General features: G+C 63.5%; 49 protein-coding genes, 1 tRNA gene and 1 other RNA gene (1 of these 51 running past the window's edge). 23 read left to right on the top strand and 28 right to left on the bottom strand.

The window, feature by feature from the left end; genetic code table 11:
* Together H9627_RS01585 and H9627_RS01580 are read right to left on the bottom strand one after the other, a co-directional pair.
* Positions 1-720, bottom strand: partial view of an HAD-IIA family hydrolase gene (locus H9627_RS01585; RefSeq protein WP_191732270.1) — the 5' portion only. Its footprint begins 117 nt before the window's first position; 720 of the gene's 837 nt are visible here — the first part of the coding sequence; it begins with the start codon at positions 718-720; its stop codon lies off the left edge, out of view.
* Positions 721-771: 51 nt separating this feature from the next.
* Positions 772-1,065, bottom strand: coding sequence for an acyl carrier protein (locus H9627_RS01580; protein ID WP_191732269.1), 294 nt, complete (start codon positions 1,063-1,065; stop codon positions 772-774).
* A gap of 63 nt (positions 1,066-1,128) precedes the next feature.
* Between H9627_RS01580 and H9627_RS01575 the strand changes: the two genes are divergently transcribed.
* On the top strand, positions 1,129-2,160 hold the full coding sequence (locus H9627_RS01575) for an alpha/beta fold hydrolase (protein WP_191732268.1): 1,032 nt from the start codon (positions 1,129-1,131) through the stop codon (positions 2,158-2,160).
* A 2-nt stretch (positions 2,161-2,162) separates the two neighbouring features.
* On the opposite strand, the gene H9627_RS01570 is transcribed toward H9627_RS01575, so the two are convergent.
* Complete coding sequence (locus H9627_RS01570) at positions 2,163-2,885, bottom strand: DUF1707 domain-containing protein (RefSeq protein ID WP_191732267.1); 723 nt, start codon at positions 2,883-2,885, stop codon at positions 2,163-2,165.
* 206 nt (positions 2,886-3,091) lie between these two features.
* Between H9627_RS01570 and H9627_RS01565 the strand changes: the two genes are divergently transcribed.
* The 3 genes from H9627_RS01565 to H9627_RS01555 are packed head-to-tail and all read left to right on the top strand — an operon-like array spanning position 3,092 to position 5,825.
* Positions 3,092-4,087, top strand: a complete 996-nt coding sequence (locus tag H9627_RS01565; RefSeq protein WP_191732266.1) for an ABC transporter substrate-binding protein — start codon at positions 3,092-3,094, stop codon at positions 4,085-4,087.
* Positions 4,084-5,025: an ABC transporter permease gene (locus H9627_RS01560; RefSeq protein WP_191732265.1), complete on the top strand. Its 942-nt coding sequence runs from the start codon at positions 4,084-4,086 to the stop codon at positions 5,023-5,025. The genes H9627_RS01565 and H9627_RS01560 overlap by 4 nt, the downstream gene beginning before the upstream one ends.
* Positions 5,026-5,033: 8 nt before the next feature.
* Positions 5,034-5,825 (top strand): ABC transporter ATP-binding protein, encoded by a 792-nt coding sequence (locus H9627_RS01555; RefSeq protein WP_191732458.1) that lies wholly within the window; start codon positions 5,034-5,036, stop codon positions 5,823-5,825.
* Between the two features lie 89 nt (positions 5,826-5,914).
* Here the strand turns inward: H9627_RS01555 and aceE are convergent, their stop codons facing one another.
* Complete coding sequence (gene aceE, locus H9627_RS01550; protein WP_191732264.1) at positions 5,915-8,686, bottom strand: pyruvate dehydrogenase (acetyl-transferring), homodimeric type; 2,772 nt, start codon at positions 8,684-8,686, stop codon at positions 5,915-5,917.
* A gap of 767 nt (positions 8,687-9,453) precedes the next feature.
* Here aceE and H9627_RS01545 point away from each other — a divergent pair.
* From H9627_RS01545 to cbiB, 3 genes are all read left to right on the top strand, one after another.
* A complete protein-coding gene (locus H9627_RS01545; protein WP_191732263.1) occupies positions 9,454-9,885 on the top strand; it encodes a DUF3052 domain-containing protein in 432 nt (143 codons plus the stop codon).
* Between the two features lie 118 nt (positions 9,886-10,003).
* Positions 10,004-10,076, top strand: a tRNA-Val gene (locus tag H9627_RS01540).
* Positions 10,077-10,162: 86 nt separating this feature from the next.
* A complete protein-coding gene (cbiB, locus tag H9627_RS01535; protein ID WP_191732262.1) occupies positions 10,163-11,080 on the top strand; it encodes an adenosylcobinamide-phosphate synthase CbiB in 918 nt (305 codons plus the stop codon).
* Here cbiB and H9627_RS01530 read toward each other — a convergent pair.
* The 3 genes from H9627_RS01530 to H9627_RS01520 form a co-directional block, all read right to left on the bottom strand.
* Positions 11,077-12,153, bottom strand: coding sequence for an SURF1 family cytochrome oxidase biogenesis protein (locus tag H9627_RS01530; RefSeq protein ID WP_191732261.1), 1,077 nt, complete (start codon positions 12,151-12,153; stop codon positions 11,077-11,079). The two genes, cbiB and H9627_RS01530, sit on opposite strands and share 4 nt — an antisense overlap.
* Positions 12,154-12,232: 79 nt before the next feature.
* Entirely contained in the window at positions 12,233-12,733 is a 501-nt protein-coding gene (locus H9627_RS01525; RefSeq protein ID WP_191732260.1) for a low molecular weight protein-tyrosine-phosphatase, read from the bottom strand.
* Positions 12,720-13,388, bottom strand: a complete 669-nt coding sequence (locus H9627_RS01520; protein WP_191732259.1) for an HAD-IA family hydrolase — start codon at positions 13,386-13,388, stop codon at positions 12,720-12,722. The genes H9627_RS01525 and H9627_RS01520 overlap by 14 nt, the downstream gene beginning before the upstream one ends.
* Before the next feature lie 25 nt (positions 13,389-13,413).
* On the opposite strand from H9627_RS01520, the gene cobC reads away from it, so the two are divergent.
* The 6 genes from cobC to H9627_RS01490 all read left to right on the top strand — a co-directional run bounded on the left by cobC (position 13,414) and on the right by H9627_RS01490 (position 19,919).
* Positions 13,414-14,511 (top strand): Rv2231c family pyridoxal phosphate-dependent protein CobC, encoded by a 1,098-nt coding sequence (cobC, locus tag H9627_RS01515; protein WP_191732258.1) that lies wholly within the window; start codon positions 13,414-13,416, stop codon positions 14,509-14,511.
* A 53-nt stretch (positions 14,512-14,564) separates the two neighbouring features.
* Positions 14,565-15,707, top strand: coding sequence for a Nif3-like dinuclear metal center hexameric protein (locus H9627_RS01510; protein WP_318247738.1), 1,143 nt, complete (start codon positions 14,565-14,567; stop codon positions 15,705-15,707).
* A gap of 204 nt (positions 15,708-15,911) precedes the next feature.
* A complete protein-coding gene (locus H9627_RS01505; RefSeq protein ID WP_191732256.1) occupies positions 15,912-16,631 on the top strand; it encodes a zinc ribbon domain-containing protein in 720 nt (239 codons plus the stop codon).
* A gap of 128 nt (positions 16,632-16,759) precedes the next feature.
* Entirely contained in the window at positions 16,760-17,953 is a 1,194-nt protein-coding gene (locus H9627_RS01500) for a bifunctional RNase H/acid phosphatase (protein WP_191732255.1), read from the top strand.
* A gap of 88 nt (positions 17,954-18,041) precedes the next feature.
* Positions 18,042-18,470, top strand: an RNA gene (gene rnpB / locus H9627_RS01495) — RNase P RNA component class A.
* A gap of 39 nt (positions 18,471-18,509) precedes the next feature.
* On the top strand, positions 18,510-19,919 hold the full coding sequence (locus tag H9627_RS01490) for an RNB domain-containing ribonuclease (RefSeq protein WP_191732254.1): 1,410 nt from the start codon (positions 18,510-18,512) through the stop codon (positions 19,917-19,919).
* Positions 19,920-19,927: 8 nt separating this feature from the next.
* Here the strand turns inward: H9627_RS01490 and H9627_RS01485 are convergent, their stop codons facing one another.
* Positions 19,928-21,277, bottom strand: coding sequence for a galactokinase family protein (locus tag H9627_RS01485; protein ID WP_191732253.1), 1,350 nt, complete (start codon positions 21,275-21,277; stop codon positions 19,928-19,930).
* A 161-nt stretch (positions 21,278-21,438) separates the two neighbouring features.
* Between H9627_RS01485 and H9627_RS01480 the strand changes: the two genes are divergently transcribed.
* On the top strand, positions 21,439-21,624 hold the full coding sequence (locus H9627_RS01480) for an SPOR domain-containing protein (protein ID WP_191732252.1): 186 nt from the start codon (positions 21,439-21,441) through the stop codon (positions 21,622-21,624).
* Positions 21,625-21,734: 110 nt separating this feature from the next.
* On the opposite strand, the gene H9627_RS01475 is transcribed toward H9627_RS01480, so the two are convergent.
* Together H9627_RS01475 and H9627_RS01470 are read right to left on the bottom strand one after the other, a co-directional pair.
* Entirely contained in the window at positions 21,735-23,588 is a 1,854-nt protein-coding gene (locus tag H9627_RS01475) for a CYTH and CHAD domain-containing protein (protein ID WP_191732251.1), read from the bottom strand.
* 91 nt (positions 23,589-23,679) lie between these two features.
* A complete protein-coding gene (locus tag H9627_RS01470; RefSeq protein WP_191732250.1) occupies positions 23,680-24,828 on the bottom strand; it encodes a DUF2786 domain-containing protein in 1,149 nt (382 codons plus the stop codon).
* Between the two features lie 197 nt (positions 24,829-25,025).
* Between H9627_RS01470 and H9627_RS01465 the strand changes: the two genes are divergently transcribed.
* The 3 genes from H9627_RS01465 to H9627_RS01455 all read left to right on the top strand — a co-directional run bounded on the left by H9627_RS01465 (position 25,026) and on the right by H9627_RS01455 (position 30,321).
* Entirely contained in the window at positions 25,026-26,366 is a 1,341-nt protein-coding gene (locus H9627_RS01465) for a glutamine synthetase family protein (protein WP_191732249.1), read from the top strand.
* 36 nt (positions 26,367-26,402) lie between these two features.
* Positions 26,403-29,573, top strand: a complete 3,171-nt coding sequence (locus H9627_RS01460; protein WP_191732248.1) for a bifunctional [glutamine synthetase] adenylyltransferase/[glutamine synthetase]-adenylyl-L-tyrosine phosphorylase — start codon at positions 26,403-26,405, stop codon at positions 29,571-29,573.
* Positions 29,574-29,799: 226 nt separating this feature from the next.
* Positions 29,800-30,321 carry a hypothetical protein gene (locus H9627_RS01455; protein WP_191732247.1) on the top strand — a complete coding sequence of 174 codons (522 nt, stop codon included), beginning with the start codon at positions 29,800-29,802 and terminating at the stop codon, positions 30,319-30,321.
* A gap of 61 nt (positions 30,322-30,382) precedes the next feature.
* Here H9627_RS01455 and H9627_RS01450 read toward each other — a convergent pair whose 3' ends face one another.
* Together H9627_RS01450 and H9627_RS01445 are read right to left on the bottom strand one after the other, a co-directional pair.
* Positions 30,383-31,708 (bottom strand): MFS transporter, encoded by a 1,326-nt coding sequence (locus tag H9627_RS01450; RefSeq protein ID WP_318247737.1) that lies wholly within the window; start codon positions 31,706-31,708, stop codon positions 30,383-30,385.
* Between the two features lie 98 nt (positions 31,709-31,806).
* The gene (locus H9627_RS01445) at positions 31,807-32,031 is read right to left on the bottom strand and encodes a hypothetical protein (protein WP_225213346.1); all 225 of its coding nucleotides are present in this window, start codon (positions 32,029-32,031) and stop codon (positions 31,807-31,809) included.
* Positions 32,032-32,164: 133 nt separating this feature from the next.
* Here H9627_RS01445 and thrC point away from each other — a divergent pair, with 133 nt between their 5' ends.
* Positions 32,165-33,610, top strand: coding sequence for a threonine synthase (thrC, locus tag H9627_RS01440; protein WP_191732245.1), 1,446 nt, complete (start codon positions 32,165-32,167; stop codon positions 33,608-33,610).
* A 63-nt stretch (positions 33,611-33,673) separates the two neighbouring features.
* Here thrC and H9627_RS01435 read toward each other — a convergent pair whose 3' ends face one another.
* Positions 33,674-34,018 carry a RidA family protein gene (locus H9627_RS01435; RefSeq protein ID WP_191732244.1) on the bottom strand — a complete coding sequence of 115 codons (345 nt, stop codon included), beginning with the start codon at positions 34,016-34,018 and terminating at the stop codon, positions 33,674-33,676.
* Positions 34,019-34,130: 112 nt separating this feature from the next.
* Between H9627_RS01435 and H9627_RS01430 the strand changes: the two genes are divergently transcribed.
* A complete protein-coding gene (locus tag H9627_RS01430) occupies positions 34,131-35,021 on the top strand; it encodes an EamA family transporter (protein WP_225213345.1) in 891 nt (296 codons plus the stop codon).
* A 1-nt stretch (position 35,022) separates the two neighbouring features.
* On the opposite strand, the gene H9627_RS01425 is transcribed toward H9627_RS01430, so the two are convergent.
* On the bottom strand, positions 35,023-35,985 hold the full coding sequence (locus tag H9627_RS01425; protein WP_225213344.1) for a TIGR03571 family LLM class oxidoreductase: 963 nt from the start codon (positions 35,983-35,985) through the stop codon (positions 35,023-35,025).
* A 141-nt stretch (positions 35,986-36,126) separates the two neighbouring features.
* On the opposite strand from H9627_RS01425, the gene H9627_RS01420 reads away from it, so the two are divergent.
* Both H9627_RS01420 and H9627_RS01415 read left to right on the top strand, forming a co-directional pair.
* A complete protein-coding gene (locus tag H9627_RS01420) occupies positions 36,127-36,657 on the top strand; it encodes an NUDIX hydrolase (RefSeq protein ID WP_191732242.1) in 531 nt (176 codons plus the stop codon).
* Positions 36,658-36,981: 324 nt separating this feature from the next.
* A complete protein-coding gene (locus H9627_RS01415; protein ID WP_191732241.1) occupies positions 36,982-37,149 on the top strand; it encodes a hypothetical protein in 168 nt (55 codons plus the stop codon).
* Between the two features lie 76 nt (positions 37,150-37,225).
* Here H9627_RS01415 and glnA (H9627_RS01410) read toward each other — a convergent pair whose 3' ends face one another.
* From glnA (H9627_RS01410) to H9627_RS01385, 6 genes are all read right to left on the bottom strand, one after another.
* Positions 37,226-38,671, bottom strand: coding sequence for a type I glutamate--ammonia ligase (gene glnA / locus H9627_RS01410; protein ID WP_191732240.1), 1,446 nt, complete (start codon positions 38,669-38,671; stop codon positions 37,226-37,228).
* A gap of 50 nt (positions 38,672-38,721) precedes the next feature.
* On the bottom strand, positions 38,722-39,882 hold the full coding sequence (locus tag H9627_RS01405) for a tyramine oxidase subunit B (RefSeq protein ID WP_191732239.1): 1,161 nt from the start codon (positions 39,880-39,882) through the stop codon (positions 38,722-38,724).
* 490 nt (positions 39,883-40,372) lie between these two features.
* Entirely contained in the window at positions 40,373-40,606 is a 234-nt protein-coding gene (locus tag H9627_RS01400; protein WP_191732238.1) for a hypothetical protein, read from the bottom strand.
* A gap of 78 nt (positions 40,607-40,684) precedes the next feature.
* On the bottom strand, positions 40,685-43,030 hold the full coding sequence (locus H9627_RS01395) for a cytochrome P450/oxidoreductase (protein WP_191732237.1): 2,346 nt from the start codon (positions 43,028-43,030) through the stop codon (positions 40,685-40,687).
* Between the two features lie 869 nt (positions 43,031-43,899).
* Entirely contained in the window at positions 43,900-45,066 is a 1,167-nt protein-coding gene (locus tag H9627_RS01390; RefSeq protein ID WP_191732236.1) for a PRC-barrel domain-containing protein, read from the bottom strand.
* Positions 45,067-45,337: 271 nt separating this feature from the next.
* A complete protein-coding gene (locus H9627_RS01385) occupies positions 45,338-45,883 on the bottom strand; it encodes a PRC-barrel domain-containing protein (protein ID WP_191732235.1) in 546 nt (181 codons plus the stop codon).
* A 355-nt stretch (positions 45,884-46,238) separates the two neighbouring features.
* On the opposite strand from H9627_RS01385, the gene H9627_RS01380 reads away from it, so the two are divergent.
* A complete protein-coding gene (locus tag H9627_RS01380) occupies positions 46,239-47,120 on the top strand; it encodes an SGNH/GDSL hydrolase family protein (RefSeq protein ID WP_191732234.1) in 882 nt (293 codons plus the stop codon).
* 45 nt (positions 47,121-47,165) lie between these two features.
* Here H9627_RS01380 and H9627_RS01375 read toward each other — a convergent pair whose 3' ends face one another.
* The 3 genes from H9627_RS01375 to glnA (H9627_RS01365) all read right to left on the bottom strand — a co-directional run bounded on the left by H9627_RS01375 (position 47,166) and on the right by glnA (H9627_RS01365) (position 50,474).
* Entirely contained in the window at positions 47,166-47,990 is an 825-nt protein-coding gene (locus H9627_RS01375) for a DUF1206 domain-containing protein (RefSeq protein ID WP_225213343.1), read from the bottom strand.
* Between the two features lie 331 nt (positions 47,991-48,321).
* Positions 48,322-48,585: a hypothetical protein gene (locus tag H9627_RS01370; protein ID WP_191732232.1), complete on the bottom strand. Its 264-nt coding sequence runs from the start codon at positions 48,583-48,585 to the stop codon at positions 48,322-48,324.
* A 455-nt stretch (positions 48,586-49,040) separates the two neighbouring features.
* Complete coding sequence (glnA, locus tag H9627_RS01365; protein ID WP_191732231.1) at positions 49,041-50,474, bottom strand: type I glutamate--ammonia ligase; 1,434 nt, start codon at positions 50,472-50,474, stop codon at positions 49,041-49,043.
* 301 nt (positions 50,475-50,775) lie between these two features.
* On the opposite strand from glnA (H9627_RS01365), the gene H9627_RS01360 reads away from it, so the two are divergent.
* Complete coding sequence (locus tag H9627_RS01360) at positions 50,776-51,249, top strand: RDD family protein (RefSeq protein ID WP_191732230.1); 474 nt, start codon at positions 50,776-50,778, stop codon at positions 51,247-51,249.
* A 53-nt stretch (positions 51,250-51,302) separates the two neighbouring features.
* On the opposite strand, the gene H9627_RS01355 is transcribed toward H9627_RS01360, so the two are convergent.
* From H9627_RS01355 to sucB, 5 genes are all read right to left on the bottom strand, one after another.
* On the bottom strand, positions 51,303-52,931 hold the full coding sequence (locus H9627_RS01355) for an aspartate:alanine exchanger family transporter (RefSeq protein WP_191732229.1): 1,629 nt from the start codon (positions 52,929-52,931) through the stop codon (positions 51,303-51,305).
* A gap of 136 nt (positions 52,932-53,067) precedes the next feature.
* The gene (locus tag H9627_RS01350; protein WP_191732228.1) at positions 53,068-53,850 is read right to left on the bottom strand and encodes a DUF4191 domain-containing protein; all 783 of its coding nucleotides are present in this window, start codon (positions 53,848-53,850) and stop codon (positions 53,068-53,070) included.
* Positions 53,851-54,031: 181 nt separating this feature from the next.
* A complete protein-coding gene (lipA, locus tag H9627_RS01345) occupies positions 54,032-55,078 on the bottom strand; it encodes a lipoyl synthase (RefSeq protein ID WP_191732227.1) in 1,047 nt (348 codons plus the stop codon).
* 139 nt (positions 55,079-55,217) lie between these two features.
* Positions 55,218-55,973 carry a lipoyl(octanoyl) transferase LipB gene (lipB, locus tag H9627_RS01340; protein ID WP_191732226.1) on the bottom strand — a complete coding sequence of 252 codons (756 nt, stop codon included), beginning with the start codon at positions 55,971-55,973 and terminating at the stop codon, positions 55,218-55,220.
* 114 nt (positions 55,974-56,087) lie between these two features.
* Positions 56,088-57,671: 2-oxoglutarate dehydrogenase, E2 component, dihydrolipoamide succinyltransferase (sucB, locus tag H9627_RS01335; protein WP_225213341.1), on the bottom strand; the 1,584-nt coding region annotated here is incomplete at its 5' end.

The following is a 57,671-nucleotide window of genomic DNA, read 5'->3' as shown; positions in this document are numbered from 1 at the left end:
GAACGGGTACCGCTTGATCTCCGCTTCATCCGAGATGCCGCTCTTGACCAGGACGGTGCGCATACCGGCCTCCAGGCCGGAGATCACGTCGGTGTCCATGCGGTCACCGATCATGACGGTGTGCTCGGAGTGCGCACCGATGGTGTTGAGCGCGCTGCGCATCATCACCGGGTTGGGTTTGCCGATGAAGTACGGTTCCGCTCCTGTCGCCGCGGTGATCAGTGCGGCCACCGAGCCGGTGGCGGGCAGGATGCCCGTGGGGGAGGGGCCGGTGACATCGGGGTTGGTGCAGATGAACCGGGCACCGCCCATGATGAGGTTGATGGCGGTGGTGATGGCCTCGAAGGAGTAGGTGCGGGTCTCGCCCAGCACCACGAACTCCGGATCGGAGTCGGTGAGGATCCACCCGGCGGTGTGCAGCGCGGTGGTGAGGCCGGATTCACCGACCACATAGGCGGTGCCCTCGTTGACCTGGGATTTCAGGAAATGGGCGGTGGCGGTGGCGGAGGTCCAGATGCGCTCGGGAGGGATATCCAACCCCGAGCTGCGCAGACGTGCGGAGAGATCGCGGGGAGTGAAGATCGAGTTATTGGTCAACACCATGAACTCGATGTCATTGTGGACAAGTGCGTGCAGGAACCGGTCCGCACCGGGGATCATGTCGCCCTCCTTGATGAGGACGCCATCCATGTCGGTGAGATAGGAGATGTTCACAGTCATATGACCATTGTGCGCGCGGAGGCCTGGAAAGTCCCGTTAATCGGGGATGTGTTAGGACACTGTTTCCGAACGGTTGGTCTCCAGGAAATCAATGATGTCACCCAGGGTGGTGAAACCCTGCACATCAGCATCCTCGATACGCACCCCGAAGGCATCCTCCACCCGCACGACCGCCTCGATGAGGTTGAGGGAACTGATGGCCAGATCCTCGCGCAGGCGGGCGGTGGTGGTGATGTCATCGGCGCTCACCCCGCCCACATCCGACAGGATCCCGACCAGGGTGGTCAGCATGTCCGACCGGGCGTCATCGGGGGTTTCAGGGGTATTGGTGGAGTTCGGGATCATGACATCAAAGTTACCGATATGCGCCCACCGGAGCCAGTTGCCCTGCCTTGTAGTCTGGGTGGCATGGCTCTGGACCCCACGAGGTTACGATCATCACTCCGCGCGGCACGATTGCGCCTCACGAAACAGGGGCGGCGTCGTCTGGCACGGGAACACGCCGCACTACACAGCCGCACCCGCCGACCCGGCCTGGTGCACGTGGACGAGGAAACCACCGTGGACTCCGACGGGATCGCCGTCCGGACGTATGTGGTCGGCCCCGCGGACGCTGAGGCCACGGTCGTGTTCATCCACGGTTTCACCCTCGCCGCCGAGGTGTACTACATGCAGGTGGAGTATCTGCAGGAACATTTCCCACAGGTCAAAAGCGTGCTTTTCGACGTCCGCGGCCACGGACGCACCGGCCGGGTGGAACCGGAGCTCTGCACCATCGCGGGCACCGCCGATGACGCCCTGGCCGCCATCCGGGCGCACGCCCCCACCGGGCCCCTGATCATCGTGGGGCATTCCCTCGGTGGTCTGACAGCTCTCAACCTGGTTAAACGTGCCGATGCTGAACTCCGGGAGAGGATCCGGGGTGTCATCCTCGCCTCTGCCTCCATCGAGTCCCTCTCCGCGCAGGGACTCCCACAGATCCTCGCCTCACCGGTCGCCGAGAAGGTCAGGGACACCACCGAGGCATCCCCGGACGAGGTGGACGCATTCCGGGATTACATCTCCTCGTTCATCGCCCCGGCACTGTCCACCGCGGTGTTCAAACGACCCATCAACGACCGCGTGGTGGAGTTCCACGCCGCGATGATCCATGAGACCCCCCTGGACACCTTCGTGGGTTTCTTCGACGACCTCCAGGATCACGACGAACTGGACGCCGCCCCGGCCCTGGCGGGTATGGAGGGGTGTGTTCTGGCGGGGGAGAACGATGACGTCACTCCGCTCAGTCAGTCCGAGCGCATCTGCGAACTCTGGCCCGACGCGAAACGCCAGATCGCGGAGGGCGCCGGGCACATGCTGCCCCTGGAGGCACCGGGCATCATCAACAATGCCATCCACACCCAACTGGACCGAGTCCTCGGCGTACCCTCAACCCCCTGAGGTCAGGAACCGAAGACCTGTTGCCACAGACCCAGCGGCTCATTCGGGTTCTTGGTGATCACCTTCAACGTCGACGCACGCGCGACACCGGTGAGCACCACCCGCGGCGCGCCGGGGATCGGGGTGGAGGTGTCCACATTGAACTCCGACCAGTTCCTGCTGGCCATCTGCACATCCACGTGCACACCCGGGGGCACGACCAGGGTCGCCGCCGACATGTTCATGGTGATGTCAATGGTGACCACCGGTGCCGCGGCCGTGGCCCTGCGCAGATCCAGGTGGAGATCCGATCCGTTGAGCTTGTAGGCGGAGTACGCCGGTACGGCCCACTGGCCGGTTTTCTTGATCGACCCCATCGTCGACTGCTCAGGTTCAGAACCTGCAACCGCCGGGGGAGTGAACTGGTGGGGCTGGGCCAGGTGGCCGCCCATGGGAATGCCGTGGGGTGAATGGGGATGGGGCGGCTGCTGCACCGGGGGCTGGCCATACCGGTACTGCTGCGGCGGTGCGGGGGGCTGTTGCACCGGAGGTTGCTGCACCGGGGGCCCACCGAAGTACCGCGCACGGATCTGCATGAGGTCGGTGTTGTTGTCCGTGGACCACACGATATCCACCAAGTCCTGGTAGGTGGTCAGATCCAGGCGACCCTGCCCGACGAGGCGGGTGAGTTCAGCCTGGAGATATTCGCGGTCGGCATCGCTGGGCTTATTAGATGGAACGTTCATGGTGGTCTCCACTCTAGCGTCGCGTCGTAACCCACGCTCCCGTTTGGTGGGCAGTGCCAAACCCCACCCGGGGCACCCATGGGACGCCCGAGTTTACACATATGACCTGTTTGACAAGTAAGTTTTAGCATGAATCATCTCACAGGTGATTTCCCGTGACACAAGTGAACACCCTGGGCCAAGAAATCTATTGAAGGAGATGTGCCATGTTCTCTTCCCGTTCGACGACCCTCGCCGGCATCCTGACCGTCGGCGCGCTTGCGCTGGCGTCCTGCAGCAGCGACTCCGATGACACCGACACCACCACCGGCGCATCCGGGGGCGGTGATTCCTACACCATCGGTATCAACCAGCTGGTGCAGCATCCCGCCCTGGATTCCGCCACCGCAGGGTTCAAGCAGGCATTCGAGGACGCCGGTGTGGAGGTCACCTTCGAGGAGCAGAACGCCAACGGTGAACAGGGCACCGCGCTGACCATCGCCCAGCAGTTCGCCTCCGACAACCTGGACCTGGTCCTGGCTGTGGCCACCCCGGCCGCCCAGGCCACCGCCCAGAACATCACCGACATCCCGGTTCTGTTCACCGCTGTCACCGATGCGGAGTCCGCCGAGCTCGTGGACTCCAACGACGCACCGGGTGGCAACGTCACCGGCACCTCCGACGCGGCCCCGATCGAGGATCAGCTCGAACTCCTCCGTCAGCTCGTCCCGGATGTGGACAGCATCGGCATCGTCTATGCCTCCGGTGAGGTCAACTCCCAGGTCCAGGTGGACGCCGTGGAGGAGGCCGCAGGCCCCCTCGGCATCGACGTCAAGACCCAGACCGTGACCACCGTCAATGAGATCCAGCAGGCCGTGGACGCACTCGGTGATGTGGATGCCATCTACGTTCCCACCGACAACATGGTGGTCTCCGGTATCGCCTCCCTGGTCCAGGTTGCCGAGCAGAACCAGATCCCCGTAATCGGCGCGGAAGCCGGCACCGTCGAGGGTGGCGCGATCGCGACCCTGGGCATCGACTACACCGAGCTTGGACGCCAGACCGGTGAGATGGCCCTGCGCATCCTGCAGGACGGCGCCGACCCGGCCACCATGCCTGTTGAGACCGCCACCGAGTTCACCTACGTGATCAATGAGGACGCCGCCGAGCGTCAGGGCGTGGAGATCCCACAGGAGATCCTGGACAAGGCTGAGCGCGTATGATCGGCGCTTTTGAAGTCGGGCTCATCTATGGCGTGATGGCACTGGGTGTCTACCTCACCTTCCGTGTCCTCAACTTCGCCGACCTCACCGTCGACGGCAGCTTCACCACCGGTGCGGCCACCGCGGCGATGGCGATCATGGCCGGATGGAACCCCGTCCTGGCCACGCTCGCCGGGTTTGTCACCGGCTTCATCGCAGGCCTGATCACCGGCCTGCTGCACACCAAGGGCAGGATCGACGGTCTGCTGGCCGGCATCCTCACCATGATCGCCCTGTGGTCGATCAACCTGCGCATCATGGATGGGGCGAATGTGCCCCTGCTGCGACAGGACACCCTGTTCACCCCGCTGCGTGAGGCCGGCCTGCTCGGTACCTGGGCGGGCCCCGGCATCCTGCTGGTGGCCGTGGCGGCTCTCGGCGCGGTGGTGGTGTGGTTCCTCAACACCGACCTCGGCCTGTCCCTGCGCGCCACCGGCGACAACGGCCCCATGGTCCAGTCCTTCGGTGTGTCCACGGACTTCACCAAGACGCTCACCATCGCCCTGTCCAACGGGTTCGTGGGTATGTGTGGCGCCCTGGTGGGCCAGTACCAGGGCTTCGCGGATATCTCCATGGGCATCGGCCTGATCCTGGTCGGCCTGGCCTCGGTCATCCTCGGCCAGGCGCTGCTGGGTCAGCGCCGGGTGTGGCTGTCGGTCATCGCCGTCATCATCGGCGCGATCCTCTACCGCCTCATCATCTTCGCGGCGCTGCGCGTCGGGCTGGATCCCAATGACATGAAGGCGATCACCGCACTGTTGGTGATCATCGCCCTGCTCCTGCCACGGTGGAAGGGGATGACCTCGCGATTCCGGAAGACCCCCGCGCCTGCGGTCCCCGCGGCAGCGGTGGCCACCGAGAAACCGACCGAACCACTGCCCGTCGGAAAGGACGCGTGAGCCACCCCATGTTGACGCTCTCCAACATCAACAAGACCTTCTTCCCCGGCACGGTCAATGAGCGCAGGGCGCTCTCCGACCTCAGCCTGGAGATGAGGGAAGGTGACTTCGTCACGGTCATCGGATCCAACGGTGCGGGCAAATCCACCATGCTCAACGCGGTCTCCGGACGGCTGCTCATGGATTCGGGCACCATCACCATTGACGGCACCCAGGTCAACCGGATGTCCGAGCACAGGCGGGCCCGGTTCATCGGCCGGGTGTTCCAGGATCCCCTGGCCGGTACCGCCCCCAACCTCACCATCGAGGAGAACCTCTCGCTGGCGCTGCTGCGGGGTAAGAAACGTGGCCTGGGCCTCGCACTGTCGACCAAACGCAGGGACCTGTACCGGCAGGAACTGGCCAGGCTGGAACTCGGCCTGGAAAACCGTCTCACCGCCAAGGTGGGTCTGCTCTCCGGTGGCCAGCGCCAGGCGCTGTCGCTGCTCATGGCCGGGTACACCCAGCCCAAGATCATGCTTCTCGACGAACACACCGCCGCCCTGGACCCCCAGCGCGCGGAACTGGTCACCACCCTGACCGAGAAGATCGTCGCAGACGGCAAACTGACCACCCTCATGGTCACCCACAACATGGAACAGGCCATCCGCCTGGGCAACCGCCTCATCATGATGCACGAGGGCCGGATCGTCTACGAGGCGGGCGAAGAGGTGAAGCAGAAACTCACCGTGCGGGATCTGCTCCAGGAATTCGCCAAGATCAAGGGCGCGACGCTCTCCGACAAGGCGATGCTGGGCTGATACCGCTCCTCTCCACCCCGGGAACGACCACACCCCCGCTCCCCTCATCATGTGAGGGGAGCGGGGGTGTTTTTCGTCGACAAGCAGGTCTACTCGATCGGTGCGTCCGGATCGACCTGTGGGGCCGTCGGGTCGGACAGCTTGTACTTCTCAGCTGCCTGCGCCGCCACGGAGGCATCGATGGTGCCCTCGCGGACCAGGCCACGCAGGACTGCCACGACGATGGACTCGGCGTCGATGTTGAAGTAACGACGGGCTGCTGGACGGGTATCGGAGAAACCGAAGCCGTCGGCACCGAGGACGGTGTAGTCGCCGGGCACCCACTCGCGGATCTGGTTCGGCAGGTCGGTCGCGAAGTCGGATACCGCGACGTAGGGGCCGGAACCCTTCTTCAGCTGGGTGGTCACGAACGCCTCGCCGACATCCGCACCAGGGTTGCGCAGTGCCTCCAGGTTGCGACGGGCACCGTCACGTGCCAGCTGCACCCACGAGGTGGCGGAGAAGATGTTGGCCCTGATGCCGTAATCCTCAGCCAGGATGTCACGGGCACGCAGTGCCCACTGCATGCCGATGCCGGAGGCCAGGATGGAGGCCTCATGGCCCTCACCCTCGGCGGCCTTGTCGTAGAGGTAGATGCCCTTGTGCAGGCCCTCCACGTCCAGATCCTCAGGCTCAGCGGGCTGCGGGGTCGGCTCGTTGTAGATGGTGATGTAGTAGATGACATTCTCACCCTTGCCCGGCCCGTACATGCGGTCGATGCCGCGGTGGACCAGGTGTGCGATCTCGTAGGAGAACGCGGGATCGTAGGTCTCCACACCGGGGTTGGTGGAGGCCAGGATCGGGGAGTGGCCGTCCATGTGCTGGAGACCCTCACCGGTCAGGGTGGTGCGACCGGCCGTGGCGCCCAGGAGGAAACCACGCGTCATCTGATCGGCGGCGGCCCAGATGCCGTCACCGGTGCGCTGGAAACCGAACATCGAGTAGAAGATGTACAGCGGGATCATGGCCTCGCCGTGGGTGGCGTAGGAGGTGCCGGCGGCGATGAACGATGCCACGGAGCCGGCCTCGTTGATGCCCTCGTGCAGGATCTGGCCATCCTTGGCTTCACGGTAGGACAGCATGAGGTCGTGGTCGACCGGCACATAGTTCTGACCGTGTGGGTTGTAGATCTTCAGGGTCGGGAACCAGGAGTCCAGACCGAAGGTGCGGGCCTCATCCGGGATGATCGGAACCAGGCGGTCAGCCAGGTTCTTGTCACGCATGAGCTCCTTGAAGGTACGCACGGTGGCCATGGTGGTGGCCACCTGCTGCTTGCCGGAACCCTTGCGCACGGAGCGCAGCTTGTCCAGCGGGGGAACCTGGAGTGGCTCGTAGTTCTCGCGGCGCTCCGGCAGGTACCCACCGAGTTCCCTGCGGCGCTCCTTCATGTACTTGATCTCCGGTGAGTCCTCACCCGGGTGGTAGTACGGAGGCAGGTAGGGATCCTTCTCCAGCTCCTCATCGGAGATGGGCAGGCCCTGCTTGTCGCGGAACTGTTTCAGGTCGTCCAGGGTCAGCTTCTTCATCTGGTGGGTCGCGTTACGGCCCTCGAAGTTGTGACCCAGGCCGTAACCCTTGATGGTGTGGGCGAGGATAACGGTTGGGCGGTCCTTGGTTTCCAGCGCACGCTTGTAGGCGGCGTAGACCTTGCGGTAGTCATGTCCACCGCGGGGCAGCTTCCAGATCTCCTCGTCGGTCATGTCCTCCACGAGCTTCGCGGTGCGGGGGTCGCGACCGAAGAAGTGCTCGCGGACATAGGCGCCGTCATTGGCCTTGAAGGTCTGGTAGTCGCCGTCGGAGGTGTTGTTCATGACCTCGACGAGTGCACCGTCCTGATCCTTCTCCAGAAGTTCATCCCACTCACGGCCCCAGATGACCTTGATGACGGACCAGCCGGCACCACGGAAGAAGGACTCGAGTTCCTGGATGATCTTGGTGTTACCGCGGACCGGGCCGTCAAGGCGCTGCAGGTTGCAGTTGACCACGAAGGTGAGGTTGTCCAGGTTGTTCAGTGCGGCCTGGTGGATGAGACCACGGGACTCCGGCTCGTCCATCTCGCCGTCGCCGAGGAAGGCCCAGACGTGCTGATCGGAGGTGTCCTTGATGCCACGGTTGTGCAGGTAGCGGTTGAAGCGGGCCTGGTAGATGGCGTCCATCGGGCCGAGACCCATGGACACGGTCGGGAATTCCCAGAACTCAGGCATGCCGTGTGGGTGCGGGTAGGACGGGATTCCGCCACCCTCGTAGGAGACCTCCTGGCGGAAGCTGTCCAGGTCATCCTCGGTGAGGCGACCCTCGAGGAAGGCGCGGGCGTACATGCCCGGGGATGCGTGACCCTGGAAGAAGATCTGGTCACCGCCACCCGGGTGGTCCTTGCCGCGGAAGAAGTGGTTGAAACCGACCTCGTACAGCGGGGCGGCGCCGGCGTAGGTGGAAATGTGTCCACCCACACCGATTCCGGGGCGCTGGGCGCGGTGCACCATGATTGCGGCGTTCCACCGCATCCAGCGGCGGTACCGCTTCTCCATCTCCTCATCACCGGGGAAATCGGGCTCCATGGTGGTGGGGATGGTGTTGACGTAGTCGGTGGACGTCATCGGGGGCAGGGGGACACGCTTGGCGGACGCCCGCTCCAGCAGGCGCAGCATCAGGTAACGGGCGCGCTCCGGAGAGGAATCCTGCAGCAGACCGTCGAGTGAGTCCATCCACTCCCTGGTCTCCTCCGGGTCGGAGTCGTTCAAATAAGATGCAACACCATCACGGATCATCGCGAAGTTGGTGTCATCTGTGGGCTTGCCACCAAGTTTTGCTTGATCGGCCATTTCCACACCTCCTGTTGGAATGTTTTTCGTTTCGTTTATGCGACCGGCTGACCGGCGACCGCTTCCATCACCCGCAGCTGAAGACGTACCCGGTCACACCCCACCGATATCGGAGTGGGTGGTGATCCTTGCGGGGAATCCGGGGAGGATGTCCCGACCGTGTTCGTTCCTGAGGAAAGCTGGTGGCGGTGCGCGCACAATTGACACAAGGATACGCATAAACGCCGGGTCTTTTTAACAAAGCATTGCAGGAGGGCCTGTTTCACCTGCTGATGAGGGCTTGGGTGGGGTGCGGAACACTCCACTGCAAGGGTGTCCCAGGCCACATTATGGAAAACGGGGGTCCTGCGATGTGGGGGGGAGCTGCCCTTATGAAGGCAACCCCACCGGGCCTTTTCCACATGGAAGAAAGTGCAAATCCGGAATGTGAAGTTTCTCTCATGTTTGGCCTTCTGGCGAATGAAATTGAGGTCTGATGTCGGTATATGGGCCCTCAAGCTCACCGACCGGGAAGGGGAGGGGTGGCGGTTTGGGTGGCGTGTGGGAGTCACCGGGCATCCGACTTGGGATAGGTATGAACTCCGTCAAAAGGATGTTCTTGCTTAACGTGGGGGAGAATTGGGGAATAATTCCCAGGAAATATGGGAACTTCTGGGCTATGCGCGGTATTGTGCGAGGGGTAAACGTCAATAGCCCTCGGGAGGTGGTTCCAAAGGTGGACTGCCCCTTCTTTATATCGGGGGTTCAATTCACAGGAGGAACATACAGTGGCCGACGCTCCGGGCACAGTCAAGCAGGGTGCCCAGGATTATGCTCAACTACTCGGGATCGAATCGGGTCAGAGCGTCCAGGAAATCGGATGGGACGAGGATTGCGATTCGCAGATCAGTGAGTCTGTCGAGGATGTCATCGGCGGGGAACTCCTGGATGAGGATACCGATGAGCTGTGCGATGTCGTGCTGCTCTGGTGGCGCGAGGAGGACGGCGACCTGGTCGACGGCCTCGTTGATTCCATCCGTTCCCTCGCTGAGAATGGCCGCGTATGGCTGCTCACCCCTGGTATCGGCAAGGACGGCGCTCTCTCGCCGGGCGTGATTTCCGAATCCGCCCAGCTTGCGGGCATGGTCCAGACCAAGGCCGAGCGCCTGGGTGCCTGGCAGGGTTCCTGCCTGGTCCAGCGCAGCGCCAAGAAGGTCTAAGCCCCGATCTCAGGGTGACCGCTGGCCACCGGGGTCTGATTTCCGGACCCCTGTGACGGTGTGATAGGGTTTCCCTCGTTGCTTTCACAGGTTGGCTGACAATCTGTGGGGAACGTGCGCGCCTTTAGCTCAGCTGGAAGAGCAGCTGGTTTACACCCAGCAGGTCGGCGGTTCGAGCCCGTCAGGGCGCACAGAAGCAGTACCGGGACAACAGGCCACATGAGGGATAACCTCATGTGGCCTGTTGTCGTTGTCACCGATTGCCGAGGGGGAGTGCATGAACGCCAGAGTCCGGGGGATCATCGCGGGAGTGATGGCTGATCGTCTCCTTCCCGATCCGCAGCATGCCTGGCACCCGGTGGCGGTGTATGGAACGTACGCGTCCTGGGTGGAGGCCAGGCTCTACCGTGGGGACCGCCGCAGCGGTGTCCTCTTCCTCGCGACGGCAGTGATCCCGCCCGTGGTGGTTTCCGCCGCCGCCTACCGCCGGTGGCCGGCCACCACGACAGCGGTCACGTTGTGGGCCTGCCTGGGTGGTTCCCTCCTGGAACGCACGGGAACCCGCATGGCGGACCACCTGGAGGCGGACAGGGTGGAGCAGGCTCGTGGGCTGGTGCCGTGGTTGTGCTCCCGGGACCCGGAGCTTCTCGACGCCCCCGGGATCGCCCGGGCCACGGTGGAATCACTGGCGGAGAACACCTCGGACGCGGCGATCGCCTCGTTGTTCTGGGCAGGGGTGGCTGGTGCTCCCGGGGCGGTGGCACACCGGTGTATCAACACCCTCGACGCCATGGTCGGGTACCGCAATGACCGGTACCGGGATTTCGGATGGGCAGCGGCGAGGATGGATGACCTCGCCGCCTGGCTACCTGCCCGGTTGACCGCGCTCATCCACACCGGCCTGGCGGGTCTGGGTGGTCGGGGCGGGGAGGCGGTCCGGGCCTGGCGGGAAGATGCACCGCAGCATCCGAGTCCCAATGCGGGGCCGGTGGAGGCCACTGCCGCGGCAGCACTCGGCGTGACCCTGGGCGGGGCAACCGTCTATGCGCACGGGGTGGAGAACCGCCCACGCATGGGGCGCGGCCCCGCCCCCGGACCCGCGGATGTGCGACGTGCGGTGTCCCTGTCCCGCACAACGCAGATCGCCAGCGCCGCGGGGGCCGCGGGGCTGGCGATGGTCTTACGACGGGGTTAGAAACGCTCCTCCGAGCGCTTGCCGATCTTCCGGTAGTGATCGGGGTGCTGGTCGCCATACCGCGACCGGCGTCGACGTTCCATGGCTGTTGAGGTGGGGGGCGGCGTCGGAGCGACATCTACCGCAGGGCTGACGGCAGCCGCGCTGGCAGAGGTGGATTCTGCCGGTCCGGCGGCCGGGACGGCCTCCGGCTGAACGGCCATCTCCGCGCGCTCGGCTTTGTCACGGCGGCGCTCACGCATCTCAGCCCAGATGAAATATCCCAGGCCGAGCGGGGCCATCACACCGAAGGCGATCCACTGCATGCCGTAGGACAGGTGGCTGCCACGGTCGAGCTGGGGGATCGGCATGGCGTTGAGGACGCCGGGTTGGTCGTCGACAAGCTGGACGTAGTCCTCACCCAGGTCGAGGCCGACCAGCTCACCCACCTGCTGGGTGTTGATGCCGTAGACCTGCTGGTATCCGCTGTCCTCCAGGGGTGCCTTGTCCGGCATACCCTCGTTGAGCCGGGCGATGCCCACGATGGTGACCGGGGTGACGGGTGCCGGTTCCATGTCCGGCACGATCGTGCCCTGGGAGGTCTCAAACCCCCGGTTGACCAGGACGGTCCGGCCGTCCTTGAGCTGGAACGGGGTCAGCGACTGGAAGGCCGGGGTGGTCTCGACGGGACGCAGACGCAGCAGCGCCTCATTCTGCGGGAGGTACTGTCCGGTCAGCGACACCCGGTACCACTCGTTTTCCGGCGGCACGCTGCCCTCGGCGTCGAACACCTCCGAGTAGGGAACCACCTCGCGGTCGTACCCCTCCTGGATCTGGGTGTTGCGCTGGGAGATCTCCTCATCCTTGTTCAACTGCCAGGGCGCCAGCATGGTGAATGCGGCATAGGAGAAGATGATGATCAGCAGCAGGGACAGGATCCATCCGGGCGAGAGGAACGCCCTGACTCCCTTGGGCTTTGGCTTGGAAGTCCTGGTGGTACCTGTTGACACCTCACCCGAATAACGGCTGCGCGCATTCCGGTCCCGGGTACTTTCGCTGTGCCCGGTCTCCGGGCCCGTTACCTTGCTTTCCACACCTCACACCTTAGAACTAAATGCGGCAAAGACCTAAGCCATCCCTATCACATCCCGCGAAGATCACAGGATTGAGCTGTCAGGATTCCCCGGCGGTCTGTGCGCGTACCCAGTCCAACAACCCGTGTAGGGCGTCCCTGATGTTCTCCCTGACGAGGGTGAAGTCCCGGTCGGTGCCGTAGTAGGGATCCGCCACATCATCGTTGGGATCCGACCCGGGGTCGAAGGAACGCAGCAGGCGGATTTTGTCATTCGCGACACCGGTGGCAGCCAGTTCGTGGGCATGTCCGGCATCCATGGCCACGAAGAGATCGGCGCGCATGTGCTCCGGGCCGAGCTGGGCGGCGCGGTGGGTGGAACCGTCATAACCACTGGCGCGTAGTTCGGCCACCGCCCGGCGATCCGCGGGCTGCCCGATGTGCCAGTGCCCCATGCCGCAGGAGGAGAAGATGACCAATTCACCGAGGCCGGCCTCCTCCGCCTCCTGCCTGGCCATGACCTCCGCCATGGGGGAGCGGCAGATATTACCCGTGCACACGAAGACGATCTCCAGCGGTCGTCCCGGTTCAGGTCCACTCATTGATAATCCTCTCAAGCTCATCGGCATTGGTCACGGTGTGGCGGGCGTGCGCCCATTCCTCCGGTGTGCCATAACCCCAGGTTACCGCGATGCAATTGATACCGAACTGGGCTGCGCCCTCGATGTCGTGGGAACGGTCACCGATCATGAGGACGCGCTCCAACCCCGGATCACCGGCGGTGAGATCAACGTGGTCGATGACGTGTCGGATCACCGCGGCCTTGTCACGACGGGGACCGTTCTCCTGCGCCGCACCCATGAACTCGAAGAGGTCGAACATCTGGAATTTCCGCAGGGCGCGTTCCGCGAACCGCTCACCCTTGGAGGTGGCGGTGCACAGGCGGTAACCCTGCTCCTTCAGCCGGATCAACAGCTCACGCATACCGGGGAACTCCGTGGACATGTCCCATCCAACCTCACCGTAGTGGGCGAGATAGATCTGCAGGCCCTCCTGCGCCATCTCCGGGGACATCCCCAGATCCTGCAGGGTCTGTTCCATCGGTGGGCCCGGCACCCGGTTGATCCGTTCCTCCGGTGGGATCTCCCAACCCATGACATTCAGGGTGTGCAGGAAGGATTCCCGGATGCCGGGGAAGGAATCCACCAGGGTGCCATCCAGGTCGAACAACAGCGTTTTTTCAACTTGCTCAGTCACAGGACCCACAGTGCCAGAAAGTACTATGAACCGCGTGACTACATCCCACGAAGATCCCCTCGGTGATCCCCTCCGCTATCACGGTGACCAGGCTGCGGCCGGTGCGGTGATTGATTTCGCCGTCAATGTGCAGGCGGATACCCCGCCGGACTGGTTGCGGGAGGTGGTGAGGTCGGGCGTCGACACGCTCGGTGCCTACCCCGGGCACGAGTTGCACCGTGACGTCACCGCCGCAGTCGCCGCCCACCACGGTGTGGCCCCTGACCAGGTGTTGCTGCTCAACGGTGCGGCCGAGGGGTTCTCGCTGCTGGCCAGGCTGCGTCCGGCATGGCCGGTGATCATCCATCCCGGTTTCACCGAACCGGAGGCCTGCCTGGTGGATGCCGGCATCGATGTCGACCGGGTGGTGCTGCGGGCACCGTTTGATCTGGACCGCGCGATCGACGCGCTCGGGTTCGGCGGGGTCCATGAGGAGGCGGACCTGGTGGTCATCGGCAACCCGACCAACCCCACCGGGCGTCTCTACGGCGTGGACGAGTTGTCCCGGCTCGCGGAACCGTGGCGCTATCTGCTTGTCGACGAAGCCTTCCTCGATGTTGCTGATGTCGCTGATGCCACCGATGCCGCATCGATGATCTCACAGATCGGTCAGGTACCCGGCCTCATCGTGCTGCGCAGCCTGACCAAGACGTGGTCACTGGCGGGGCTACGCTGTGGGTACCTCATCTCCGATGCGGAGACGGTGACGCGTCTGTCCCGTGGCCGGGCGCACTGGCCCCTGGGCACCCTCCAACTCCTGGCCATCAAGGCGGTCATGGAGCAGGGCGCGCCCCACCTTGAGGCCATCACCGCCGACATCGCACGCAACCGGGAAGCCATGGTCGTGGCGTTGGAGACGGCGGGATTCACCGTCCATCCCTCCGCGGCGCCGTACCTCCTGGTGCAACCACCCGGTGGGGCGGAATACGCGGAGCGGACACGGCGTGCCCTGGCCGGGCGGGGGATTGCGGTGCGGCGGTGCGATACCTTCCCTGGGTTAGACTCAGGGTTCTGGCGCCTGGCCGTCCGCGAACCCGCACAGGTGGCGGCACTGCTGCAGGCCATCGCCGATATCGGGGCATGAGCGCAGGAGAATGCTGCACCCCACAACCGAACACAACCATGAGGGGACCACACGTGAGTGATCTGACCGTTGGCCATATCCGCACCATCATGAACCAGGCGTACCCACCTGCCCTGGCAGAGAGCTGGGACAAGGTCGGGTTGATCTGCGGGGATCCCGAGGAACCGGTGCGCCGGGTCGCCCTGGCACTGGACTGCACCCAGGAGGTCGCCGACCGTGCCGTGGAACTCGGTGTGGACATGCTCATCATCCACCACCCCCTGCTGCTGCGCGGGGTGACCTCCGTGGCCGCAGATGAACCCAAGGGCCGGGTCATCCACACCCTCATCCGTGGTGGGGTGGCGTTGTTCTCCGCCCACACCAATGCGGATTCGGCGCGCCCGGGTGTCAATGACAAACTCGCCGAACTGGTCGGGATCACCCCGGGCCGCCCGATCGCCCCACGCTACCTCGATGCCCTGGACAAGTGGGGTGTACACGTCCTGGAGAAGGATGCCCACCAGGTGAAACGCGCCCTGTTCGATGCCGGCGCGGGTGAGATCGGTGAGTACACCGAATGCGCCTTCGAGATCAACGGCACCGGCCAGTTCCGCCCCGTGGGGGAGGCCGACCCGACCGAGGGAGAGGTCGGTGAGCTCTTCCGGGATTCCGAACTCCGGGTGGAGTTCGTGGCCCCACGTCGCCTGCGCAGCCACCTCCTGACGGTGTTGCGTGCGGTGCACCCCTATGAGGAACCCGCTTTCGATGTGGTGGAGCTGCCCGCCACCGACGACCTGGACACCGCCTATGGCCTGGGCAGGGTGGGCCAGCTTCCGGAGCCGATGCGTCTGGCGGATTTCGTCCAGCAGGTCGCCGATCAGCTGCCCGCCACGGTGTGGGGTGTGCGCGCCACGGGCGATCCGGACCAGATGGTTTCCACCGTGGCGGTGTCCTCCGGTTCCGGTGACAGCTTCCTCGATGATGTCCGCCGCCTCGGGGTCGATGTGTACGTCACCTCCGATCTGCGCCACCACCCCGTCGATGAGTACCTGCGCGCCGGGGGCCCCGCCGTGGTGGACACCGCCCACTGGGCCAGTGAATTCCCCTGGACCTCCCAGGTGCGTGACCTGCTGGCCGCGCAGGCCCCGGAGGTGTCCGTGGAGGTGCTCACCATCCGGACCGATCCCTGGACCATGTCCGCCACCCCGGGGCGGTAGGTGACAGGTGGTGCTTGTCGACGATCCGCCCAGCGCCACACCGACCCCTGGTTGTCTCACCCGAGCGCCTAGACTTAACTGACACGACGACAACACCAGGCCGGACCCGCACCGGCCCACTTATGTCCCCGATGCGATAGAACGAAGCAACAGCAGACAGACCACGGGCAACCCCCGGGAGATGTCACGGTAGGAGAACCACAGATGAAACTTGATCAGCAGCAGCAGAAGACCCTTCTTGAGCTGGCCAACGCCGAGCGTGCCCTCGCCGCAGGTGCCCAGAGCAAACTGTCCCCCGAGCAGGAAACCGTGGACAAGGCCCAGGCTGATCTCATCCGCCTGCGTGACGCGGCGGCGGCCGCGCAGATGGTTGTCGATGACATGGAGAATGAGATCCTGCGCATCCAGTCCGATGAACGCAAGCTGCGCCGCCGCAAGAAGGACAGTCAGGATTCGTTGGGCGCGGAAACCGATGAGGACCGCCGCCGGGACCTCCAGCACGACCTGTACACCGCGAAGTCCCGCATCGCCGATCTCATGAGTGAGCTGCAGGAGGCACACAATGAGATCCACGCGCTGCGCAACAACCGCGATCTCGCCCAGTCCCGGGTCCAGGACGCCGAACGCGCCGTGGCACAGGCCCGGGAAGCCCTGGAGAAGGCCAAGGATCTCACCGCCGCTGAGGAGGACCCCCGTGACCGCATCGCCCGCCTGACCGCGCAGCTGCCCGCGGAGGTCATCACCGACTACCAGGCCCAGCGCATGGAGAACGGTGTGGGTGCAGCGCAGTTCAACGGCCGTTCCTGTGGTGGCTGCGCCATGGTTCTGCCCGCCGGCATGATCTCCGAGGTGCGTAACGCACCGGCCAATGAGCTCCCACAGTGCCCGGAGTGTGGGTCCTACCTGATCCGCGACGTCTCCTAGAACCCTGCCGCGTTCGGGGCACCACACGCCCCGCGGAGGGATCCGGGCGGATCACCACGACCGGCGGTGGGCTGCGGAAAAGACGCAGCCGACAGCCGGTTCCTGACTTTTATGGAAATGATGTGTCAATGAAACTGATTATCGAAGCCGATGGTGGCTCCCGCGGAAACCCCGGCGTCGCCGGATCCGGCACCGTGGTCTACTCCGAGAACAAGGAGAAGATCCTCCGGGAGATCGCCTATGTGGTGGGCACCCGCTCCACCAACAACGTGGCGGAATATCGCGGCCTCATCGAGGGCCTGCGCGTGGCACGTGAACTCGGGGCCAGCGAGGTGGAGGTATTCATGGACTCCAAGCTCGTGGTCGAGCAGATGTCCGGCCGGTGGAAGATCAAACACCCGGATATGAAGACCCTCGCGATCGAAGCCAACAACCTCGCCGGTGACATCGGCCGGGTCACCTACACGTGGATCCCCCGCGAGAAGAACAAGGTGGCCGATCACCTGTCCAATGTGGCGATGGATGCCGCCGCCGCGGGTAAACCGGAAGGCCCCATCGATGACGGCATGCCGGTGGTGTCGGATCTGAGCGATCCGACTGATATGACCGATCCGACTGATGCGACTGCCACGGGCGTCGACAAGCCCGCCGGTGAGGACCTCAACTGTCCCACCACCAAGCCGGCGACCTGGAACGGTGCCACCACCGACCCCACGCGTCTTCTCCTGCTCCGGCACGGGCAGACTGCCATGTCCGCCGCACGGCAGTACTCTGGTCGCTCCAACCCGGAGCTGTCCGAGCTGGGTCAGCGTCAGGTGCAGGCGGCGGCCAGGAAACTCGCCGAACGCGGGGGCATCGATGTCATCGTCAGTTCCCCGCTGCGCCGGTGCGTACAGACCGCCGAGGCGGTGGCGGAGCAGATGGGGCTTGAGGTCCGCATCATCGATGATCTCATCGAAGCCGATTTCGGCCTGTGGGACGGCAAGACCTTCACCGAGGCCTCCGAATCCGACCCGGAGCTGCACGGTCGTTGGCTGACGGACACCTCCATCGCACCACCCGGCGGTGAATCCCTCCAGCAGGTCCACCGCCGGGTGAAGAAGGCGCGCGAGCTGATCGAGAAGGACTACGGCGCAGCCAATGTCCTCGTGGTCAGCCATGTCACCCCGATCAAGTCGATCCTGCGGCAGGCCCTGGATGCCAGCCCATCCTTCTTCAAGAAGACGCACCTGGACCTGGCCTCATTGTCGATCGCTGAGTTCTACGCCGACGGCCCGACCTGCGTGCGCCTGTTCAACGACACCTCGCATCTGGACAGCTGAACCGGCCGGGGATTGTGCGCGTACCGGTGCGCGTACCGGCGCGGTTACCGTCATCCGGTTCGGCACGGGTAGACTCACGGGTTGCGAATGAGTCGGTCAAGGTGATCGCGTCTGATGAACCAAGGTGACTGGATCACCCAGGCATCAGCCGAGGAAAGTCTGGACTCCACAGAGCACGGTGGTTGTTAACGGCAACCCGGAGTGATCCGCGGGAAAGTGCAACAGAAAGTAGACCGCCACCGGTTTTTAGCCGGTGGTAAGGGTGAAAGGGTGCGGTAAGAGCGCACCGGCAGGCCAGGTGACTGGTCTGGCCAGGTAAACCCCACCGGGAGCAAGGCATGAGGACGCACTCCAATGGGTGTGTCTGTGCAGGCGTTTCAAAGGCTGCTCGCCGAGTCTGCAGGTAGCTGCTGGAGGCAGTCAGCAATGACTGTCCGAGATGGATGTTCACCGCCCGCGGTTGTGGCTTCGGCCAGACCTGCGGGAACAGAATCCGGCTTATGTACCGGCTCATTCGCCCTGCACGTATTTTCGGGCTGTGGAACAATTGGAGCGCATGAAGCTTTATGCTGCAGCCCTCGACTTCGATCCCATCGCCGAGGAATTCGGGGTGGATCGGAATTTCCCACCTGCGCTGCACCGTGAGGCGGCGGCTGCCCGTGACCGGTTCGCGGATCAACGCGTGGATCTGCGGGACATGCCCTTTGTCACGGTGGATCCCGTGGGGTCCCGTGATCTGGACCAGGCCGTCTATATCGAGCGGCAGGACTCCGGTTTCCTCGTCCACTACGCCATCGCCGATGTCGCCGCCTTCATCGCGCCCGGCAGCGAACTGGAACGGGTGTCCCTGGAGCGGGGACAGACCATCTACCTGCCTGATTCCCCGGCGCGTCTGCATCCGCAGGAACTGTCCGAGGGATCAGCCAGTCTCCTGGAGGGGCAGGACCGCCCGGCGGTGGTGTGGTCCATCGCCCTCGATGAGGCCGGGGAGGTCACGGGTGCTGATGTGCGGCGCGCCCTGGTCCGCTCCCGGGCCCGTCTGGACTACGACCAGGCCCAGGCGGACCTGGACCGGGGGAGTCTGCATCCCAGCATCCAGCACCTGCCCGCGGTGGGTAGGTTGCGGCAGGAAAGCGCTTTACGACGCGAGGCCATCAACCTCTCCATCCCGAGCCAGCGGGTGGTCCGCGTCCCCGGTGAGGACAACAACGGGCATTTCGAGGTCATCATCGAACCACGCCACCCGATCATGGACTACAACTCGGAGATCTCCCTGCTCACCGGGATGGTCGCCGGCACCATGATGGTGCAGGCCGGTCACGGACTGCTGCGCACCCTGGCACCCGCCACGGAGGACTCCGAGGCGATGTTCCGTTTCGAGGCCGGCGCGCTGGGCTACGACCTGCCCGCGGACACACCGATCGGTGAGTTCCTGCAGTCGGTGGATCCGAATGTCCCCACCGGCATGGCGATACAGCGCGAGGCCCAGAAACTGCTGCGTGGTTCCGGTTATGTCAGCATCGCGGCGGGTGGCACGGAGGTACACAACGGTGTGGGTGGATTCTACGCCCACGTCACCGCACCACTGCGCAGGCTGGTGGACCGTTTCGCCGCCGAGCACTGTCTGGCCATCGCCGGTGGATATGAGGTGCCCGCGTGGGTGCTGGACACCGAGGAGGCGGTGCTGGAATCGATGAAACGGACCTCGCAGCTGGCCAGCCAGGTGGATAACGCCTGCCTGGACCTCACCGAGGCCACGGTGCTGCAGCCGTGGGTGGGGCAGAATTTCTCCGGGGTGGTGCTCTCCAGCGAGGAGGACCGTTCCACCGCCCGGTTGTTCATCGTGGACCCACCCGTGTTCGCCCGGTGCCAGGGTGCGCCCCAGGCCGGTACCCGGAGGAAATTCACACTGGTCACCGCGGATCCGGTCGCGCGCACCGTGCAGTTCGCCTGGCCCGCGGACTGAGCGGGGTACTAGAAGGCCTTGTTGGCCACCTCGCCGTGGCCGAGGGGCACCACGAGCAGACCGTCGTCCGCCAGGTCGGCGGCGAAGTTGGTGGCGCGGCGGGCGTCGACAAGCGCCACCACCCCGCGGGTGATACCCGCACTGGCGCTACGCGCGCACACCGCCCCACGTGTCTGACACAGTTCCACGAGGGCGCGTTCGGTGTCCGGCACCCCGTACACACAGCTCAGATCGTTCTGCGACGTGCCGACGAGGTGCGCGATATCCTGACGTCGGCGCGCCCGCAGCGCGCGGGTCAGCCGCTGCGCCCGCATGGTCTCCGCCTCCCAGAAGCTCAACCAGTTGCGGGCCTGTTCCACCGTGGGCAGGTGCTTGCGACCGGCGACCTCGATGACCGCCTCCAGCCATTCGGTGACCCGGACGGTGGCATCGGGAAGCAGACGCAGTGATTCCACACTGAACGCGCGGGTGGCCTCATCGACGAAGTACTGCCGGCGCCGTGTCTCCTGGGGATCGAGGTCGCCGGTGGGGAACGCGCCGGTCGTCGGTGGTGCCACCAGGTAGGCCGACAGACCCGCGGACCGGTTGACCGGGTGGGGAACCTGGGTGACGGACCCGTCGGCGTAATCGATGACGGACATCTTTCCCCGCTCACCCCGCAGCGCGGTAGTATGCCGTGCCCGCAGCGGGGCGATCTCAGCGAACATGGCAGCGGACTGGGAGCAGATCTCCGCCAGACGAGCCCGGATCGGGGCATCCCGGGTGTCCTCCGTGGACAGCGCGAGGGCGGTCGCCACGTCAGTTGCGGCCATCTCACCCAGTCCGATACCCACCGGGATGGTGGAGACCACGGTGATATCCAGTCCCCGGGTGTCCCTCGACAGCATCTGACGGTGGATCATCGTCCAGGCGAGACCACCCAGCCGGGCGGCGATCCCACCCTCCGGCACCGGGGTGGGGGAGGGCCGGCCGTGGGCATTGACCGTGGTCTGTTGCGCGGCTGCCCGTGCTGCGACCTCGTCCACCGCGAGGGAGTGCTTCTCGACGTCCATCTCCCCACCGGTCACCGGGGTCACCGTGGTCAGCGGCGTTACTGTGGCCACGTTGATGACATCGTCCGGGTTGGGACTGACGGTCACCGCCACCGACCACTGCGACAGGGAGGCCAGTACGATGCCCCCACTGTGGTCGGTATGCTCACCGAGCAGCGACCAGGTGGAGGGGGCCGTGGCCCCACCGGTGGGTTCCGTGCCGAAGATATCTCTGTGTCGGGAACATGCGGCGTCAAGCAGCCTGTGGGGTGTCATCTCAGCAGTGGCGTCTGCTGGATCGGAAAATACTGGCTGCCAGATGGGCATGGGGTGGCCGGCCTCCCTGAACTGGATGGAATTAAAAAACGGTAGTGAACAGATCTACTTTAGCCCGTTGCCGATTCCACCTGATCCTCCCCTGCATACAGGGCACATCACTATAGTGGGGCGCACGCAGCCGATTCGCGATTACGTAGGAGGTACAGGGCATGCACGAAAACGATCTGAAGTGGTACTACGATCTGTCCACCGGCGAGGTGACCCAGGGCAAGGGCACCGGCTTCAAGAACCGCATGGGCCCCTACGAGACGCAGGCGGAAGCCCGCAATGCTCTCGACATCGCCCAGGGACGCAATGAGGTCGCCGATACCTGGGATGAGCCGGAGGACGATTAGTTCATTGTTTCCGATCTGTCGGAATACCTGAGATGAACGGGATGTCACCCGGACCGTGGTCCGGAGGACATCCCGTGAGTTGTTATCCGGCGTATGTGCGCCGGATGGTGTTATTTCTTGCGGCTCTTCCGGGTTTTCTTCTCCTCAGTCTTGTCCGCCTCCCGGCTGAGTTTCTTCGTGGTCTTCTCCAGCTTGTCGTAGGCGGCGGCCACACCCTGGTACGCGTCCTGGTAGCCTTCCAGGTATTTCCGGGAGAGCATCTGTTCATGCTGGTAGAGCACACCGTAAGCGAAGGTGTTCGTACCCTTCTTGTGCGCGTTGTGGGCCCTGCGCAGGAGTTCGTCGCGTGAGGTCACGGCGTCCTGGAAGTCACCGAGTACAGACTGCAGTTTGCTGCAGGCCTTGTACAGCTTCTTGGTGTTGACCTCGGTGGCATCCCCCACGGCCTCGGCGCTGTAGCGCAGTTTCTTGATGGTCTTGCGGACGTTGTGGAAGTTCTCCTCCCGCTCGGCGGTGGGGATATCGTGATCCTCCCACTCCTTGATGGCCTTCTTATGCAGCTTGACCACCTTGGAGTGGGTCTTGTCCAGATGCTTCAACAGCACCGCGGCGGCGTCGACCTTCTGACCGGAACCGGAGTCCGTATCGGCGGAGTCTGGGGATTCTCCCGCATCCTCGACCTCGCTGGTGGCGGCTTCCTCCAGTTTGGTGGTGTCGGTGGCATCTGGGGTGTCTTCCAGCTCAGCTGCCTCCTCGGCGTGGTCGAGTTGCTCCACCACCTCCTCCGCCGGTGTCCCGGCGGTGTCGTCTGACCCGGGGGCCGGTGCCTTCTCGTCTTCCTGCTCCTCTGAGACTGTCACCAGGGGTGGGTTGACCAGCAGATCCTCCAGTGACTGCAACAGCTGGGCATAGCGTTCATTATCCAGGGCTGCAATCACACGGGTGTGTTCGCGCCGGTAATCACTGCTGAGATCCTCCAGCAGATCCTTCGTGGTCTCCTCATCGACGGCGTCACCGACCTCCGTGTCGATGAGGGAGGCCAGACGCTCCTCGATGACCTCGGCATCCCGGGCACGACCGAGGATGGTGGCCAGGAGCTTCAGTTCCTTCTCCAGCTGGAGATAGTCCTCACCACCGAGGATGCCCTCGAAGGTCTGCATATGGCTGCGCAGCTCACGGGTGGCCACACGCATCTGGTGGACCGAGTCCCACTCATCGGCCCTGACCTTCGGGTCATATTCCATAATCTTGTTCACGTTGGCCTCGATCGCGGCCAGGACGGCATGGGCGGGATCATCCTCGGGCAGGGTCGCCTTCTCCGGCGGGGTGGGTGCGTAACGGATGGCATCACCCAGGGCGGAGACCAGCTTCGACGGGCTGTCGGAGACGAAGGCACCGGCCCCGGTGAGGACATCGGTGGCGGATGTGAGCAGCTGCCAGCCGCCTTCTTCCTCACCGAGTTGTTCAGCCAGTTCGAATTCCCACTCGCGCCACTGCTTCCGCGCACCCCCGGGCAGATGGCACACGGTGGATACATGATCATCGCAGAACTCCGCGACGATATCCCCCTGCTCGTTTTTCAGGTAGGAGACATGGCGCTCATTGGCTACCTCGGCGATGGGGTGGAGGGGACGACCCTGGATCAGCGCCCGGACATGGCCGAGCAGCGCGGGTGGGGGAGTGGTGTCATCCGACCCCGGTTCATCCAACCCGGCGCGTACCTCGGTGCGACCGAAGGTGCCCGGGAATTTTATGTGCCATCCGGCGTCGTTGCCACCCGTGCGTCGACGCAGGGTGATCTTGGCGCGGGTGAGCCGGAGATCCTCGGTATCGAAATAGACCGCCGACAGGTTGTGCACCTCGCTCTGATCGATGTCCGTCACCCCGTGGATACCGGTGAGATCCGGGATCTCGGTGGACTCACCTACCGAGAATTTAGCTTCCACTTCCAGATGTTGACTCATATTCCAACCCCTTGTTCCAACCATCGTGTCCGTCGGGCTGGCACCGGAGCTGTGCCCGGTGACATGCCCGACGAGGTTCTTTGCTTCAATACTACGCTGGAAAACTCCCCTGGTTATCACAGGTACTCAGCATCTTCTGACCGGTTATACCTGCAGAATCCCCACCCAGATGGGCTCGCCCGGCGGCGGTGTAACCATCCCTGTACCCACCGTGATGGGTGGCACTGACCGACATGGTTCGGGTGTGGGGGAACAGTCTGGCCAGGGTTTCCTGGGACTGTTGTGCGCGGTGCCTCAGGACGGGCAGCACGGTGTCGGTGGCCATCGGGGCATCGCCAGCCAGGTTGTCCAGAACATCCTCCCTTGCCCGTTTGAGCAGTGCCCCGATCCTGCTCGCGTAGGCGACCATGAAGCTACGGCGGTACCGGGATGTCTCTCCCTGTTCCTGTGCGGTCTTCGCACCCGCGGAGGTACGCATGAAATGTTCCCGCTGGCGGTTCAGGCTGGCGAAGAGATCCAGCACATGGGCCACGTCCTCGGAGTTGCCGAAGACTGTGGCGATCCCGGATTCGGTCAGCAACAGCGCCTCACAGGAATAGGCTCTGGACACGGTATTCAGCAGGCGCAGTTGGTAGCGCACCCACGGTGCCCTGAGATGGACCCGGGTGGAGATGACCTCCTGCCGGGCGGAGGGATCGGTGTAGGTGCCGGATAACAGCACCTCCACCCGGTACTGCTGACGGAGGGTCTCGGCCTTTTCCAACAGTGCATCCGCCTCGTGTTCGAAGGTGGTGGACTCCGCCTTGCGCAACAGGGCCTGGATCCGGTCGTGGGCTCGCCGTTGATCAGGGGAGAGGGAGGCGAGGTACTCGGCTTCCTGCTCGCCGGAGGAGGGATTGGTCAGGACGGTCCAGTCACGCAGGGGTGGGAGCATGGACAGCTGACGCACCATCTTCTCCAGGGAACCCACGCCCAGCGAGGTGACACTCCCGGGGCGGGTACCGGTGAACCAGTGGTCCAGGAGTTCGTCCGGTACGTTGTGGGTCACGCTGGACAGGGCATGGAATAGCAGGGGGTCGATCTGGGCGGAGAACTCATGCCTGAGATCGGCGGGGGTCCATCCGTTTTTCGCACAGTCGGTGATCCACAGGACAGCCACATCGACCAGGGTTTCGTGATAATTGCGTTCTGCGGACCTGGTCCGGGTGCGGGGATCGGAAGCGTAGGGGTGAGGGGACATGACCGGCTCCTTCTGTTAGCATCTGTGTTCTATTGTTTGAGGTGTCACCGAGTCAATCAGGTGGAGCGGACACCAGCCACCCCCGGCCATCGGCTTATCGCTTCCACCTGCTATTTCATCAATTTCTGCCACCCCCGAGGCGTCGGTGGGGGTGCATTTGGCCAGTACAGGTCCGGGGCCTGCGTAAATTGGTGGGCATGAACAGCCAACAGGAATTCGTCCTCAGCACCATCGATGAGCGGGACATCAAATTCGTCCGACTCTGGTTCACCGACATTGTCGGCCAGCTGAAATCGGTGGTGGTGGCCCCGGCGGAGCTGGAATCCGCCTTCGAGGAGGGCATCGGCTTTGATGGTTCGGCCATCGAGGGATATGCCCGCATCTCAGAGGCGGATACCATCGCCCGCCCCGATCCGTCGACATTCCAGATCCTGCCCAAGGAGGTCGAGACCTCCCGCCTCCAGGCCGCCCGGATGTTCTGCGATGTCACCATGCCCGATGGCCAGCCGAGCTTCTCCGATCCGCGTCAGGTGCTGCGCCGACAGGTCCAGCTGGCGGCGGACGAGGGGTTTATCTGCATGGTCTCACCGGAGATCGAGTTCTTTCTTGTTCAGAGTCTGCGCACCGATGGCCGGCCACCGGTGCCCACCGACAACGGGGGCTACTTCGACCAGGCCACCTTCAATGAGGCGCCCAATTTCCGTCGCCACGCCATGCTGGCTCTGGAGGAGATGGGCATCCCCGTGGAGTTCTCCCACCATGAGACCGCGCCGGGACAACAGGAGATCGATCTGCGGCATGCCGACGCGCTGACCATGGCGGACAATGTGATGACCTTCCGCTACCTGGTTAAACAGGTGGCACGTGATCAGGGTGTGGCTGCCACCTTCATGCCCAAACCATTTGCGGAGCACGCCGGTTCGGCCATCCACACCCACATGTCCCTGTTCGAGGGTGGGACCAATGCGTTCCACGACCCGGATGATGAATTCATGCTCTCCCGCACGGCCCGGCAGTTCATCGCGGGCATCCTGCGTCATGCACCGGAGTTCTGTGCTGTGACCAACCAGTGGGTGAATTCCTACAAGCGCATCGTCTACGGCAATGAGGCGCCCACCGCCGCCACCTGGGGCATGTCCAACCGTTCCGCCCTGGTCCGTGTGCCCACCTACCGACTGAACAAGGCGGACTCCCGCAGGGTCGAGATCCGCATCCCCGACTCCGCCTGCAACCCCTACCTGGCATTCTCCGTGCTACTCGGTGCGGGCCTCAAGGGCATCAAGGAGGGGTACGAGCTGGAGGATCCGGCCGAGGATGACATCTCCTCCCTGAGCCTGCGTGAACGTCGTGCCATGGGGTACAAGGACCTGCCCAGCAGTTTTGATCACGCGCTGCGGCTGATGGAACGTTCTGACCTGGTCGCCGATATCCTCGGTGAGCACGTCTTCGAGTACTTCCTGCGGAATAAGTGGCGGGAATGGCGGGAGTACCAGGCCCAGATCACGCCGTGGGAACTGCGCACCAACCTCGACTACTAGCTTCGCCCGCACCCGTTGTAAGGAGGGGGATTCCCCATGACTGATCCGTTGATCCACACCCGCAAGGTGACGGGGTTTGTCCGTGATCCCCTGCCCACCACCGGTGCGCTGTCCCTGAAGTCCGCCAATGCCCGGGCGGATCTGGAATGGCTGGGGTGGCGCAATGTGGAGTCGATCCCACTGATGTGGGCGCTGTCCGGGGCGGGTGATCCCGATGTCGCCCTCAATCAGCTGGTGCGGATCTACCAGACGTTGGAATCACAATCCCCTCAGGCGCGGGAGGAGCTCGATCAGCGGATCCGTTCCGACGAGGCCTTCCGGGTGCGTCTTTTCGCCCTGCTCGGTGGGTCGAGCGCAATGGGTGATCATCTGGTGGCCAACACCCATCTATGGGAGCTGCTCGGTGAGGAAGCCCCGACGCGGGCGGAGATGTTCACCGCGATGCTCGAGTCGGTCGGGGCGGCCCCCGCCGACGTGGTGTCCGTCAACGACGAGGGGGACAGCGAGGCGGACGAAAAGGATCAGCAGGTCGCCAACACCGCCACGGAGGATCTCACCACGCCGGGCACCTACCGGGCCACGCTGACCGGGGTGGAGGCTGAACGGGCGCTGCGGTTTACCTACCGCACCCTCATGATGCGTCTGGCAGCCCTCGACCTCGCCGGGACCTACCCCAACGATGCCCGTCGCAAATCCCAGCCGCGGGTCGGGTTCACCACGGTCACCCGTCGTCTGAGCGACCTGGCGGATGCCGCGCTCACCGCCGCCCTGGCTGTCGCGGTCACCGGTGTGTACGGACAGAAGCCTGTCGACGCCCGACTGTCTGTCATGGCCATGGGCAAGTGTGGGGCCCAGGAACTCAATTACATCTCCGATGTGGATGTCATCTTCATCGCCGAACCCGCCCACAGCCGGTCGACCCGGTTGGCGGCGGAGTTCATCCGGACCGGTTGCAGCTCATTCTTCGAGGTGGACGCGGCGCTGCGCCCGGAGGGCAAGAGCGGCGCTCTTGTTCGGACCCTGGAGTCGCATATCGCCTACTACAAGCGGTGGGCGGAGACCTGGGAGTTCCAGGCGCTGCTCAAGGCCCGCCCCATGACCGGTGACATGGACCTGGGGCAGGCATATCTCGATGCGATCGGCCCCATGGTGTGGACCGCCAGCCAACGGGAGTCCTTCGTTGATGATGTGCAGGCCATGCGCAGGCGTGTCCTGGAGAACGTGCCGGAGGAGCTGCGCGACCGCGAGCTCAAACTCGGTCGTGGCGGGTTGCGGGATGTTGAGTTCGCCGTCCAGCTGCTGCAGATGGTGCACGGCCGTTACGATGAAACGCTCCGGGTGCGCTCCACCGTGGAGGCGCTGCAGGTGCTGGTCAACCAGGGGTATATCGGTCGGGAGGATGGCCACAACCTCATCGAGTCCTATGAGTTCCTGCGTCTGTTGGAACACCGTCTCCAGCTGGAGCGGGTCAAACGCACCCACACCATGCCCAAGGTGGAGGACCGCATGAACATGCGGTGGCTGGCACGTGCCTCCGGTTTCACCGGGGCCGGTGGACAGAGCTCCGCACGCGCGATGGAAAACCACCTGCGCAAGGTCCGTCTGCAGATCCAGTCGCTGCACAGCCAGCTGTTCTATCGCCCACTGCTCAATTCCGTGGTCAACCTCAGCGTCGACGCGATGAAGCTGTCGCAGGAGGCCGCGAAGCTGCAGCTGGGTGCTCTGGGCTACCAGCACCCCGTGCGGGCCTATGAGCACCTCACCGCGCTGGCCTCGGGCACCAGCCGTAAGGCCAAGATCCAGGCGATGCTCCTGCCCACCCTCATGGAGTGGCTGTCCCAGACGGCAGATCCGGATGCGGGCCTGCTCAACTACCGCAAACTCTCCGATGCGGCCTATGACCGCAGCTGGTTCCTGCGGATGCTTCGCGACGAGGGTGTGGTGGGTCAGCGTCTCATGCGGATCCTCGGCACCTCCCCCTATACCGCTGAACTCATCATCGCCACACCCGACTTCGTGGCGGAACTGGGTGACGGGGCGACAGGGCCGAAGCTGCTGGAGACCGCCCCGGACCGGGTCTGTAAAGCACTCAAGGCCACCGTCGCACGCCATGATGATCCCGACCGGGCGATCCAGGCGGCCAGGTCACTGCGACGACAGGAATTGGCGCGGGTGGCCTCGGCCGACCTGCTCAACATGCTCACCGTCCAGGAGGTGTGTCACAGCCTCTCCCTGGTGTGGGATGCGGTTCTGGATGCCGCCCTGGAGGCGGAGATCCGTGCGGCCACCGCCGATCCGGGCAGGCCCGATGAGCCGTTGGCCACCATCGCCGTCATAGGTATGGGCCGTCTGGGTGGGGCTGAACTGGGATACGGTTCGGACGCCGATGTCATGTTCGTCGCTGAACCCGCACCAGGGGTGGATGAGAATGAGGCGATTGCCTGGGCGATCTCCATCTGCGATTCCATGAGGTCGCGCCTGGCCAAACCCTCCGGGGATCCCCCACTGGAGGTGGATCTGGGGTTGCGCCCCGAGGGACGTTCCGGGGCGGTGGTGCGCACGATCGAATCCTATGAGAACTACTACGCCAAATGGGGTGAGACCTGGGAGATCCAGGCACTGCTGCGGGCGTCCTGGGTGGCGGGCGACCGGGAACTGGGTACCCGCTTCCTGGAGACCATCGACAGGTTCCGGTACCCGGCCGGTGGGGCCTCCGACGCACAGATCCGCGAGGTGCGCCGGATGAAGGCCCGTGTGGATGATGAACGGTTGCCCCGTGGCGCGGACCGTAACACCCACACCAAACTCGGCCGGGGTGCGCTGACCGACATCGAGTGGACCGTCCAGCTGCTCACCATGCTCCACGCCCACGAACATCCCGAGCTGCACAACACCTCCACCCTTGAGGCACTGGATGTGGTGGAGGAGAAGGGGATCATCAACCCGTTGCAGGCGCAGATTCTCAGGGAGGCCTGGCTGACAGCGACGGCCGCCCGTAATGCCCTGGTGCTGGTCAAGGGTAAGAAGGCGGATCAGCTGCCACCACCGGGGCGTCACCTGGCGCAGGTCGCCGGGGCGGCCGGGTGGGATCCGGATGAATATCAGGAATATCTGGATCACTACCTCAAGGCCACCCGCAAGAGTCGACAGGTGGTGGAGGAGGTCTTCTGGGGCCTGGATTCAGTCGAGGCCCGCCGGGAGTTGTGACCTCTCCGGTGGCCAGATCAGTGTCCACCTGAGGACCACCCACCATGGCATTGGTGGGAAGACCCGGAACACGCTCCCGTTCGCGGAGGTGGATTGTGTGGGGCTGCTCGGGGAGTTCCCTGATCTTTGCCCTTAAGTGGTTTACAGGCCGAGTGGGCGCCCGTAGTGTCGGAGACAGAACCAGCAGCTGACACCACGATTGACCACTACGGACAGGATATTGACCATGGCTATCAAACTCTCCATTGATCTCTCCGACGCGACCTTCGCCGAAATGGCGGCCGTCATCGGCTATGCCCACCAGCTCGGTGTGGATCCCGATGAGAAACTCACCTTCGAGGGCACCGTCCTCACCATCGAATTCGACGGCGATTTGCAGCAGGATGATCTGTTCATGACCTTCGATGATGGGATGGAGGACCTCACCGATCTGGATTCCCCGGATGATCGTGAGGGCCCACTGTATGTCGATGATGTTCTCGACGCCGACGATCTGGGCGCAGCTGATGACCGTGGTCACTACCGCCCCCGCGGATCACGCGGTGAGGACTCCGCTGCGGAGGATGTGCTCAATGACATCGGTGAGGCCGTGAACAAGTTCGTCCAGGGGTTCATGAACGGCCGGGACAACCGGGGATACGGTGATTTCGGTGGCGGTTTCGGCGGACCTGCAGGTCCCTTCGGGCCGCTTGGACCCTTCGGCCCGTTCGGTCCCCGGGGACCACGCGGACCCCGCAACCGCTACTAAAACGACCCTCGGGGGGCTTGTCGACGTCCCACCACCGCTCGTGCTCAGCGCGTAACGGGGCTTAACGGGTGCGCAGCTGGGTGATCATCCGCCTGCCGGGTCCACCCTTGAGCCGGGCGATGAAGAAGCCCACCATGCCGATGCCCCAGATGATGAACACCGCGATGTACGCGATGCGGAAGTCACCCCAGTCGTAACCGCCGTCGGTGTCCACGACGTCGAGAAGCACACCGACCAGCTGGGCGGCGGCCATGGAGGCGGCGAAGCCACCCATGTTGGCCAGCCCCGTGCCGGCGGCGAGCACCGTGCGGTCGAGCTGTTCGCGGATGGTGTCGAATCCGTAGCTGGAGACGGGCGTGGTGGCGCCGAGAATGACGTTGATGATCACGATGGCCCACCACCCGCGTGGCTGTTCCGAGGACAGGAAGACGAACCAGGCCAGGGCGGGGACCAGGGACAGTGAGATCGCCACCAGATCACGCCTGCGGCCGACGCGCGCGGAGACGATGCCGATGATCGGGCCGGCCACCACGGCACACAGCGTGTTGATGGTCAGCAGGACACCCACCTGCGCGGCGCTCAGCCCCATGCCGAGGGTCATCAGTGGAACGCCCCACATGAGGGTGAACACGTTCTGCCACAGCATGAGCAGATAGTGGATGAAGAACCCCTGCCAGCACAGGGGATTGCGCACGATCAGTCGCAACACCGTGCGTATCGACGGTTTGACGGGGGTGCTTGAGGTATCCGGGGGTGTCGTCCCCTCCTTGGGAACCCGTTGCGCGGGCACATCGCGCACCGCCACGAGGGCGAGCAGCGCGATCAGGGCCACCGCCGAACCAAGGGACACAAAGGCGACGGTCCAGCCCTGTGCGCCGAGCAGCGCGAGGAAGGGGACAGCGGAGATGATCTGCCCCAGCTGGCCGAGTGCGGTGGTGAGCTGACCGAACAGGGGGGTTTTGCGCAGCGGGAACCAGAACGGCAGGATGCGCATGACCGACAGGAAGATGCTGGCGTCACCCGCCCCGATGAGGACACGGGCGATGATGGCCACCCAGTAGACATCGGTGAGGCCGAGGACGATCTGGCCCAGGCCCATGATCAGGGCACCGATGGCCAGGAGTCTGCGCGGTCCGAACTTGTCGATGAGCATGCCCATCGGGATCTGGGCCGCCGCGTACACACCCACCTGCACCGCGGTGAACACCGCGATGCGTGTGGCATCCACCTGGAACCGGTCAATGGCCTCCACGCCCGCCACACCGAAGGAGGTGCGGCTGGTGATGGCCGCGATATACACCAGCACCGCGGACACCCACACGACCAGGGCGCGTCCGGTGATCTTCTCCCTCGGATCCGGCGAGGGCGCCTGATTGTTCTTGGACACAACTGACAACACTAGGCCCCCGGTTCGGGCGAGGGCGCGTTAGATGCGTGGATCGGTGGTTCCTGTGACGGTCCCCCCCGGATGCCACGGGGGACCTTTTAGAACCCGAAGGGGTTGTTGATGTAGAGGAGGGTGTAGATCTGGGGGCCGAAAATCACCATGAGGGTGGCCAGGAGGGTACAACCGATGAGAACGTAGAGATTGTGCTTGGACACCGGGGCGGGCTCCGGCAGGGGGAGGGATCCGCTGGTCTCGAGTCCGCTGGACCTACCCCGTGTCAGGCCCGCCGGGTTGTCGTCGAGGGATCGCTGTGATGCTGTCATGATGTTCATCCTAAAACAGAGCGGAAAGTGATGGGGAACACTATAGGCTCTGGGGGTGTCAAAGTCACGGTATCCCGAAACTGGTGGGTATCCGGGGGAGTCTGATCCCACCCCCTGGGCTAATCTGTATTGCGTGGACTACATTTCGACGCGTGATTCCAGCCGCACCCCTGCCCGCTTCAGCGATATCCTGCTCGGTGGCCTCGCCCCGGACGGTGGACTCTACCTGCCGGTGGAGTACCCCCAGATCACCGATGACACCCTGACCGAGTGGCGTGGCATCCTCGCCAACGACGGTTACGCAGCCCTGGCCGCCGAGGTCATCGCCCTGTTCGTCGATGACATCCCGGTCGAGGACATCAGGGCCATGACCGCGCGTGCCTACACCCACCCCAAGTTCTCCTCCGAGGAGATCGTGCCCGTGACGGAGCTGGAGGACGGGTTGTGGATCGGTCATCTCTCCGAGGGCCCCACCGCCGCGTTCAAGGACATGGCCATGCAGCTGCTGGGTGAGCTGTTTGAATACGAGCTTCGCCGCCGCGGCGAGACCATCAACATCCTCGGCGCGACCTCGGGTGACACCGGTTCCGCCGCCGAATACGCCATGCGTGGCCGTGAGGGCATCCGTGTCTTCATGCTCACCCCGGCCGGTCGCATGACCCCGTTCCAGCAGGCCCAGATGTTCGGCCTGGATGATCCCAACATCTTCAACATCGCCCTCGAGGGTGTCTTCGATGACTGTCAGGATGTGGTCAAGGCTGTCTCCGCGGACGCGGAGTTCAAGCGCGACCAGCGTATCGGCGCGGTCAACTCCATCAACTGGGCCCGTCTCATGGCCCAGGTGGTGTACTACATCTCCTCCTGGATCCGGGTGACCGACAGCAATGACCAGAAGGTCAGCTTCTCCGTTCCCACCGGCAACTTCGGTGATATTTGCGCCGGCCACATCGCCCGCCAGATGGGTCTGCCGATCGACCGCCTGATCGTGGCCACCAATGAAAACGATGTGCTGGACGAGTTCTTCCGCACCGGTGAGTACCGCGTGCGCAGCTCGGAGGACACCCACGAGACCTCCAGCCCGTCCATGGACATCTCCCGCGCCTCCAACTTCGAGCGCTTCATCTTCGACCTGCTGGGTCGTGACGCAGCCCGGGTGAATGATCTCTTCGGCACCCAGGTCAAACAGGGTGGTTTCTCCCTGGCAGATGATCCGGCCTTCCCGGAGGCGACCGAGCGCTACGGGTTCGCCTCGGGTCGTTCCACCCACGCCAACCGTGTGGAGACCATCCGGGACATCGCGGAGCGTCTCGACGTGGTCATCGACCCCCACACCGCGGATGGTGTGTACGTGGCACGCCAGTGGCGCGATGAGGTCACCACCCCGATCGTCTGCCTGGAAACCGCCCTGCCGGTGAAGTTCGCGGGCATCATCCGTGAGGCCACCGGTGCGGAGCCGGAGATGCCAGAGCGTTTCGCCGCCATCATGGACGCCGAGCACAAGGTCTCAGACCTGCCCAACGATGCCGAGGTGGTCAAGCAGTTCATCGTGGACTCGATCGCCACCACGAGCGTGAAGTAACGTACTCCCCGGATCACGGGGACAGGCCGTGGGGATATCAATCCCCACGGCCTGTTGCGTTTCCTACTCCACCACCGCGATGGCGTCGATCTCCACGCTCGCGCCATAGGGCAGGGCGGAGGCCTCCACGAAGCTGCGCGCCGGGCGGTTTTCCATGAAGTGCTCCCGGAACTGCTCGTTGCATTCCTCGCGCAGGGTGATGTCGGTGACGAAGTAGGTCAGCTTGACCACGTCCCTCAATTCACCGCCCTCGGTGGCGAGGCGTTCACACATGCGCTCGAGTGCTGCGTCGACAGCCTCCTTGCGCCCGGACACCGGCTGGTAGTCCTGGTCAACGGAGAGGGCACCGGACACGTAGATGTGGTTGCCGGCGCGCTTGGCGGGAGAATAGGGGTGATCACTGGACATGAAGCCCACCCTAGCCAAGAACACCGGCGTTGTCGGCCCTTTTTCCGGTACGCGGGTGCCCGCACACCCCGACTGGATGCGGGTGAGGTGTATGTCACTAGGATGGCTCCCCATGAACCTCCTGATCACAGCGCTCACCCCTGTCATCTGGGCCACCACCTACTACGTGACCACGGAGTTCTTGCCATCGGGCCGGCCGATCCTGGCGGGTGTGCTCCGTGCCCTGCCCGCGGGTCTGATCATCCTGGCCTGGTTCTGGGTCCTGCCCCGGGGTCAGTGGTGGTGGAAGGCAACGGTGCTCGGTGTGGTCAACATTGGTGCCTTCTTCGGGTTCCTGTTCTGGACCGCGTACCTGCTGCCCGGTGGGGTGGCTGCGGTGGTCACCAACACCGCGCCCCTGTGGGTGATCGGTCTGGCACCGCTGATCCTGGGCACCCGGTTGAAGGGGATGCAGGTGATCGCGGGCGGGGTGGCCATCATCGGTGTGGCGACCCTGGTGCTCGGCCCCGGCGTGCAGCTCAATACGCTGGGTGTGCTCACCGGTCTGGGTGGCAGTCTGTGCATGGCCTTCGGCATCATCCTGGCGAAGAAGTTCGGCACCCCGGAGGGGGTTCCGGGTCTGGCGGTCACCGGTTGGCAGTTGACCATCGGTGGGTTGTTCCTGGTGCCGTTCCTGCTCATCGAGGGGCTACCTGATCACCTCACCGCCACCAATATCGGCGGTTACGCCTACCTGGGGCTGATCGGTGGGGCGTTTGCCTACGGCATCTGGTTCCGGGGTATCGCGCTGCTGGATCCGGTCCAGGTGGCCATGCTCGGCATCCTCAGCCCCCTCACGGCCACGCTCATCGGCGTGGTGTTCAACGACGAGCGCCTGTCACCGGTCCAGTGGGCCGGTGGCGTCGCGGTGGTGGTGGCGTTGCTGCTGGCCAACCTGGCGTCGGTACCGAGGAGGAGAGGGCGCGGGAGGAGACAACCGGGCGTCGACAAGCCCACCCCGTAGCTCACCCCAGATACGGAAGCACCTCGGTGCCGATCTGATCGATGACCTCCCCGGCCGGGCGACCGGAGATGTTGAGGATGACGTGGTGTATGCCCAGCTCACGCATGGTGTGCAGGTGGTCGATCAGGCCCCGGCTGGTGGTGCGCAGACCCAGTTCAAGCTCACCGGAGGTGTCGGTGAGCTCCAGGCCCATGGAGGAGATGAGCAGCGGATCCGGGTTGGCGGGGTTGCGCACCGATTCGCGGGCCTGATTCCACAGGTCCAGCCGACCCACCTGCTGCTCGGTGGGGCGGTAGTAGGTGGCCCAGCCGTCGGCGTTGCGGACGATCCACTGGACGGTCTGTCGCGCCGACCCCACCGCGATGAGGGGAATCCGCGTGTCCGGGACGGTGGTGGGTGCATGGCCGTCGGTGGCCTCCAACAGGGGTGCCCGGCCGGGCTCATCGGGGGCGAAGGCTGCGCGCAGCAGGGACCAGCCCCGGCGGATTGCATCGCGGCGCCCATCAAGATCCTTGCTGAAGACCTCGAACTCCTCCGGCCGGTCCCCGGAACCGATCCCCAGGATGAAACGCCCCCCACTCAACCGGTCGAGGGTGAGGGCTGATTTGGCCACGTGGAGCGGATGACGCAGCGGCAGGACGGTGGCGGCGGTGCCCAGTGCAATGGTGGAGGTGGCCTGCGCCATGGCACCGAGCATGAGGAAGGGATCATCGAGATAGACCGCCTGCTGGTTCTCCGGGGACAGGCCCTGCGGGATGGCCAGGGGGACATCGCGGACCCACAGGCCCCGGAAACCGGCATCCTCCGCGCGGCGGGCCAGGTCGATGCTGTGCTGGATGGGCACCATCTGCCCGCGGCCCAGTTCGGGACCGATCGGCAGCATGAGGCCGAGGCTGATGCCGGTGTCACCTCCCCGGAGATGGGTGTATCCACGGTTGAAGATCGGGGTCGGGGAGGCATCCATGATCACCACCTTAAACACGTCCGCGCAGAGGTGGGGGACAGGTGGGTGAGGTGTGGTGGGGCCCTGTGCGTCGCGTAGCCTGTGGGGGAGTCTGTGGGGGAGAAGCTGCCCACGCCCGATATGAAAAGAGGGATCCCGTTCATGCCTGTTCCGGACTTCATTCTCAGCCTCCGTGAGAAGGTCGGTACCGCTCCGCTGTGGTTGCCGGCCGTGACCGCCGTGGTCATCCGCGATGTCCCGCCGGGGTCCCCCTTCCATATCACCCCGGATGTGCTGTTGGTCATGCGCGCGGATACCGGTGAGTGGACCCCGCCGACCGGGATCTGCGATCCGGGCGAGCAGCCCCATGTGACTGCCGCCCGCGAGGTGGAGGAGGAGACCGGTCTGGAGGTCAGTGTGGATGCGCTGCTGGGCGTGGGCGCCGTCGGCCCGGTGACCTATGAGAACGGGGATGTCTCCAGCTACATGGATACCGCGATGCGCTGCACCGTCGTGGGCGATGATGTGCCCCGGGTCGGAGATGATGAGAACACCGAGGTGGCGTGGTTCCCGATCTCGAACATGCCGGTGACCAACCCGCGTTTCCGCATGGTCATCGCCGACGCCATCGCCCAGCTCAAGCACCCCCAGGGTTTCCGTCCCCGGATGGGGTACGAGAAGCGCGCCAGGTAGCGCGGTTACCTCTCGGCTTCCGGCCACCGTCGCAGGCGTCATGCTTGTCGACGGTGGCTTCTTCTTTCCCGTGGTACCCCATGGGGGAGTGGGGGTGCCCCCGTTGTGTGGGAAAAACGGGGGTCATGCCCGGTTTGAAACATGAGTTAACCCTCACCTTTCCCCTAATGGGGGTGAAAAAGGGGTGGGAAGGCCCATTTCTGCTTTGTAAACTCCACTATTCGCCTGCCTGGGGATTAGAATGAGGAGTAACGCAATGAACATGAAAAGTGATTCACCCCACACGGTATGTGGGTGTTGAACCGTCAGTGAAGGGAGAGGGGCATGGGTTTACAGGTCCGCGCGAATGAGATGAAGGTATGGGAGACCTTCACTCTGGAACGCCAGCTCGAATGCATCATCAATGCAGACCACCTTCTCCTCTTCCGCGGGAACCCCCACGGATCCGTCTCACTGTCCGATGTGATCGCCTCCGAGCTGATCGGTATCTGACCACCTCCCATAATGGATGAAGCCACCGGCCGGGAATGAACCGGCCGGTGGCTTCAACTATGCGGAATAAGCGGTACTAGCAGTCGTAATACAACTCGAAATCCAGGGCGGTGGGGCGCAGCCGCTCCGGGGTGATCTCATGCTCATACTTGTAGGCCGCGTAGGCATCGATGAGATCATCGGTGAACACGCCACCCTCGGTGAGGAAGTCGTGGTCCTCCTTCAACGCCTCCAAGGCCTGCTCGAGGGAGGTGGGGGCCTGGGCCACCTTGGCAGCCTCCTCGGGCGGAAGCTCATACAGGTCCTTGTCCAGGGGACCATCAGGCTCGATGCGGTTGCGGATACCATCCAGACCCGCCATCATCGACGCCGTGAACGCCAGGTAGGGGTTGCCTGAGGGGTCCGGGGTGCGGAACTCGATGCGGGTCGCCTTCGGGTTGGGACCGCTGGCGGGGATGCGGATCGCGGCGGAACGGTTCTGCTGCGAGTACGCCAAGCTCACCGGTGCCTCGAAACCGGGCACCAGACGGTTGTAGGAATTCAGGGTCGGGTTGGTGAATGCCAGCACCGCGGGGGCATGCTTGAGCAGACCGCCGACGTAGTGACGGGCCATCTCCGAGAGGTTGGCATAACCGGCCTCATCATGGAAGAGGGGCTTGCCGTCCTTCCACAGCGACTGGTGGATGTGCATGCCGGAACCACCGTCATCAGCCAGTGGCTTGGGCATGAAGGTGGCAGACTTGCCCACTGCCTTCGCGGTGTTCTTCACCACGTACTTGAAGGTCTGGAGATCATCGGCTGCGTGCAGCAGGGTGTTGAAACGGTAGTTGATCTCCTGCTGACCACCACTGCCCATCTCATGGTGGGAGCGCTCCACGGTGAACCCGATCTCCGCCAGGGTCTCGCCGATGGTGTCACGCAGATCCTGGAAGTGGTCATAAGGCGCCACCGGGAAGTAACCACCCTTCTGACGGACCTTGTGGCCGAGGTTCCTACTGCCGTCCGGGTTCTCCCGGGAACCGCTGTTCCACCAGCCCTCCACGGAATCCACCTCGTGGAAGGCCGCGTTCGTCTGGGAGCTGAAACGCACGGAGTCGAAGATGTAGAACTCGGCCTCGGCACCGAAGTTGCAGCTGTCGGCGAACCCGGTCGAAGCCAGGTACTCCTCCGCCTTGCGGGCGATGTTGCGCGGATCCCGGGAAAACGGCTCCCGGGTGTAGGGATCATGGACGAAGAACTTGATGTTCAGCGTCTTCGACCTCCGGAACGGGTCGATGAACGCGGTGGACAGGTCCGGCAGCAGCATCATGTCGGAATCATCGACGGTGGTGTATCCGCTGATCGATGACCCGTCGAAGGCCAGTCCGTTTTCCATGGCCGACTCGTCGAAGGCGGAGGCGGGCACGGACAGGTGCTGTTCGGTGCCGGGAACGTCGGTGAACTGAACGTCCACCCAGTTGATGTCATTGTCCCGGATGAATTTGAGGATCTCATCCGGGTTGTTTTTCGGGCTCGGGGCCACGATGAATCATTCCTTATGAAGAATGGGAGATGGTGGTCAGGGGAAGAGTGCTATTTCAGGATGGGGGTGTCCCACAGGTTGAGTTCGGTGCCGATGCCCTTTTTAACGGCATTCTCATAGAGGTCATGCGCCCAGGCGACATCCTCGACCGGCATGCCACCGATGGAGTAGCAGAAGATCTGCTCATCGTTCTCGCGACCCGGTGCCTTGCCGGAGGCGATGTCACCGATGTTGACCATCTTCTTCTCCGGGATCAGACCCTCCTTGAACATGTCGTACCAGCGGTTGCCGGGGATGCCCAGCAGATCCTCATAGGTGACGTCCGGGCCGTTCTCGTGGAACCACTCAGCGTAGAGACCGCGGTAGTCCACCACGAGGTTCGCCTCGTCGGAGGTGATGAAATCATCATCCAGACGGGCTGCCGCCGGCATGAGCAGCAGTGCGCCGGGCTTGATCCATTCCCGCTTGAAGTAGGGGAAACCGGAGGGGCCGTCAGGTGAGGTCGAAGTTCCGGAGATCACGATGTCGGAGCCTTCGATGGCTTCCTGCTCGGAATCCACGATGCGGACGTCCTTGAGCTGGGGGTACTTCTCACGGAACCACGCGGCGACACGCTCGGTGGACTCAGGTGAGCGGCCCTTGATCTTGACCTCCTCGATGGAGGGACGCTGGCTGAGGGCTGCGTCGAAGATGGTGCGGCTCATGACGCCCGGTCCGATGATGCCGACCGTCCTGGAATCCTCCAGGGCGAGGTGCTTGACACCCACGCCGGGTACGGCACCGGTGCGGTAGGCGGACAACAGGTTCGCGGACATGATGGCCTTGGGGGCACCGGTGTCCGCGTCGTTAAGCACAAATACGTGAATGGAGCGGGGGAGATCCTTCTTGCGGTTCTCGGTGTTGGAGCCGTACCACTTCACGCCGGTGGAACGGAAGCGGCCGCCGAGGTAGGCAGGCATGGCCATGAATCGACGATCCGGGCCGTCCGCGGGCATACTCTCGTGCTCAGGGTTCTCCGGGAAGTTGATCTGGGCGCCGTGGGAGTTCGCTGAGGCGCCGGCCATGCGGTAGTCACCGTCGGCCAGGAGGATGAGGGTCTCCTCCATTGTTTCCACGCAGCGGGCGGAATCGGTGACCCCCGCCGCGACCATGTCCTCCTCGTTGAGGTAGAGGAAATCAATTCGGGTGTCTTGTGCGTTGTTTTCGCTCACGCTTCCCTTTCAAGGATGCGTGTCAGACGTACGTCGAACACCTGGAACCAAACCCGGGACACTTCAACAGCAAAGGTTACCGGGGGTCGACGCGAATGTGCGTCCGCGGGCCCAGCACGTAAAAATCCTGGTGTCATCATCGCCGACACTTCGGTAGTTCTGGGTTAAATTCGGGCTGAAAAGTCAACCCCCATCCCTATATCCTATCGAGACAACCAGGCGGATGCCGTCAAAGTATCAATTAATAAACTGTTTTCTGATAAGAAAATATGAACAATAAAGGTGAAACACCATGCCACGGCGCTTCGCGTGAGGATTGGGGAGGTCACACTTTCGGGGGTGGCGGGCGGGTGGGGAGCGGGATATCACCGCACCTCAGTGTCACCGGGGGCGTGAATGTGGCCGTGGTGAACAACAACCGCCCCCGCATACAGAAGGATTTCTGCGTGCGGGGGCGGAGGAGGGGGGATGTCTCTACCGGGGTGAGACTCTAGTTCTCATCCTCATGCCGGATGAACTTCATCGCGTAGTCGAAGATCCGGGTGATGGCGTAGTCATCATCAGCCTTGGTGGAGGCGGTGACGAGCAGATCAGCCAGCTCGGCATCGGACTTACCCTCGATGAGGGTGCGCTCCGGGTTCTTCTCGAGGTAGCGACGGAAGTGGCCGGCGAGGGCCTCCTGTGGGACGTCCTTGAAGATATCCCAGGTATCAACATGTGCCATGGTTGTTTCTCCTGTTGTCACGGGGTGGGCAGTGAAGAGGGGTGGGTACACCCCTGGGGTCGCGGCTTCGGGGTGTCCCTAGATGTCCAGGACGAGCTTCTGACCGCAGCGTCCGCGGGACACGCAGGTCATGAGGGAGTTGTTGCTCATCTTCTCCTTCTCGGAGAGGATGACATCGCGGTGCTCGGCCTCGCCCGAGATGATGCCGACCTCACAGGTGCCACAGATGCCTTCACGGCACTCTGCGTAGAGATCCTCACCGGCGGCCTCCAGGGTCTCCAGAAGGGTCATGTTGGTAGGCACCTCGAACTCCTCACCGGTGGAGTTCTTCACCACAGTGAAGGCCTTGTTCTTCGAGGGGTCGATCAGGGTGGTGGCGGTGAAGGACTCACGACGTACCGTGTCCTCCGGCCAGTTCTCCGTCGCCTCGAGAACTGCATTGGTGAAGCGGTCCGGGCCGCAGGTCAGCAGCTGGACACCCTCCTCGTAGCGGTCGGCGAACTGGCTGATATCCATGCGGGTGCCCTCATCGGAGATGTAGAACTCCGCGGTGCCACCGTGGTCACGCACGATGCGGTCCATGTAGGCCATGCTCTGCTTGGAGCTGCCCGAGTAGTGCAGCTCGTAATCGATGCCCTCTTTCTTAGCCTCGTCGGCCATCGCGAGCATTGGGGTGATGCCGATGCCGGCACCCACGAGGATCAGCTTGGTGGCGTTCTTGTTGAAGCGGAAGTTATGGCGCGGGCCACGGACCTCCACGACGGAACCGGGGCTGAGGTTCTCGTGGATCCACTTGGAACCACCGCGGCTGTTCTGCTCCAGCTGGACCGCGATCTCCCACTCATCAGCGGTTTCGTTGACGAGGGAGTACTGACGGTTGAGGCCACCGGCGTTGATTTCAATGTGGGCACCGGAGAAGGCCTTCGGTAGCGGGGTGCCGTCCATGTTCTTCAGGGTGATGCGGCGGATCGTGTCGGTGCTGTCCTCGACCTGGGACACCACCATGCTGCGGGTGCGCAGTTCACGACCGGGGCCGTTGTAGACGATGGTCGGGTTCTCTTCGGAGATAGGTCCGAAGTTCTCCGGGTTCACGGCCGGGTCCCAGGTGGTCTTGATGGATTGCGGGCCGCGGAAGGAGATGGAGGGCAGACGACCGAAGTCCTGATCCTGAACCATCTTGATATGTGGCAGACGCTTGAGGATCTGCTGAAAGAGCACCTGCATCTGCATACGTGCGAGGTTGCGGCCCATGCACTGGTGGATGCCGTAACCGAAGGTGAGGTGCTTGGTCACGTTGTCGCGGTACAGGTCGAAGGTGTGCGGATCCGGGAATACCTCGGGGTCGCGGTTGGCCACGGAGGTCACCAGCAGGACGTCTTCATTGGCGGGGATCGTGACACCACGGACCTTGACCTCGTTGACGGTCCGGCGACGCCATGCGTGGGAGCCACCGTTGAGACGCAAGGACTCCTCGACTGCATTCGGGATCAGCTCGGGCTTTTGCTGGAGCAGCTTCCACAGGTCTGGGCGTTCGGACTGCAGGAAGATGAACAGATTGGATGCCGAGTTGGAGGTGGTGTCGTGGGCTGCAGTGACCGCGGACATGGTCTTGGAGCGCAGGTAGTACATTGGGACGGCTTCCGGATCCTCGCGGTGTGCGCGGATGGAGTGGGGCACCCAGCCCTCGGCGGTGTCATCGGCCATGAGTTTGGCCAGTACCTTCTGGGAGTGCTGCCAGAACTTGCCGTTGGTCTTGGCGACCTTGATATCTTCACCGGGGGCTGGCTTGCCCCAGGTGGTGGTGGCGTGGGCCATGGAGTACTCGTGGATCTTTGCCATGTCCTCGGCGGGGATGCCCATGAACTGCAGGGCGACGGTCAGTGGGGAGATGTGCAGGAGGTCCTTGTAGATATCGACCTCGCCATTCTTGATGAACTGGTCGATGTAATTGTCGACGGTATTGCGGGCCACGGACTCGAGCTTGCGCAGCTGCTCGACCTTAAAAGGCTCCTCCAGAGCGCGACGGCGGGGGGTATGGATCGGTTCGTCAGTGTTGACGATGGTGTCGCGGAAATCGTAACCGTAGTCGTCGAGGACATCCTTGGCCTCATCGGACAGGGGCACAGCCTTTTTCAGGGAGTTGGAGGCAGAGTAGTTTTCGGTGTCCTTGAAGATCTTCATGATGTCCTCGTACCGGGTGACCACCCAGTATCCCAGTTTGTGGGAGTAGAAGACCGGCTCATTGTGAAAGGACCACTCGGTATGACCCCACGGGTCGTTGACGAATTCGGTGCCCAGTGGGTCGAATCGCTCGTCGGAACGGCTCTCGCGGTTGTTCAGGGCCTGGATGTCAACTATCTCACCATTGAGGTAGGGGCAGGCGGAGACATCTGATGATGTCGGGTGTGCCAGGGTTTCAGTCATGGTCTTCGATCCTCCGTGTTCTCAAGGAATATTCCCGGCCACAACCGGTGGTCGGGGGCGCTGCTTGTCACCAAGAACGGTATGAGTGATCGGAGTTACACACAAAAAGCGTCGCCGGTCATACCTCTAAGGATTACCCCCATCACGGTGTGTTAACACCATGTCATTAACGGAATTTGCAGTCCGCCTTCGGTCAGGATGGCCGCGGGTAGCAGCCTATGAGTATAAAATACCCCCCGAAAGGGTGCAGTAGACTGTTTGGTGCGTTGCGCAGGACACTTTTTGCAAAAAGATTACCTTTTGCGCCTTTTGGGGATTCCCTTCTGTGTTCGGTGACCGTACCAGTGAGTTTGTGAATCACCTGTGAACCTGTGACTAGGGGCATCCCCGTATTTGGGTCAGGGTTCGGGGTATGTACTCACTGACCACGTCAACGTGCCGTAACCACGGGTTCAGACCCGATTAAGTTCGAAAAAAATGGAAAAAGTAGTGAAGCAGCAGTTTGCAACGACATTTAGAGGGTCTATCGCCTGGTGTACCCTCCCAATTCGGACATGCTCCCACAGTCGCGGGTGGAGCCCACCCTTCCCGATCTGAGGGGGTGGGGTGATGCTGGTAATACCATGCTGCGTCTCGGTTGCACCACGTGGTGATTCTGCTTGGAGGGGAGGATTTACCACCCCTGACCGGTAACGGCGCCTCGATGCACAGAGAGGGGCCGTTACCGGCGAGTGGGAAAACGACACTCCCCCCGGATCTCTCCGGTGGGGAGTGTCATTCGGGGAGAGGCTTGCGCTCCCCCCCCCCGGTGTCATGGGGCCCGCGGGGTGAAACGGGGGTAGCCCTCCCGGTCTCGGGCGGAGTTACTACTACTTGGTGGTGCCGGTCTGGCGGTCGGAGTAGCGACGCAGCCTGAAGCGGTCCTGCTGTCCCTGGAAATCGCCGGGTGCCTTGCCCTCGACGACCTCGTTCACCACATCATCCTTGGTGTGTCGGCCGTGGGCGTTGGCCTCATTGATCCCCTGGGAGGCGTTCACGTCGGTCTCTTCGGTGATGGTGGTGTCCGTGTCGGAACGCACCGCGCCACCAGCCGCGCCGGCACCCATGCCGGTGTTGGCGTAGTTGTCCACATCGGCGGTGGTGTCCACGCGGGAACCACGCAGACGGTCGACGAAGGACTCGTCCCGCGCACCTTCCGGGGTCACCGTGGTGTCCACGGTGGCGCGCTCATCATCCGGGGTGAGGTTACGGTTGCGGGCAACGGTGTCCTCCTGGCGGCGGATCAGTTCCTCATCCACCGGCGCGCTGACATCCGAGGGCAGATCCGAACCCCGCGGAGTGGTGGCGTCATCACGGGTATGGGCCTCGTCACGGGTGTGTGCCTCATGGTGATCACCGCGGTGATCGTCGAGGGGTGCTCCCACGTCACCGGGGACTGCGGAGACACCCAGGGTGGCTGGATCGCCGACGTTGCGGGCCTCCATGGGGTCGCGGCGGGCGCCCGCCGTACCTGCAGTGTCGCGGGTGCCATCGGCTGGGATGACGTAATCATCGCGCTCGGTTGTGGTGACGCGTCCGCTGTCGTCGCTCACGGCACCATGGCCGACGTGGGTTGCCACGTCCCTATCCGCCCCGGTCAGGTCGCTGCGGTTGCGGTCGGTGGAGGTGTGGTCGGTGTCGGTGTCGGTGTGGAAATAGTCCACATCCCGGGCATCGGTGAGCTGGTAGTGCTCGTAGACCCGGTTCTCCTCCTCCACGGACAGGCCATTGTCCGCGTCGATGTTGGGGGCATCCTTGATGGCGTCCTTGGCGAAACCGAGGTTGAGGGTGTCGCCACTCAGCGAGGAGCCACGGAGTGGGACCAGGCTGGAGGACATGCCGAAGAGGCCATGGCCAACCTCGACGAAGGTGGGCTGCCCTGTCCGGTCGTCGACGAAGACCTCCTTGATGGAGCCCAGCTTGTCGCCGGACCTGTCGATGGCGGTGGCGTCGAAAAGTGCTCGGATCTCGCTCTTGTTTGGTGTTGCCTCAGTCATGGTGTTCCTTCCTTATGGGGATGGTGGAGTGGGTTCCACCGTAGAGAATTCTGGGATGTTATTCGGTTGTGATCGTCCCCGGTGGGGATGATCGTCAGCGGGCTGAATGTGGGGGACGGCCATCCCCGGGGGGGGGGGTGACTATGCCGGTGCTGAGCAGTGGGAATGGCATGTCATCAGGGTGGGCCAGTGGCACCGGGGTGGCCTGCAGTCGGGGAGTGGTGAATGAAATCCGTCTGTGATTGACTCCCGGCGACTGCACTGCGCGGGGTCAGCGCCCGGAGTGCCTGCGCAATCGGATCCGCTCGGCCTCGGCCACGGTGTCGGCCGCATCGCGCTCACGGGTTTTGGCGTCGGTTGGCTGTTCCGCCTGCTGTCCCTGGAAGGCGAAGTGCTCGCCAGGGAGCGCTGCCCCGGACTTTTCATCATGGATGCCGACCTCGGAACCGTCCGGCAGTTCGGGCAGCTCCGGGTGGAAGTAGGTGGCGTCATTCCCGTCGGTGACACCGTAGTGGGCGAAGATCGCATCCTGCTCGACGGGGCTCAGACCGTTTTCCAGATCGATGTCCGGGGCGTCCTTGATGGTGTCCTTGGAGAAGCCGAGCTCGAGTTTGTGTGCTTCCAATCGTGCACCACGCAGGGGGACGAGGCTGGAGTTGCGGCCGAATAGTCCGTGGTGGATCTCAACGAAGGTGGGAAGCCCCGTTGCATCGTTGAGGATTACGCCTTCCACCGCACCCAGCTTGCTGCCGGTGTTGTCGTAGGCGCTGGCGTCCAGAAGGGAAACGATCTCATATTTGTCAGTGTGTTTAGACATGATCTTCCTTTGCTGTCGGTGTCTGGTACTACCACGGTAGGTCTGAATGCAACTGTTATTTTCCTGTTATCTACTCGACCGGCGATTACCCTCCAGGACGTGCCCGGGTCAAATCCCGGTAGGTAATCCGCGTCACACATAGCGGGTGGTGGAGGGCATGGGGCGCGGGCCCCGGCATGCCTGCGAGCCCCAGGAGACCCCGCGAACGGTGGATCGGGCGGAAATCCCATGCTGAATAAAATCAATCTGTAACCTTGCCCACGGTTGGTTTTGCACAGGCGCCCCCGGTGCTCCCGATGTCGCCACGGTGCGCGTTCGCCGGCCGGTTGCTGTAGACAGAGGAGATGTGGACACCATGAGGACAACCGTCATCACAGCAAGCGCATTACTTCTTCTCACCGGGTGCGCGGGTCAATCCCCGGACCCCAGTTCCGGTCAGACCTCCGGGGACATCCGGGAGGAGGTGACGGAGGCGTCGACAAGCATCACCGATGTCTACATCGCACTCGGGGATTCCTATGCGGCGATGGGCGGGCGCGACCAGCCGTTGCGGGGCGAGCCGTTCTGCCTGCGCTCGTCCGGGAATTACCCGGAGCTTGTGCACGCGGAGGTCACGGATCTCACGTGCCAGGGGGCGGTGACCGGGGATCTGCTCGAACCGAGGGCGTTGGGCGAGCGCACGCTGCCGGCGCAGCTGGATGTGCTGACGGAGGATACGACCCTGGTCACCCTCTCCATCGGGGGCAATGACCTCGGTTTCGGGGAGGTCGCGGGATGCATCCGGGAGCGGATCGCGGTCGAGACCCCTGACAACTGTGTGGATCTGCTGGAAGAAACCATCGGGGAGCAGCTCGACCAACTCCCCCCGCAGCTGGACCGCGTGCACGAGGGGATCAAAGACCGCGCCGGGGACGCGCAGGTGGTGGTCACCGGGTATCTACCGCTCGTGTCCACCGGGGAGTGCCCTGAGCTGGGGAATGTCTCCGAGACGGATCGCCGGTGGGCCGTGGAGCTGACCGCGCAGATCAATGACACCGTGCGCGAGGCAGCCGAACGCCACGATGCCCTGTTCGTCCTCCCCGACGATGCCGATGAGCACACCAGCTGCGCACCCCCTGAGCAGCGCTGGGCCGACATCCAGGGCCAGCAGACCGACGCTTACCCGCTGCACCCGACCTCGAGCGGCCATGAGGCGATGGCTGCCGCCGTCCGGGACGCGCTGGACCTGCAGCCGTAGCGCCGGGCACGTGCTTGTCGACGACCAACCCATGCCAGGCTGCAATCACATCCGCACATACCGTGCGCGGGCAATGGAGTAGCCACCATAGAGGATGAGTCCGATACCGACGATGATGAGCAGGACACTGCCGAAGGGCTGTTCCCCGAGGGTGCGTAGTGCCGAGTCCAGACCTGCGGCCTGTTCCGGATCATGGGCCCAGCCGGCGATGATGATCAACACCCCCAGGATGCCGAAGGCGATACCGCGGGCGATATAACCGGCGGTTCCGGCGATCACGATCGCGGTCCCGACCTGTCCCGACCCCGCGCCCGCCTCCAGGTCCTTCCGGAAACTGCGGGTGGCACCCTTCCAGATGTTGTAGACACCCGCCCCCAGCACCACCAGTCCGGCGACCACAACCAGCACCACGCCCCAGGGTTGGGCCAGGATGCTGGCGGTGACATCGGTGGCGGTCTCCCCGTCGGAGGTGCTGCCACCCCGGGCGAAGGTGGAGGTGGTCACCGCCAGGGAGAAGTAGACCACGGCCATGACCGCCCCCTTGGCCCTTTCCTTGAGGTCCTCGCCTGTCAGCAGCTGGCTCAACTGCCAGAGAGCCAGGGCAGCCAGGGCGATGACCGCGGCCCACAGGGCGAACTGACCCCCCGGCGCCTCCGCGATGGTGGACAATGCGCCTGAATTGGAAGCCTCATCACCCGAACCACCGGACCCGGTGGCGAGGCGCACCGCTATCCACCCGATGAGGATATGCAGCACCCCCATGACGATGAATCCGCCTCTGGCCAGCGTGGTCAACACGGGGTGGTCCTCGGCCTGGTCGGCCGCCCGCTCTACCGTCTGTCTCGCCGATCTGGTGTCGCCCTTATCCATAGGCCCCATTCAACCGCCTCGCGGGGTGGACAGCCACCGTCAGGGCGGATTGTGACCTGAACTGTGATCTTCCACCAGCCCCGGGTGATGCGGGCCCCTCAGATGGCGCACAACACCTCCTGGGGTGGGGGTTAATCTACCGACTATGACCGGGTGGAGCTGGAAAAACCTCCCCGAGTAATGACCAGTAAGAAAGGGTTAGAAAACTATTCTCTCAGGGATTGTCCTCGAGATTGTGAGGACCTACCTTAAAGCCAGGGAATAGGCTGCACATAGAAGAATCCCCACTCTCCCAAGGGAGAGTGGGGATTCTAGTGTTTGTTCCCTCTGGCTACCACTCAGGAGCCTTATCGGAAACCTCTGGAATCTGCCCCTTCTTCAGCATGTCTTTCACAAACTTAGGGTTCACCGCCTGGGACATATCCAATCCGGTTCCTGCATATGCCGTCTTAAATTCCGCACTAATCTCGCGTGCCTTCTGGTCATCAGACTTCGAAGAATCGGCAATCCTCTTGATATTCCGATTCGCCGCATTAGCCTTACTAGTCGAAACCTTCCCAAGGTTTTTGCTCGGAGTGAATTTAAAATCTGTCATCTCTACTTCACCTCCCCTCTGGGTCTAACTACATGACAATAGAAGACGGGGCGGACACGATAGGTGAGAAATAGAACGGATATTCGCACCTAGTATTGTTTTTGCTATTCGAACGCTTCAGGCTGAACTCTCGTAGCATGGTTGTATCCTGGGCCTCTTCTAGAGTTGGCGCAACGAGTAGCGAGGGGACTCTTAGCTCGAGGTGTCTAGGAGATTGGTGCCAGGCAAGGGCGGATAAGTTAGGTTCCGGGCGCGACCCAGTCGCGGGCGATAGTGTCGAAGATAGATGCGACAACAATCGCCCACCAATCTCATTTGTATCCGTGCGGGTTCGATCACCAGGCAAAAGGGTTAGAAATGTTGACAGGAAATCACCCTCCCGAGGGAACGTCGGGAGGGTGATTTCCTGAGAATTTAGGGATGTCCAAATAGTGGCCTGAACTCCCCGCGGGGGTCTAGCAGTCGAAGTACATCTCGAACTCCTGCGGGGTGGGGCGCAGGCGGACCGGGGTGATCTCGTTGTCGTACTTGTACTGGATGTAGGCCTCGATGAGGTCCTCGGTGAACACATCGGACTCGGTGAGGAAGTCGGAATCCTCCTGCAGGGCCTGCAGGGATGCCTCCAGGGAGGTCGGTGCCTGAGGGATGGAGGCGGCCTCCTCCGGTGGGAGCTCGTAGAGGTCCTTGTCCACCGGTGCGTGCGGCTCGATGCGGTTCTTCACACCGTCCAGGCCGGCCATCATCATGGCGGCGAAGCCCAGGTACGGGTTGCCTGATGGGTCCGGTGCGCGGAACTCGATGCGCTTGGCCTTCGGGTTGGACCCGGTGATCGGGATGCGCACGGCCGCGGAACGGTTGCGCTGGGAGTAGACCAGGTTGATGGGGGCCTCGAAGCCCGGCACCAGGCGGTGGTAGGAGTTCAGGGTCGGGTTGGTGAACGCCAGGACAGCCCCCGCGTGGTGGAGAATGCCGCCGATGTAGTAACGGGCGATATCGGACAGGCCAGCGTAACCGGACTCGTCGTGGAAGAGTGGCTTGCCGTCCTTCCACAGGGACTGGTGGGCGTGCATGCCGGAGCCGTTGTCACCGGCCAGCGGCTTGGGCATGAAGGTGGCAGCCTTGCCGTGCAGGGCCGCGGTGTTCTTCACGATGTACTTGAAGGTCTGGATGTCATCGGCTGCGTGCAGCAGAGTGTTGAAGCGGTAGTTGATCTCCTGCTGGCCACCACCGACCTCGTGATGGAAACGCTCCAGGTGGAAACCGGCGTCACGCAGGTTGCGGACCGTCTCGTCGCGGACATCCACGGTCTGATCATAGGGGGCGACCGGGAAGTACCCGCCCTTGACGCGGTTCTTGGAACCGGTATTGGGGGTGCCATCCAGGTTGGTCTCACGACCGCGGTTCCACCAGCCCTCGTTGGTGTCCACGTGGTAGAAACCGGAGTTGATGTCGGTGGAGTAGCGGACGGAGTCGAAGAGGTAGAACTCGGCCTCGGCGCCGAAGTTGCAGGTGTCGGCGATGCCGGTGGAGGCCAGGTACTGCTCGGCCTTGCGGGCCACGTTGCGGGGGTCGCGGGAGAACGCCTCACGGGTGAAGGGGTCATGGACGAAGAACTTGATGTTCAGCGTCTTCGCCTTGCGGAACGGATCGATCTTGGCGGTGGCCAGATCCGGCAGCAGGTTCATGTCGGATTCATCAATGGTGGTGAAACCACGGATGGAGGAACCATCGAAGGCGAGGCCCTCCTCGATGGCGTCCTCATCAAAGGCGGATGCGGGGATGCTGAAGTGCTGTTCGATTCCGGGAAGGTCGGTGAATCGGACATCAACGAACTCTACGTTTTCATCCTTGATGAACTTTGTTACTTCTTCCGGGGTGTTAAACGCCACGGTGACTCCTCATGGGCATGGGGTATAGGGTGTTTTCGCGCCGGGCAAGCTAACGGTCCTGAAACCTAGTGGGACTAGACTCAAGTGCAGATGTACACCTTGCGACACGGGCCAGTATACGACATTATCTGTCGATCTATCAAAACTTTTCGTGGATCCCCCGCTGAGCAGCGGATACCAGCCCACAATAGTGGCACATCATCCCACCCGGCCAGCATTGGCGCGGTGAGGTACATCGCTATCGGAGGATATCCCCCGACGGCGTTTCCCGTTTGCTCGTCCGTTGGCTAAGTTTAAGACCATGGCTAAACCGAGAAGATCCTGGCTCGATGGTCCGGAGATCCCCGCAGACTTTGACGATCCCGATGCCCCCGGCCGCTGGCCCGGTGAGAAACTCGGTCTCCCCGAACGCGGCCCCGGTTCCCTGGTGTCCGTCGCCCGGCGCATCGGCGGCGTGTGCATCGACTGGATCATCTCCTGGATCATCGCCATCGTGCTCACCAACTTCACCGACGCACTCGGCGACGTGGCCACCTCCACGCTCATCATCTTCGTGCTCATGGGCTGGCTCACCGGCTGGTTCTTCGCCCGCACACCGGGCCACGCCATGCTGGGCATGGGACTCGCCCGCATCGACGCCGAGGACCGCGTCGGCTGGTGGCGCTCACTGGTGCGCCCCCTGCTCACCATCCTCATCCTGCCCGCCGCCATGGTGGACTCCGACGGTCGTGGTCTCCACGACAAGGCGACCGGCACCGCGGTCATCCGCGGCTAGACGACGGAGCTTATCGACGGCTGGATACCCACCCCGGGTGCCAGCCGTTCTTTTTAAATCAGCAGGAACAGCAGCACCTGCGCCGCGATGATCTTGGCCACCATGGCCAGGGGGTAGACGGAGGTGTACCCAATCGCGGGCAGTTCATTGCGCGAGGCCTCCGAGATATAGCTCAACACCGCGGGGTGGGTCTGGGTACCGGCGAGGATACCGGCGGTCTCTCCGAAGGGGATGCGCATGACCTTGTGCCCGATGATGAGCACCAACAGGGAGATCACCAGGGTGAGCAGGGCGCCCACACCGATGATCATCAGGGAGGCCGGATCACTCAGCGCTGACCGGAACCCGGCACCCGCGGTGGTCCCGATGGCTGCGAGGAACATGGTGATGCCCAGCTGTCGCAGGGCGAGGTTGGCGCTGTAGGGAATCTGCCAGACCACCTTGCCGGTGCGGCCCATCGCCCCGAGCAGCAGGGCCACCAGCAGTGGACCACCGGCGTTACCCAACGACAGGGCACCACCGCCGGGCAGAGGGAATTCCATCATGCCCACTAACACGCCGAATGTGAGACCGACGACCAGGGGAACCAGGTTGAAATCAGCCAGACGCCGGTAGGAATCACCGAAGATGTGCGTGGCCTCGGTGATCCGTTCGGCGGGGGCCACCACGCGGACGAGATCGCCGAGCTGGAGGGTCATGTCGGGGTGTGCGATCAGATCAGTGTCACCACGCCTGATCCGGGTGATGAGCATGCCGGGGATACGGTTACGCAGTTTCGACAGGGGCACACCCACGATGGACTCATCCGAGACGAAGATGCGGCGGTAGTCCAGATCGATATCGCTGTAGGGGTGGCCGTCGACGAACTCGCCGAGCAGGCCCTCCGCACGTTCGAGTTCATCATCGGATCCCACCACGGTGAGGATGTCACCCAGCCGGGTGCGATCACCCTCCTCGGGGATGAACTGGTCATGCTGCCCCCGGCGCTCCACACGGGAGACGATGACCTCCAGCTCCAGCAGCTCCGGGATGTTGCTGATCGCCGGCAGGTCATCCCGGGTGACCCGGACGCGGCGCCCCGTCAGCTCCTGGACAGCCACACCGGCATCCCGGGCCTCCTTCTGGTGGTTGACCTTGAACAGGCCCCCGCAGACCGCGATCGTGAGGATCACCACCAGGACACCGAGCGGGTAGGTGAGGGAATAGGCCACCACAGGCAGCTCCAGGATGCGTGCGGTGTCGGTGGCGTTGTCGTCGATAAGCGACGGTAGGGCGTCGACCACCGCCGCCATCGCCGGGGTGTTGGTCAGCGCACCGGTCAGCATGCCGGCACCCGTCGCGGGCACCAGGTCCAGCGCCTTGATGACCACCCAGGCGGTCGCGGTGGTCACGATGATGGCACCGAGTGCCAGCCCGTTATTGCGCAGACCTGTGGACCGCAGTGACCTGAAGAAGTCACGCCCGGCCTCCAGGCCGATGGTGTAGACAAACAGTGCCAGCCCCACCACATAGATCAGGGGAGGCACGGTGATGCCCGGTTCGATGGTGGAGAAGGCCAGGCCGACGAACAGCACAGCCGCCACCCCGAGCCGGAAACCGAAGATCCTGATCCGGCCCAGCAACAGACCGATCCCCATGATGGCCACCAGGGCCAGCAGCTGATTTTCCACAAAGAGACTCACGCCCTTCATCATCGCACCACGGAGGGTATTTTTCCCCTCATCAGGGCAGAGATCATCAGGGCATGGAAAAAGGGGTGCACCCCCTCACGGGAGGTACACCCCTCACATCACGGCGCGGACGCGGAGGAGATGAGCTCTACTGCTCACCCTTGCGCTCGGACTGACGGCGCGCGCGACGGTTCATGCCGGACATCTTCGCACCCTTGGGCAGCGGGCCCTTCGGCAGGGCGGCACCAGGACCGTTGCCGATATGGTCCATGGCCTCGATGCGGGCGGCGAGGGAGGCCACCTCGTTCTTCTTGTAGTTGCGGGGCAGCTTCACCAGCTCACGCTGCAGCTTGCCGATGGGCACCTCACCCTCACCGGTGCCGGTGATCATCTCATAGACCGGCACACCCGGCGCGACACGGTTGAGGCGCTTGCGCTGCTGGGCCATCAGGGGCTTGAGACGGTGCGCGGCACCCTCACCGACGAGCACCACACCGGACAGCCCGACCACACGGTGCACGGCATCCATCTGGGTGGTCATCGCCACCGCGGTCTTGGTGCGCCAGGCCATGCCCACACCCGAACGGAGGTTCTCCACAGCCCAGCCGGCGGCACCGGCCTGGCCCTCGGCGCGCTTGAACACATCACGCTCGACGCGGCGGGTGAAGATGAACATCGCCGCCAGAACACCGGCGATGATGCCGATCGGGAGCATCCACCACTGCCCATCCCAGAGCATACCCAGGAGGAACAGGATCAGGGGAATACCGAGGACGGCCAGCAACATGAGCGGGATAAGAGCCTTATCCTGCTTGCGTTGCATGTTGAAGACCTGCCACATCTGTGAACGGGTCTCCTTGCGGCGTGCCCTCTTCGCTGCCGCCACTTCCTTCTTGGCGGCCTTCGCCGCCTGCTTCTTCGCGTCTGCCATGCCCTCAACAATAGGTGATCCCGTCGGGCATTCTAAAATGGCACGCATATGACCGTCGGCTGGCAGCATCCTGACAATGCCGGGGTGGTGGCCGGGTGACCGGGCCCGGGGGAAGGGAAACGCCCCCGCGCGTGATCGGGTGGATCACACACGGGGGCGGGCTACGGCTGCGGGTAGGTGACTAACCGCGGGGGATCACGGGTGCATCATCGGAGGCACCGTAACGCTCCAGCAGGGAGGAGGCCTCCTGCGTGGTCGGACCCTCAGCGGTCTCGGCCAGGTGGGAGAGGTTCTCGGGGAGTTCCTCACCACGGAACTTCAGCGCCTGGGCGTAGAGCTTGCCGGCACGGTAGGACGACCGCACCAGGGGACCGGACATGACCGCTGCGAAACCGAGCTCGTAGGCCTCATCGGAGAGCTCCAGGAACTCCTCCGGCTTCACCCAGCGCTCAATCGGGTGGAAGAGCGGCCCGGGACGCAGGTACTGGGTGATGGTGATGATGTCGGTGCCGGCGGAATGCAGATCTCGGAGAGCCTCGGAGATCTCCTCGCGGGTCTCACCCATGCCCAGGATCAGGTTGGACTTGGTGACCAGACCGAAATCGCGGGCCTGGCGGATGACATCCAGGGAACGGTCATAACGGAACGCCGGGCGGATCCGCTTGAAGATACGGGGAACGGTCTCCAGGTTGTGTGCGAAGACCTCAGGGCGGGATTCGAAGACCTCCTGCAGGAGATCCTTCTTGCCGGAGAAATCCGGAACCAGGTTCTCCACACCGGTGTTGGGGTTGAGCTCGTGGATCTTGCGGACCACCTCGGAGTAGAGCCAGGCACCCTCATCCGGGAGATCATCACGGGTCACACCGGTGATGGTGGAGTAGTTCAGACGCATCTCGCGCACCGACTCCGCGACACGGAGCGGCTCACCACGATCGAGGGGTTCCGGGCGTGCCGAGTTGATCATGCAGAAATCACAACGACGTGAGCAGTTGGCACCACCGATGAGGAAGGTCGCCTCGCGGGACTCCCAGCACTCGTGGATGTTGGGGCAACCGGCCTCCTGGCACACGGTGTGGAGGGAGGCACCTGCGACGCGCTCCTTCATGTCCTTGTACTCGGGTCCGTTCTTGACCTGGTTTCTGATCCACCGGGGCTTGGTCTCGATCGGGGTCTGCGAGTTCCGGGCCTCGACGCGGAGCATGCGACGCCCCTCAGGTGCGATAGTCACAAAAGTAACCTAATTTCTCTCGAATGTCTGATGGGTGTTATGGGTTCTAAAGTGATGGACCCGGGGACGCGGAACCGCGCTGGGTCCATCAGGGCTTAACCAATTCCAACACCACCGTGTTGAATGGTCATTCCCGGGGCTACCCCCGTTTGGGAAGCGCCCTGGTGGGATCGGGTGCACTGGCAAAGCTGTGATCCGCCACGGTCAACCGGCCGGCGAGTGCATCCTCCAGATCCCGGATGAGCGGGTCCACCAGCTCAGCGGTGGGGACATCCCGGCCGAGCTCCCGGGACAGGGTGGTCAAACCGGCATCATCGATGCCACAGGCGATGATGTGGTCGTAGAACTCCAGGGTGTTATTACAGTTCAGGGCGAGACCGTGCATGGTCACCCCACGGGTGACACGGATTCCCAGTGCTGCAACCTTGGAATCCGGGTGACCATCATGCGCCGGCACCCACACACCCGACCGGCCATCCACCCGACCGGCCTCCGGCACACCGAAGGTACGCACGGTCTGGATCAGGGCCTCCTCGAGCCGGCGGACATAGTCCACGACATCGATGGGCTCGGCCAGTTTGATGATGGGGTACATGACCAGCTGGCCGGGGCCGTGCCACGTGATCCGCCCACCCCGGTCCACATCAATCACCGGCAGACCGTTGGTGGGGAGATCCTCCGGCTGGGTGCGTTTGCCGGCGGTGTAGACCGAGGGGTGCTCCAACACGAGGATCTGATCGTTGATCTCATCCCGGGCGCGTTGCTGCGCGAGTGAGGCCTGGAGATCCCAGGCATCCTGGTAATCAACGGTGCCGAGGTGTTGGACCTCGATGGGGTCATCTGATGCCCGGATGGAACGATCCGCCGGGAAGAAGGGGTCACGTGGTGCAGTCATGATGGAGTCCACCCTACCCGGTGGGGATGATATGACATCAAAAAACCGCCGACCCCAGGTGGGGCCGGCGGCTGTCTGAATCAGCTACTCACGCAACTGATGGGACGAAGCGGTTTAGAGCTCCAGATCGCCTTCGAAGTTGGCGGTCTCCAGGCGGTCCTTGATGGTGGTCATGAAGCGACCGGCATCGGCACCGTCCACGACCTGGTGGTCGTAGGTCAGCGGCAGGTGGACCATCTGGCGGATGGCGATCGAATCGATGCCGTCCTCGGTGATGACCACCGGGCGCTTGACAATAGCACCGGTGCCCAGGATTCCGGCCTGTGGCGGAACCAGGATCGGGGTGTCGGACAGCGCACCCTCGGAACCGATGTTGGTGATGGTGAAGGTGCCACCGGACAGATCGTTCGGCTTCAGCTTGTTGTTGCGTGCACGATCAGCCAGATCCACGATCGCCTTGGCGATCTCCGGCAGGGACAGATCCTGCGCGTTGTGGATGACCGGGGTGAGCAGACCAGCCGGGGTATCCACGGCGATGCTCATGTTCACGGAGGCGTGGTAGGTCATCTCCTTGGTCTCGGCGTTGTAGGACGCGTTGACGTTCGGGTGGGCGACCAGGGCCTCAACAACAGCCTTGACGAAGAACGGCAGGTAGGTCAGGTTGAGACCGTGCTTCTCCTGGAAGGCAGGCTTGCTGCTCTTGCGCAGCTCGGCGACACGGGTCATGTCAACCTCGTGCAGCTGGGTCAGCTGAGCGGAGATCTGCAGGGCCTCAACGGTCTTGCGTGCGGTGATCTCACGGATACGGTTGACCTTCTGGGTGGTGCCGCGCAGCTTGGCCTTCTCCGGATCCACGGACTTGGTGGATGCGGCGGAGGCGGGGGCTGCCGCCGATGCTGCCTCCTTCTCTGCAGGTGCGGACTCGCCGGACGCGGCGGCCAGGACATCCTGCTTACGGATGCGACCACCGATGCCGGTGCCCTTCACTGCGTTGAGGTCAACACCGTGCTTCTCCGCCAGCTTGCGCACCAGCGGGGTGACGTACGGGATGTTGTCGGTGTTGGTCTTCTGCGGGGCGGCCTTCGGCTCGTCCTGCTTCTTCGGCTCCGGCTTCTTTTCAGCCTTGGGCTCAGCCTTCTCAACCTTCTTGGCTTCTTCCCTGGTCACGTCGGGAGTCTCCTCCACGGGTGCCTCTTCAGCGGGAGCCTCGTCCTCGGCGGGTGCTGCGTTGGCATCGCCGATGCGGGCGATGACGGCTCCGACATCGACGGTGTCGTCTTCCTCGGCGAGGATTTCAACGATGGTGCCGGCGACGGGGGAGGGGATCTCGGTGTCGACCTTGTCGGTGGAGACCTCGAGCAGTGGCTCGTCAACCTCGACGGTATCGCCGACAGCCTTCAGCCACTGGGTGATGGTGCCCTCGGTGACGGACTCGCCGAGTTCCGGCATTTCCACATCGGTGGCGGCAGCAGAGGATGCAGGTGCCTGCTTCTTCGGCTCCTCCTTGGGGGCCTCTTCCTTGGCGGGAGCCTCTTCAGCAGGGGCTTCCTCCTCGGCAGGAGCCTCGTCCTCGGCGGGTGCTGCGTTGGCATCGCCGATGCGGGCGATGACGGCTCCGACGTCGACGGTGTCGTCTTCCTCGGCGAGGATTTCAACGATGGTGCCGGCGACGGGGGAGGGGATCTCGGTGTCGACCTT

This window comes from Corynebacterium gallinarum (genome assembly GCF_014837045.1).
In the GTDB taxonomy this organism is placed as follows: Bacteria; Actinomycetota; Actinomycetes; order Mycobacteriales; family Mycobacteriaceae; genus Corynebacterium; species Corynebacterium gallinarum.
The sequence above is the reverse complement of the archived record's forward strand: the minus strand, read 5'-3'. Positions and strand labels throughout refer to the sequence as shown.

Coding starts and splice junctions, on each gene's coding strand:
- H9627_RS01435 (WP_191732244.1), bottom strand. CDS start 34,018: ATGTCCAGTGATCACCCCTATTCTCCCGCCAAGCGCGCCGGCAACCAC.
- H9627_RS01430 (WP_225213345.1), top strand. CDS start 34,131: ATGAACCTCCTGATCACAGCGCTCACCCCTGTCATCTGGGCCACCACC.
- lipB (WP_191732226.1), bottom strand. CDS start 55,973: ATGACTGCACCACGTGACCCCTTCTTCCCGGCGGATCGTTCCATCCGG.
- H9627_RS01580 (WP_191732269.1), bottom strand. CDS start 1,065: ATGATCCCGAACTCCACCAATACCCCTGAAACCCCCGATGACGCCCGG.
- H9627_RS01400 (WP_191732238.1), bottom strand. CDS start 40,606: ATGGCACATGTTGATACCTGGGATATCTTCAAGGACGTCCCACAGGAG.
- H9627_RS01390 (WP_191732236.1), bottom strand. CDS start 45,066: ATGACTGAGGCAACACCAAACAAGAGCGAGATCCGAGCACTTTTCGAC.
- H9627_RS01455 (WP_191732247.1), top strand. CDS start 29,800: ATGGCTATCAAACTCTCCATTGATCTCTCCGACGCGACCTTCGCCGAA.
- H9627_RS01490 (WP_191732254.1), top strand. CDS start 18,510: ATGAAGCTTTATGCTGCAGCCCTCGACTTCGATCCCATCGCCGAGGAA.
- H9627_RS01525 (WP_191732260.1), bottom strand. CDS start 12,733: ATGAGTGGACCTGAACCGGGACGACCGCTGGAGATCGTCTTCGTGTGC.
- H9627_RS01560 (WP_191732265.1), top strand. CDS start 4,084: ATGATCGGCGCTTTTGAAGTCGGGCTCATCTATGGCGTGATGGCACTG.
- H9627_RS01575 (WP_191732268.1), top strand. CDS start 1,129: ATGGCTCTGGACCCCACGAGGTTACGATCATCACTCCGCGCGGCACGA.
- H9627_RS01375 (WP_225213343.1), bottom strand. CDS start 47,990: ATGGATAAGGGCGACACCAGATCGGCGAGACAGACGGTAGAGCGGGCG.
- H9627_RS01460 (WP_191732248.1), top strand. CDS start 26,403: ATGACTGATCCGTTGATCCACACCCGCAAGGTGACGGGGTTTGTCCGT.
- H9627_RS01500 (WP_191732255.1), top strand. CDS start 16,760: ATGAAACTGATTATCGAAGCCGATGGTGGCTCCCGCGGAAACCCCGGC.
- H9627_RS01445 (WP_225213346.1), bottom strand. CDS start 32,031: ATGACAGCATCACAGCGATCCCTCGACGACAACCCGGCGGGCCTGACA.
- H9627_RS01505 (WP_191732256.1), top strand. CDS start 15,912: ATGAAACTTGATCAGCAGCAGCAGAAGACCCTTCTTGAGCTGGCCAAC.
- H9627_RS01485 (WP_191732253.1), bottom strand. CDS start 21,277: ATGCCCATCTGGCAGCCAGTATTTTCCGATCCAGCAGACGCCACTGCT.
- H9627_RS01380 (WP_191732234.1), top strand. CDS start 46,239: ATGAGGACAACCGTCATCACAGCAAGCGCATTACTTCTTCTCACCGGG.
- cbiB (WP_191732262.1), top strand. CDS start 10,163: ATGAACGCCAGAGTCCGGGGGATCATCGCGGGAGTGATGGCTGATCGT.
- H9627_RS01370 (WP_191732232.1), bottom strand. CDS start 48,585: ATGACAGATTTTAAATTCACTCCGAGCAAAAACCTTGGGAAGGTTTCG.
- H9627_RS01360 (WP_191732230.1), top strand. CDS start 50,776: ATGGCTAAACCGAGAAGATCCTGGCTCGATGGTCCGGAGATCCCCGCA.
- H9627_RS01565 (WP_191732266.1), top strand. CDS start 3,092: ATGTTCTCTTCCCGTTCGACGACCCTCGCCGGCATCCTGACCGTCGGC.
- H9627_RS01425 (WP_225213344.1), bottom strand. CDS start 35,985: ATGGATGCCTCCCCGACCCCGATCTTCAACCGTGGATACACCCATCTC.
- H9627_RS01420 (WP_191732242.1), top strand. CDS start 36,127: ATGCCTGTTCCGGACTTCATTCTCAGCCTCCGTGAGAAGGTCGGTACC.
- H9627_RS01570 (WP_191732267.1), bottom strand. CDS start 2,885: ATGAACGTTCCATCTAATAAGCCCAGCGATGCCGACCGCGAATATCTC.
- H9627_RS01470 (WP_191732250.1), bottom strand. CDS start 24,828: ATGTCCCCTCACCCCTACGCTTCCGATCCCCGCACCCGGACCAGGTCC.
- cobC (WP_191732258.1), top strand. CDS start 13,414: ATGAACCGCGTGACTACATCCCACGAAGATCCCCTCGGTGATCCCCTC.
- H9627_RS01465 (WP_191732249.1), top strand. CDS start 25,026: ATGAACAGCCAACAGGAATTCGTCCTCAGCACCATCGATGAGCGGGAC.
- H9627_RS01350 (WP_191732228.1), bottom strand. CDS start 53,850: ATGGCAGACGCGAAGAAGCAGGCGGCGAAGGCCGCCAAGAAGGAAGTG.
- H9627_RS01555 (WP_191732458.1), top strand. CDS start 5,034: ATGTTGACGCTCTCCAACATCAACAAGACCTTCTTCCCCGGCACGGTC.
- H9627_RS01385 (WP_191732235.1), bottom strand. CDS start 45,883: ATGTCTAAACACACTGACAAATATGAGATCGTTTCCCTTCTGGACGCC.
- H9627_RS01475 (WP_191732251.1), bottom strand. CDS start 23,588: ATGAGTCAACATCTGGAAGTGGAAGCTAAATTCTCGGTAGGTGAGTCC.
- H9627_RS01415 (WP_191732241.1), top strand. CDS start 36,982: ATGGGTTTACAGGTCCGCGCGAATGAGATGAAGGTATGGGAGACCTTC.
- aceE (WP_191732264.1), bottom strand. CDS start 8,686: ATGGCCGATCAAGCAAAACTTGGTGGCAAGCCCACAGATGACACCAAC.
- H9627_RS01395 (WP_191732237.1), bottom strand. CDS start 43,030: ATGACTGAAACCCTGGCACACCCGACATCATCAGATGTCTCCGCCTGC.
- H9627_RS01480 (WP_191732252.1), top strand. CDS start 21,439: ATGCACGAAAACGATCTGAAGTGGTACTACGATCTGTCCACCGGCGAG.